This window comes from Mycobacteroides saopaulense (assembly GCF_001456355.1).
Lineage (GTDB): Bacteria > Actinomycetota > Actinomycetes > Mycobacteriales > Mycobacteriaceae > Mycobacterium > Mycobacterium saopaulense.
On the sequence record NZ_CP010271.1, the window covers coordinates 2668395 to 2724359 of the forward strand.

The 55965-nt window shown below is 64.4% G+C and carries 59 protein-coding genes and 4 tRNA genes (2 of these 63 running past the window's edge); 29 read left to right on the forward strand and 34 right to left on the reverse strand.

Annotated features, from left to right (window positions below; genetic code table 11):
- On the reverse strand, positions 1-93 hold the beginning of the coding sequence (locus MYCSP_RS13255; RefSeq protein ID WP_083016993.1) for a GlxA family transcriptional regulator. Its footprint begins 885 nt before the window's first position; the window shows 93 of its 978 coding nt (coding positions 1-93); its start codon is at positions 91-93; its stop codon lies beyond the left edge, outside the window.
- Positions 94-186: 93 nt separating this feature from the next.
- On the opposite strand from MYCSP_RS13255, the gene MYCSP_RS13260 reads away from it, so the two are divergent.
- On the forward strand, positions 187-921 hold the full coding sequence (locus tag MYCSP_RS13260) for a DJ-1/PfpI family protein (RefSeq protein ID WP_088415609.1): 735 nt from the start codon (positions 187-189) through the stop codon (positions 919-921).
- Here MYCSP_RS13260 and MYCSP_RS13265 read toward each other — a convergent pair.
- Positions 904-1317 (reverse strand): TIGR02611 family protein, encoded by a 414-nt coding sequence (locus MYCSP_RS13265; protein ID WP_088413927.1) that lies wholly within the window; start codon positions 1315-1317, stop codon positions 904-906. The genes MYCSP_RS13260 and MYCSP_RS13265 overlap by 18 nt on opposite strands.
- Positions 1314-1943: a PaaI family thioesterase gene (locus tag MYCSP_RS13270; protein ID WP_088413928.1), complete on the reverse strand. Its 630-nt coding sequence runs from the start codon at positions 1941-1943 to the stop codon at positions 1314-1316. The genes MYCSP_RS13265 and MYCSP_RS13270 overlap by 4 nt, the downstream gene beginning before the upstream one ends.
- A gap of 19 nt (positions 1944-1962) precedes the next feature.
- Between MYCSP_RS13270 and MYCSP_RS13275 the strand changes: the two genes are divergently transcribed.
- The 3 genes from MYCSP_RS13275 (at position 1963) to MYCSP_RS13285 (ending at position 3244) form a co-directional block, all read left to right on the forward strand.
- Positions 1963-2460, forward strand: coding sequence for a DUF1990 family protein (locus tag MYCSP_RS13275; protein ID WP_162266235.1), 498 nt, complete (start codon positions 1963-1965; stop codon positions 2458-2460).
- A gap of 81 nt (positions 2461-2541) precedes the next feature.
- Positions 2542-2730, forward strand: coding sequence for a hypothetical protein (locus MYCSP_RS13280; protein WP_235629477.1), 189 nt, complete (start codon positions 2542-2544; stop codon positions 2728-2730).
- Between the two features lie 91 nt (positions 2731-2821).
- Complete coding sequence (locus MYCSP_RS13285; protein WP_088413929.1) at positions 2822-3244, forward strand: PPOX class F420-dependent oxidoreductase; 423 nt, start codon at positions 2822-2824, stop codon at positions 3242-3244.
- 91 nt (positions 3245-3335) lie between these two features.
- Here the strand turns inward: MYCSP_RS13285 and MYCSP_RS13290 are convergent, their stop codons facing one another.
- The 6 genes from MYCSP_RS13290 to MYCSP_RS13315 all read right to left on the reverse strand — a co-directional run bounded on the left by MYCSP_RS13290 (position 3336) and on the right by MYCSP_RS13315 (position 9180).
- Entirely contained in the window at positions 3336-4700 is a 1365-nt protein-coding gene (locus MYCSP_RS13290; RefSeq protein WP_088413930.1) for an aldehyde dehydrogenase family protein, read from the reverse strand.
- A gap of 2 nt (positions 4701-4702) precedes the next feature.
- Positions 4703-5794: an acyl-CoA synthetase family protein gene (locus MYCSP_RS13295; RefSeq protein ID WP_088413931.1), complete on the reverse strand. Its 1092-nt coding sequence runs from the start codon at positions 5792-5794 to the stop codon at positions 4703-4705.
- A gap of 61 nt (positions 5795-5855) precedes the next feature.
- Positions 5856-6872, reverse strand: a complete 1017-nt coding sequence (locus MYCSP_RS13300) for a 2-dehydropantoate 2-reductase (protein WP_088413932.1) — start codon at positions 6870-6872, stop codon at positions 5856-5858.
- A gap of 2 nt (positions 6873-6874) precedes the next feature.
- Entirely contained in the window at positions 6875-7264 is a 390-nt protein-coding gene (locus MYCSP_RS13305) for a RidA family protein (RefSeq protein WP_088415611.1), read from the reverse strand.
- Between the two features lie 58 nt (positions 7265-7322).
- Positions 7323-8342 carry a dipeptidase gene (locus MYCSP_RS13310; protein WP_088413933.1) on the reverse strand — a complete coding sequence of 340 codons (1020 nt, stop codon included), beginning with the start codon at positions 8340-8342 and terminating at the stop codon, positions 7323-7325.
- Between the two features lie 22 nt (positions 8343-8364).
- Complete coding sequence (locus tag MYCSP_RS13315) at positions 8365-9180, reverse strand: class II aldolase/adducin family protein (protein WP_088413934.1); 816 nt, start codon at positions 9178-9180, stop codon at positions 8365-8367.
- Between the two features lie 250 nt (positions 9181-9430).
- On the opposite strand from MYCSP_RS13315, the gene MYCSP_RS13320 reads away from it, so the two are divergent.
- The 3 genes from MYCSP_RS13320 (at position 9431) to MYCSP_RS13330 (ending at position 12723) form a co-directional block, all read left to right on the forward strand.
- A complete protein-coding gene (locus MYCSP_RS13320; RefSeq protein WP_088413935.1) occupies positions 9431-10060 on the forward strand; it encodes a TetR/AcrR family transcriptional regulator in 630 nt (209 codons plus the stop codon).
- A gap of 216 nt (positions 10061-10276) precedes the next feature.
- Positions 10277-11761, forward strand: coding sequence for an amino acid permease (locus tag MYCSP_RS13325; protein WP_088413936.1), 1485 nt, complete (start codon positions 10277-10279; stop codon positions 11759-11761).
- Positions 11762-12342: 581 nt separating this feature from the next.
- Entirely contained in the window at positions 12343-12723 is a 381-nt protein-coding gene (locus MYCSP_RS13330) for a hypothetical protein (protein WP_088413937.1), read from the forward strand.
- A gap of 43 nt (positions 12724-12766) precedes the next feature.
- On the opposite strand, the gene MYCSP_RS23130 is transcribed toward MYCSP_RS13330, so the two are convergent.
- From MYCSP_RS23130 to MYCSP_RS13345, 3 genes are all read right to left on the reverse strand, one after another.
- Positions 12767-14140: a DUF1524 domain-containing protein gene (locus MYCSP_RS23130; RefSeq protein ID WP_235629478.1), complete on the reverse strand. Its 1374-nt coding sequence runs from the start codon at positions 14138-14140 to the stop codon at positions 12767-12769.
- Positions 14141-14422: 282 nt separating this feature from the next.
- Complete coding sequence (locus MYCSP_RS13340; RefSeq protein ID WP_088413938.1) at positions 14423-15715, reverse strand: hypothetical protein; 1293 nt, start codon at positions 15713-15715, stop codon at positions 14423-14425.
- Entirely contained in the window at positions 15715-16464 is a 750-nt protein-coding gene (locus tag MYCSP_RS13345; RefSeq protein WP_088413939.1) for an MspA family porin, read from the reverse strand. The genes MYCSP_RS13340 and MYCSP_RS13345 overlap by 1 nt, the downstream gene beginning before the upstream one ends.
- 186 nt (positions 16465-16650) lie before the next feature.
- Between MYCSP_RS13345 and MYCSP_RS13350 the strand changes: the two genes are divergently transcribed.
- Genes MYCSP_RS13350 through MYCSP_RS13360 form a run of 3 tightly spaced genes read left to right on the forward strand, consistent with a single transcriptional unit; the run spans position 16651 to position 18762 of the window.
- Complete coding sequence (locus tag MYCSP_RS13350) at positions 16651-17118, forward strand: hypothetical protein (RefSeq protein WP_005076284.1); 468 nt, start codon at positions 16651-16653, stop codon at positions 17116-17118.
- A gap of 34 nt (positions 17119-17152) precedes the next feature.
- Entirely contained in the window at positions 17153-17605 is a 453-nt protein-coding gene (locus MYCSP_RS13355) for a regulator (RefSeq protein ID WP_062912424.1), read from the forward strand.
- Positions 17602-18762 carry an MAB_1171c family putative transporter gene (locus MYCSP_RS13360; RefSeq protein WP_088413940.1) on the forward strand — a complete coding sequence of 387 codons (1161 nt, stop codon included), beginning with the start codon at positions 17602-17604 and terminating at the stop codon, positions 18760-18762. Before MYCSP_RS13355 ends, MYCSP_RS13360 begins: the two co-directional genes overlap by 4 nt.
- Positions 18763-18960: 198 nt before the next feature.
- Here the strand turns inward: MYCSP_RS13360 and MYCSP_RS13365 are convergent, their stop codons facing one another.
- Together MYCSP_RS13365 and MYCSP_RS23135 are read right to left on the reverse strand one after the other, a co-directional pair.
- Positions 18961-20496, reverse strand: coding sequence for a hypothetical protein (locus MYCSP_RS13365; protein ID WP_088413941.1), 1536 nt, complete (start codon positions 20494-20496; stop codon positions 18961-18963).
- A gap of 235 nt (positions 20497-20731) precedes the next feature.
- Positions 20732-20878 (reverse strand): hypothetical protein, encoded by a 147-nt coding sequence (locus tag MYCSP_RS23135; RefSeq protein WP_157886185.1) that lies wholly within the window; start codon positions 20876-20878, stop codon positions 20732-20734.
- Positions 20879-21112: 234 nt separating this feature from the next.
- Here MYCSP_RS23135 and MYCSP_RS13370 point away from each other — a divergent pair, with 234 nt between their 5' ends.
- Entirely contained in the window at positions 21113-21805 is a 693-nt protein-coding gene (locus MYCSP_RS13370) for a type II CAAX endopeptidase family protein (RefSeq protein WP_235629480.1), read from the forward strand.
- A 279-nt stretch (positions 21806-22084) separates the two neighbouring features.
- Here MYCSP_RS13370 and MYCSP_RS23635 read toward each other — a convergent pair whose 3' ends face one another.
- From MYCSP_RS23635 to MYCSP_RS13385, 3 genes are all read right to left on the reverse strand, one after another.
- Positions 22085-22321, reverse strand: coding sequence for a hypothetical protein (locus MYCSP_RS23635; protein WP_088415613.1), 237 nt, complete (start codon positions 22319-22321; stop codon positions 22085-22087).
- An 88-nt stretch (positions 22322-22409) separates the two neighbouring features.
- Positions 22410-22685 carry a hypothetical protein gene (locus MYCSP_RS13380; RefSeq protein WP_088413942.1) on the reverse strand — a complete coding sequence of 92 codons (276 nt, stop codon included), beginning with the start codon at positions 22683-22685 and terminating at the stop codon, positions 22410-22412.
- Positions 22686-22711: 26 nt separating this feature from the next.
- Positions 22712-23320 (reverse strand): hypothetical protein, encoded by a 609-nt coding sequence (locus MYCSP_RS13385; RefSeq protein WP_088413943.1) that lies wholly within the window; start codon positions 23318-23320, stop codon positions 22712-22714.
- Between the two features lie 128 nt (positions 23321-23448).
- Between MYCSP_RS13385 and MYCSP_RS13390 the strand changes: the two genes are divergently transcribed.
- From MYCSP_RS13390 to MYCSP_RS13395, 3 genes are all read left to right on the forward strand, one after another.
- On the forward strand, positions 23449-24009 hold the full coding sequence (locus tag MYCSP_RS13390) for a hypothetical protein (protein WP_088413944.1): 561 nt from the start codon (positions 23449-23451) through the stop codon (positions 24007-24009).
- Positions 24006-24161, forward strand: coding sequence for a hypothetical protein (locus tag MYCSP_RS23140; RefSeq protein WP_157886186.1), 156 nt, complete (start codon positions 24006-24008; stop codon positions 24159-24161). Before MYCSP_RS13390 ends, MYCSP_RS23140 begins: the two co-directional genes overlap by 4 nt.
- A 240-nt stretch (positions 24162-24401) precedes the next feature.
- Positions 24402-24923: a hypothetical protein gene (locus MYCSP_RS13395; RefSeq protein WP_088415614.1), complete on the forward strand. Its 522-nt coding sequence runs from the start codon at positions 24402-24404 to the stop codon at positions 24921-24923.
- 1248 nt (positions 24924-26171) lie between these two features.
- On the opposite strand, the gene MYCSP_RS23145 is transcribed toward MYCSP_RS13395, so the two are convergent.
- Together MYCSP_RS23145 and MYCSP_RS13405 are read right to left on the reverse strand one after the other, a co-directional pair.
- Positions 26172-26441 (reverse strand): hypothetical protein, encoded by a 270-nt coding sequence (locus tag MYCSP_RS23145; RefSeq protein ID WP_157886187.1) that lies wholly within the window; start codon positions 26439-26441, stop codon positions 26172-26174.
- Positions 26442-26472: 31 nt separating this feature from the next.
- Positions 26473-26544: transfer RNA gene (locus MYCSP_RS13405), tRNA-Val, on the reverse strand.
- A gap of 168 nt (positions 26545-26712) precedes the next feature.
- On the opposite strand from MYCSP_RS13405, the gene MYCSP_RS13410 reads away from it, so the two are divergent.
- The 3 genes from MYCSP_RS13410 to MYCSP_RS13420 all read left to right on the forward strand — a co-directional run bounded on the left by MYCSP_RS13410 (position 26713) and on the right by MYCSP_RS13420 (position 26969).
- Positions 26713-26785 (forward strand) — tRNA-Gly (locus MYCSP_RS13410).
- Positions 26786-26811: 26 nt separating this feature from the next.
- Positions 26812-26885, forward strand: a tRNA-Cys gene (locus MYCSP_RS13415).
- A gap of 9 nt (positions 26886-26894) precedes the next feature.
- Positions 26895-26969, forward strand: a tRNA-Val gene (locus tag MYCSP_RS13420).
- A 58-nt stretch (positions 26970-27027) separates the two neighbouring features.
- Here MYCSP_RS13420 and MYCSP_RS13425 read toward each other — a convergent pair.
- From MYCSP_RS13425 to MYCSP_RS13450, 6 genes are all read right to left on the reverse strand, one after another.
- Complete coding sequence (locus MYCSP_RS13425) at positions 27028-27843, reverse strand: carbon-nitrogen hydrolase family protein (RefSeq protein ID WP_088415615.1); 816 nt, start codon at positions 27841-27843, stop codon at positions 27028-27030.
- Between the two features lie 128 nt (positions 27844-27971).
- Positions 27972-29393 (reverse strand): FAD-binding oxidoreductase, encoded by a 1422-nt coding sequence (locus tag MYCSP_RS13430; RefSeq protein ID WP_088413946.1) that lies wholly within the window; start codon positions 29391-29393, stop codon positions 27972-27974.
- Between the two features lie 136 nt (positions 29394-29529).
- On the reverse strand, positions 29530-30603 hold the full coding sequence (locus MYCSP_RS13435; protein WP_088413947.1) for an XdhC family protein: 1074 nt from the start codon (positions 30601-30603) through the stop codon (positions 29530-29532).
- On the reverse strand, positions 30600-33308 hold the full coding sequence (locus MYCSP_RS13440) for a molybdopterin-dependent oxidoreductase (protein ID WP_088413948.1): 2709 nt from the start codon (positions 33306-33308) through the stop codon (positions 30600-30602). Before MYCSP_RS13440 ends, MYCSP_RS13435 begins: the two co-directional genes overlap by 4 nt.
- Complete coding sequence (locus MYCSP_RS13445; protein WP_088413949.1) at positions 33305-34117, reverse strand: FAD binding domain-containing protein; 813 nt, start codon at positions 34115-34117, stop codon at positions 33305-33307. Before MYCSP_RS13445 ends, MYCSP_RS13440 begins: the two co-directional genes overlap by 4 nt.
- On the reverse strand, positions 34117-35487 hold the full coding sequence (locus MYCSP_RS13450; protein ID WP_088415616.1) for an 8-oxoguanine deaminase: 1371 nt from the start codon (positions 35485-35487) through the stop codon (positions 34117-34119). Before MYCSP_RS13450 ends, MYCSP_RS13445 begins: the two co-directional genes overlap by 1 nt.
- A 62-nt stretch (positions 35488-35549) precedes the next feature.
- Here MYCSP_RS13450 and MYCSP_RS13455 point away from each other — a divergent pair, with 62 nt between their 5' ends.
- The gene (locus MYCSP_RS13455) at positions 35550-36959 is read left to right on the forward strand and encodes an amidohydrolase family protein (RefSeq protein WP_088413950.1); all 1410 of its coding nucleotides are present in this window, start codon (positions 35550-35552) and stop codon (positions 36957-36959) included.
- On the opposite strand, the gene pucL is transcribed toward MYCSP_RS13455, so the two are convergent.
- The 5 genes from pucL to MYCSP_RS13480 all read right to left on the reverse strand — a co-directional run bounded on the left by pucL (position 36956) and on the right by MYCSP_RS13480 (position 41554).
- The gene (gene pucL, locus MYCSP_RS13460; RefSeq protein WP_088413951.1) at positions 36956-37864 is read right to left on the reverse strand and encodes a factor-independent urate hydroxylase; all 909 of its coding nucleotides are present in this window, start codon (positions 37862-37864) and stop codon (positions 36956-36958) included. The two genes, MYCSP_RS13455 and pucL, sit on opposite strands and share 4 nt — an antisense overlap.
- Before the next feature lie 14 nt (positions 37865-37878).
- A complete protein-coding gene (gene uraH / locus MYCSP_RS13465) occupies positions 37879-38202 on the reverse strand; it encodes a hydroxyisourate hydrolase (RefSeq protein WP_088413952.1) in 324 nt (107 codons plus the stop codon).
- Positions 38199-38741: a 2-oxo-4-hydroxy-4-carboxy-5-ureidoimidazoline decarboxylase gene (gene uraD, locus MYCSP_RS13470; RefSeq protein ID WP_088413953.1), complete on the reverse strand. Its 543-nt coding sequence runs from the start codon at positions 38739-38741 to the stop codon at positions 38199-38201. The genes uraH and uraD overlap by 4 nt, the downstream gene beginning before the upstream one ends.
- Complete coding sequence (locus MYCSP_RS13475; RefSeq protein WP_088413954.1) at positions 38728-40722, reverse strand: solute carrier family 23 protein; 1995 nt, start codon at positions 40720-40722, stop codon at positions 38728-38730. Before MYCSP_RS13475 ends, uraD begins: the two co-directional genes overlap by 14 nt.
- A 121-nt stretch (positions 40723-40843) precedes the next feature.
- On the reverse strand, positions 40844-41554 hold the full coding sequence (locus MYCSP_RS13480) for a GntR family transcriptional regulator (RefSeq protein WP_088413956.1): 711 nt from the start codon (positions 41552-41554) through the stop codon (positions 40844-40846).
- A 157-nt stretch (positions 41555-41711) separates the two neighbouring features.
- On the opposite strand from MYCSP_RS13480, the gene MYCSP_RS13485 reads away from it, so the two are divergent.
- The gene (locus tag MYCSP_RS13485) at positions 41712-42452 is read left to right on the forward strand and encodes an aspartate/glutamate racemase family protein (protein ID WP_088413958.1); all 741 of its coding nucleotides are present in this window, start codon (positions 41712-41714) and stop codon (positions 42450-42452) included.
- Here MYCSP_RS13485 and puuE read toward each other — a convergent pair.
- Positions 42407-43372: an allantoinase PuuE gene (puuE, locus tag MYCSP_RS13490; protein WP_088413960.1), complete on the reverse strand. Its 966-nt coding sequence runs from the start codon at positions 43370-43372 to the stop codon at positions 42407-42409. The genes MYCSP_RS13485 and puuE overlap by 46 nt on opposite strands.
- Position 43373: 1 nt before the next feature.
- Between puuE and MYCSP_RS13495 the strand changes: the two genes are divergently transcribed.
- Positions 43374-45059: an NCS1 family nucleobase:cation symporter-1 gene (locus MYCSP_RS13495; protein WP_209435413.1), complete on the forward strand. Its 1686-nt coding sequence runs from the start codon at positions 43374-43376 to the stop codon at positions 45057-45059.
- On the opposite strand, the gene MYCSP_RS13500 is transcribed toward MYCSP_RS13495, so the two are convergent.
- Positions 45047-45613, reverse strand: a complete 567-nt coding sequence (locus tag MYCSP_RS13500; RefSeq protein ID WP_083018970.1) for a nucleotidyltransferase family protein — start codon at positions 45611-45613, stop codon at positions 45047-45049. The genes MYCSP_RS13495 and MYCSP_RS13500 overlap by 13 nt on opposite strands.
- Positions 45614-45705: 92 nt before the next feature.
- Here MYCSP_RS13500 and dctA point away from each other — a divergent pair, with 92 nt between their 5' ends.
- The 4 genes from dctA to MYCSP_RS13520 are packed head-to-tail and all read left to right on the forward strand — an operon-like array spanning position 45706 to position 50375.
- Positions 45706-47067 carry a C4-dicarboxylate transporter DctA gene (dctA, locus tag MYCSP_RS13505; RefSeq protein ID WP_088413964.1) on the forward strand — a complete coding sequence of 454 codons (1362 nt, stop codon included), beginning with the start codon at positions 45706-45708 and terminating at the stop codon, positions 47065-47067.
- 25 nt (positions 47068-47092) lie between these two features.
- Positions 47093-48373: a DUF6986 family protein gene (locus tag MYCSP_RS13510; protein WP_322788468.1), complete on the forward strand. Its 1281-nt coding sequence runs from the start codon at positions 47093-47095 to the stop codon at positions 48371-48373.
- Positions 48370-49386 (forward strand): allantoicase, encoded by a 1017-nt coding sequence (gene alc / locus MYCSP_RS13515; RefSeq protein ID WP_083018968.1) that lies wholly within the window; start codon positions 48370-48372, stop codon positions 49384-49386. Before MYCSP_RS13510 ends, alc begins: the two co-directional genes overlap by 4 nt.
- A 50-nt stretch (positions 49387-49436) precedes the next feature.
- A complete protein-coding gene (locus tag MYCSP_RS13520; RefSeq protein ID WP_088413966.1) occupies positions 49437-50375 on the forward strand; it encodes an alpha/beta fold hydrolase in 939 nt (312 codons plus the stop codon).
- On the opposite strand, the gene MYCSP_RS13525 is transcribed toward MYCSP_RS13520, so the two are convergent.
- Entirely contained in the window at positions 50353-51264 is a 912-nt protein-coding gene (locus tag MYCSP_RS13525) for an SDR family NAD(P)-dependent oxidoreductase (RefSeq protein WP_083019047.1), read from the reverse strand. The two genes, MYCSP_RS13520 and MYCSP_RS13525, sit on opposite strands and share 23 nt — an antisense overlap.
- A gap of 262 nt (positions 51265-51526) precedes the next feature.
- Here MYCSP_RS13525 and MYCSP_RS13530 point away from each other — a divergent pair, with 262 nt between their 5' ends.
- The 4 genes from MYCSP_RS13530 (at position 51527) to MYCSP_RS13550 (ending at position 54119) form a co-directional block, all read left to right on the forward strand.
- The gene (locus MYCSP_RS13530) at positions 51527-52036 is read left to right on the forward strand and encodes an SMI1/KNR4 family protein (protein WP_162266237.1); all 510 of its coding nucleotides are present in this window, start codon (positions 51527-51529) and stop codon (positions 52034-52036) included.
- Positions 52037-52205: 169 nt separating this feature from the next.
- On the forward strand, positions 52206-53288 hold the full coding sequence (locus tag MYCSP_RS13540; RefSeq protein WP_162266238.1) for a M48 family metallopeptidase: 1083 nt from the start codon (positions 52206-52208) through the stop codon (positions 53286-53288).
- 14 nt (positions 53289-53302) lie between these two features.
- Positions 53303-53695 (forward strand): hypothetical protein, encoded by a 393-nt coding sequence (locus MYCSP_RS13545; RefSeq protein ID WP_088413972.1) that lies wholly within the window; start codon positions 53303-53305, stop codon positions 53693-53695.
- A 55-nt stretch (positions 53696-53750) separates the two neighbouring features.
- Positions 53751-54119 (forward strand): GatB/YqeY domain-containing protein, encoded by a 369-nt coding sequence (locus tag MYCSP_RS13550; protein ID WP_083019045.1) that lies wholly within the window; start codon positions 53751-53753, stop codon positions 54117-54119.
- On the opposite strand, the gene MYCSP_RS13555 is transcribed toward MYCSP_RS13550, so the two are convergent.
- Positions 54114-54782: a TetR/AcrR family transcriptional regulator gene (locus MYCSP_RS13555; protein ID WP_088413974.1), complete on the reverse strand. Its 669-nt coding sequence runs from the start codon at positions 54780-54782 to the stop codon at positions 54114-54116. The genes MYCSP_RS13550 and MYCSP_RS13555 overlap by 6 nt on opposite strands.
- A gap of 105 nt (positions 54783-54887) precedes the next feature.
- On the opposite strand from MYCSP_RS13555, the gene MYCSP_RS13560 reads away from it, so the two are divergent.
- Positions 54888-55965: the 5' portion of an MFS transporter gene (locus MYCSP_RS13560; protein WP_088413976.1), read on the forward strand. Its footprint extends 428 nt past the window's final position; only the first 1078 of its 1506 coding nucleotides appear in the window; it begins with the start codon at positions 54888-54890; its stop codon lies beyond the right edge, outside the window.

Sequence of the window (55965 nt, forward strand, 5' to 3'; positions counted from 1 at the left end):
CGCGGTGGCCAGGTCGAACCCGACGGTTTCGGGGAGCGCAAGCACCACCACGGAGTGAGGCTCGCCCGAACGACCCGATGACACGGAGTGCATCCGGCCAGCCTAGCTCCGCGTTGGCAATATCTCGTCGGAGTATGGCTATCTGGCCACTTCTGTCCAGATTCCCGCTGCGTGAGCATGACTTTCATGCAGATAGCGATCCTGGCCTACCCGGGCATGACGGCACTCGACGCGATTGGACCGTACGAAATGCTCCGGGGAATCCCCGACGCACAACTTCGGTTCGTCTGGCGCGAGCCGGGCCCGATAGTGACCGACAGCGGCGTGCTGACGCTCGGTGCGACCCACTCATTCGACGAGACCCCGGCACCTAACGTCGTCCTTGTCGGCGGCTCGATACCCGCCACCATGAGCACGGCCACCGACGAGAGCGTCCTGCGCTGGCTGCGGAACGCACATCGGACCTCGACGTGGACCGCGTCCGTCTGTAGCGGGTCGCTCATTCTCGGCGCCGCCGGAATCCTGCGCGGCAAGGACGCCACCTGCCACTGGGCCGGACAGCGAGTGCTCGCGACCTTCGGAGCGAATCCACAGCGGGACAAGAGGATCGTCCGCGACGGCAAGGTGATCACCGCGGCCGGCGTATCGGCCGGGCTCGACCTCGGGCTCTGGCTCGTCGGCCAGATCGCCGGTCGGCCGCGCGCCGAGGCCACGCAACTGTGCATCGAATACGACCCGCAGCCACCATTCGATACCGGCCACATGAGCAAGGCTTCCACCCGCAACAAGGCGGATGCCGTGCGGATGATGAAGAGCATGATCTCTGCGCGCGAGGCCGGTGCGGAATTCGCCGCCGGTTCAAAAGTGTTGTGGACGAGCGTTATCGACCGCGTACGGCGAACGTCAGCCGCCAATTCCTAGCGGACTCTTGAGCCAGGGCGTCTGGATCCCGAGCAATGCGGCGATCCAGCCGAGGGCTCCCAGTACCCAGAGCGTTGCCACCACCAGCGCAGCGGTGAAGAGCACCCCGATCCCCCGCAACCACTGGGGTTGCGGGGAGAACCAGGCCATGAATCGGTCGTAGCGGTCCCTGACCGCACGGAGAAGCTTTCTTGCCCAGGAGAACTCGGAGGCAAGGATCGCCAGGCCAAGAAACACGATCGCCCAGCCGGGCCCCGGGTACGGAATGGCGATGATGCCCGCACCCAGCACCACCAGGCCGATGACCGCGACCATCATGCGGTAGAGCAGGTCCAGCGCAGGCTTGTCCCGCACCCCGTCGCGCCATCGAGCCCACCGACGCGTGGCCCGGTTCACGGCTGGCCGGGGTTGAGTTTCACGAACAGCGCGTCGGCCTCGGCGAGCACGTCGTCGCCGTCGAGCAATCTGCTGGTCAGGAACACCTTGCGGCCCTCCACCCGCTGCAGGGTGCAGTCGTACTGCAGCTCCTTCTCGATGGGGGTGATCTTGCGGTAGTTGATGTTCAGGTACGCAGTGCGCAGCTTGCGCAGATCGGTCAGCAGCATGGATCCGGTGCCGAAAATGGTGTCGAAGAGCAGCCCGAGGCATCCGCCGTGCACCGCCCCGTTGCGCCCCAGGTGGTAGCGGCCGAATGTGGCCGTACCCGCCAGAACCCCATTGTCGAAGCTGTCGATGGTCATCGGGACCAGCAAGATGTTTCCGCGCAACGGCAGATCGGTGCGCCGGCCCGAGGGCGAGTCCCATTCGGAGACCTCATAGGGAGCCAACAGCTCATTCATGGCATCGAGCTGGTTGGCCAGCTCGGTGACCACCTCGTCGGGAGGCAATGCGGCGCGAGCGCGGTCCTGCAGGGTGCGCAGCGCGTCGATGAAGCGGCCATAGTCGGGGCCGCCCTTGAGGGTGGGATCGGGAGGGTTGAACCCGCCGCCCTCGTGCGCAGTAACTGCTTCCTCTGTGGTCATGCTCCCCTACGTTATTGGGGTGGATATTGAACGACTGAGCCAGCTCCCGTTCACCTACCCCGAGATCGGCGCGACGGCCGGTGAACTGCCCGCCGAATACCACCACGTGCGGGAATCTCGGCAGATCGGAACGGGTAGGGCACGGTTCGAGGAGGCCGCCGCCAGTCTCATGCGGTTCGGCATCCAGCGCGGGATCGGGCTGCGGGTGCTGACGTCGGCGCCCGCTGCTGCCGAAGGCGTGAACGTGGCGACACGGCTCTGGCCGTTCTGGGCCTTGTGCCGCGTGGTGTATCTGGTCGACGAGCCGAATCGGCGCGGTTTCGCGTACGGCACCTTGCAGGGGCATCCCGAGACCGGTGAAGAAGCGTTCATCGTGCGCTTCGATCCAGCTAATGATGTTGTTTCCGTGGAGATTACGGCCTTCTCGAAACCCTCGTTCTGGTGGGTCCGCGTGGGCAACTTGGTCGTGAAGCAACTGCAGCGGGCAGTAACTCAGCGGTACCTGCGCGCACTCTGAACGCCGCGTCTCGGCGTCATCCACACATAACCCTCCCCCGGTAACCTACGGGTTAGCTGGGAATTCGATACTGCTACCCATATGGATAGCTGCCGGACCGCCTGCACGGGCGGCGCGCCACGTGTCGGCGGGGCCTGCACCCAGCCCGGCACCAACCTGTACGACCGCGGCTTCCACGAACCCACCCATGAGGGTGCCAACCCCCGTACCCCGCTGGGCACCAATCCGCAGGTGCCCTTCGGCACGAACACCACCACCGTTCTGCAGTAAGCCCATCACGACACGATGCCCGGTCGACGACGTTGTCGGCCGACCGCACACCCCGGGAATGAAACAGGGCGCCGCAGAGTAGAAATCTCACATGGAACTCAATGACGCCGCCCGCGCACTCATCGGCGCGGGTGCCGATGCCACGCTGGTGACCATCAACCCTGACGGCAGCCCGCAGGTATCCGTGGTGTGGGTTGCCCTGCAATCCACACCAGAAGGCGACGAGCTGGTGGCCGCGCATCTGTCGGGCAACTACAAGAAGCTGCGCAACATCCGACGCGATTCCCACGTCGCCGTGACCATCCTTGCTCCCAGCCAGCCCGGGCAGCAGCGTGAATATCTGGCCGTCACCGGTTCGGCACGCGTGGTCGAGGGCGGCGCACCGGAGCTGCTCAGCCAGCTCGCCGTCGCGCTGCTGGGCTCGGACGAACACTTCCCGCCACCCAACTCCCCGGACGGCTACCTGACTCGAATCCGCATCGAATCGGTGGGTGGCCACGGCCCCTGGGTCTGACTCGGTCTCGGTCCCTCCGAGATGACATCTACGCGGGTCAAGTACGTAGACACACTCGCGTGAATGTCATCTCGGCGCCGAGGATCTGACCTCAGTCGCGGATAACGCCCTTGGTGCGCATCAGGAAATCGGCGAGAAATCCGTCGTGCGGGATGTGGGGCGCGGCGTAGGAGGTCGGGTGTCTGCCGCTGTAGACGTTGGACACCGTCGGTTCGGCCACCAGGGCGTCGATGAGTTCCCCGTCGCTGGTGATCGCAGTGATCACCAGCGAATGCCGCAGCGGGACAACGCCGTCGGCGCGGCTCCACGGCGCGATCCACACACACGGGAACGCCAGCTCGGTGTTGAGCTTGTCGACGTCGGCTCGCTGTAGCAGATGCACGGCCGGCCGCAACGCGGCCGAACCATCGCCGAGGTCGGCAACCACCTGCTGGGCACCGAGGAGCGCGGTCGCGCCCTGCGCCCTAGCGGCCAGATACTCGCCGACGCGGCGCGCGGCATCGAGTGGCTGGACCGGCAAGACCGCCCGTTCATCGGTGACGGGCAGCGGCGTGATCTGTGCAAGCCTGGCCGCGATCGCCTCCGCCAGGGGTCGCGGATCGCCCTCGAAGAGAACGGCCGTGGTGTTGGTACACGCCATGCCACCGTGTCCGCCGATCGACTCGACGACGATGTCGAGGTAGTCACGCCAGTCGTGTTCGGCGGTGATCAGGATCTTGCTGCGCCCAGGACCATTCACCATCACCGTGGGGTCGCCGGCGTATTTGCCCACGATGTCCTGCCCGCCGTAGACAACGGAAAGGTCTGCCGCGGAGATGATCTCGGCCGCGCCCGCATGGTCGGTGGGGAGATACAGAGCATCTTCGGGCCGAAATCCCGCGGTGCGTAACGCATTGACGAGCCGGTGCCCGGTGAAGGGCTCGCGCCGCGAGGGCCGGATGGCCACGCGATAGCCCAATGCCAGTGCCTGCGCCCACGCACCGTGCACACCGGGACTGTTCCCCGATGCGTGCACGGCCAGCACATCACCCCGGCGCACCCAGACTGAGCTCCCCTGACGAGTGCGTCCGTCGTGCCAGTGCAGGGCCGCTCCCGTGGGCCGGGCGGGTGCCACCGCGTCCATCGCACGGCGCACGGCCTCCGCGACGCCGTGCGCGCTGGAGCGTGCGACGGCGACGGGCAATCCCGCGACCCGGCTGACGGCGTCGACGTACTGATCGAAGCCCTGGCCCCCGATCTCCGTGTCGGTGAAGATCTCGGCGGCTTCGGCCAGCGCGGCGTCGCGCCGATTCGGCGCCAGGGGCCCGGCGGCGCGCTGCGCACCGATGCTGCGGCTCACATACAGCGAGGGCACCATGCTCAACTCGGCGACCGGTTCCCCGGCCATGTCGGTGATCACCGCACGCGTGCGGGTGCGGTATTCGCCGGAGGGGCCTAGCGCGTCCACTGCGATCACGATCAGTAGACGCCTTCGACGACTGCCTCGCCCTCGAAGGTCGCGACGGGAACCACCTGACTGACGGAATCACCGATCTGGTCGTCGGGGCCGGGTATCCGGATCGCACTGTCGCGTTCGAGGTTGTTGGGGATGAACATGCCCTTGCTGATGTGGTTCATCACCACCTGGCCGCGCTGGCCGTGGGGCACCGGCTCGCCTGTCTGCGGATCGACGACCCAGAAGACGACATACGGCGAGCGGGGATCGAACACGAAAGCATCACCCACCACCCGAGTCTTGGCCTGCGACAGGATCATTGTGCTGCCGAACGCCATCGCGATCTGGGCCGACGGGAAGATCTCACGGAGCAGGTCCAGGGTGTCCAGATCCACGTGCGCCCCGCTGATCAGGATGTAGCGGATCTTCTGATTGACCAGCTCCACCATGGCGTCGTCGCGGGCGATCGCGCCCAGCAGCGGCGGGCTGGTGTGCAGGTTGGCCACATTCTGGGTCTGCAGCACGAACCGCGCCTGCTCCAGCACGTGGGCCACGTACGCCGATACCTCGGCGGTGGCGCCCCGTGCGGCCAGCTTCTTGACCCAGCGTGGATCCAGGTCGACGGGATAGAAGACCGATTCCAGCCGCTCGCTGACGGCGCGGGAGAAGTGGCCTACGCCGTGCGGGCCGCTGGGCATGAGAAACAGCAGGCCCGCGCCGGCCACGAACCCCCCGGCGGTGAAGTCCTCGAGCTGCCACCGGGTGACCTGTTCGACCCAGTCGGGCAGCTGCGATGTGCGTTTGGGTGCGCCGGTGGTGCCACCCGACTCGAAGACCTTGGGCAGCGGAGCGGGCGCTCCATAGCCGCGCGGAATGAGGTCCTCGACGGTTGCCTCCCGCAGCTCGTTGACCACGTTCGGAAACAGCCTCAGGTCATCGAAACCGTTCACGTCGGTCAGCGGGCGAAAATCCAGGGCCGCTGCGGTGCGCAACCAGAATGGAGAGCCGGTGTCTTCGCCGAAGTGCCAGGCGATGGCGGCCCGCAGATACGCCTCGGGGTCGGTCACCGGAACTGCCCTCGGAATGTCCAGTAGCGAGAAGTCGATCTCAGCCATCTAGCAATCCTGGCGCAGGAAAGGCGATCCTAGAAGGAGTTTCACCGCCGTTCGCGGCGCGTTAACCGACTGGAGCTGCCGCCCGCTCCTCGATCTCTCGGCGCAGCTCCGTTCCCGACCACGTCTTCTGGCCGCGAGAGGTCAACTCGTGAACGAGGCTCACGAGTGCGGCGTTGACCGGTGCGCTCGTGCCGAGTTTCTTGGCGAGTTCGACGACTTCACCGTTGATGTAGTCGATTTCGGTCGTCCTGCCGAGGGTGATGTCGTCGAGCATGGACGAACGGGCCTGAGGGTCGATCTCGACCATATGTCGCGCCAACCGGGCGAACAGCGCGTTCGGCATCCGCAGCACCCAGGGCATGAATGCCAAGGGTGCGGCCAGAGGGCTGACCACCGGTTGTTTGTTGCGGCGCAGAAGTGCCAGGGCCTCCCGCTGGGCGTCGGCCAGCACCAGGCGGTATTCCCGTTCTCCCAGCTCGGCTTTCAGGGGCAGACCCGAGAGGGCGTTGACCGCGTTGTTCAGGTTCACCACCAGCTTGCCCCACTGCACCGCGGACATGTCGTCGCGCACATCGGTGGGCAACCCGCACTGCGTAAGCGCCTGTGCCAGGGATTCCGCCCCGGCAGAGACGGAGAGTTTTCCCTGTGTGCCCTGATGAAAGCGCGCCGGCCCAACCTGTGCGACATTGAAGCCGACCATTCCGGTGATCACCTTGTGCTGCTTGACGTATCGCGAGATCTCGACCGGGTTACGTATCCCGTTCTGCAGGCTGACCACCACAGCTCCGGGGCGCAGTCGTTCGGCCAGCGATTGGGCCATCCCCGCGGTCGCTGCGGACTTCACCGTCACAAGCACGACATCGACATCCCGCACCACGTCAACATCCTCGGAAAACACGCAATCCTGCCCGGGAATGGTGGCCGACCACCCCTGGTAGTCCGACAGAGCCAGACCGTGCTCCACGATCGACTGACCGAGGCTTGCCCGGCCGATGTACACGAGGTGATGCCCGGCGGTCTGCAGGCGGCCACCCACATAGCAGCCGATGCTTCCGGCTCCGGCGACGGCGATTCTCATGGCTACACCTCTGTCTCGGAAAGTTTTGCGAGCGCGTCGATCTCCACCAACAGCCCCGGCGGGAGACCGCCGAAAAGAGTGGTCCGGGCCGGATACGGCTTACAGAGGGTGTCTTCGAACGCCCTGTTGAGTTCGGCGAATCCTTCGGGGGCATGAAGATAGACCCGCAGCATCAGCACATCACCCAGGTCGGTACCCGCCGCGTGCAAGATCGCCTGGATGTTGCGCAATGCCTGGACGCTCTGCTCGTAGACCGTCTCACCCGCAAGGGAACCGGTTTGGGCGTTGATCCCCACTTGGCCGGACACCTGCAGGGTGTCGCCGATGCGCACCGCCTGCGAGTAGGGGCCAACCGGATGTGGCGCCAAATCGGTTTCGATCCAGGTCTTCACCATCTGAACTCCTTTGTTACCACACGAATTGACCTTGTCCGGCCTTACGAAGCTGCCCTCATGAGCCGGACAGGGTTGCCTTCAGGACACGCAGCGCATTGTCGCCCAGAATCCCCGAGACCTCCGCGGCGTCGAAGCCCGCACGCAGCAATGCCTCGATCAACGACGGGAATCCGGTGGGTCCGTCGAAACCCTGGGCGTATCCGGGAATGCCGTTCATGTCGGTGCCGATGCACAGGTGGCGTGGACCGACCAGTTCCGCCAGGTAGGAGGCGTGGCGGGCGAAGTCATCGACATCGCGCATGCCCAAACGGCGAAAACCCATTGGCCACAACCCGATCAGTCCGCCGGTGGCGGCTATCGCGCGCGCCTCCTCGTCGCCGATATAGCGCGGAAACTCCTGTACCGCCGATGCCCCGGTGTGCGAGCTGATCACCGGCACCGATGTCTGCTCGCATGCCGTCAGGGTGGTCGCCGCGTCGGCATGCGCCAGGTCGATCAGCATGCCGAGCCGGTTGGCCTCTGCGACAACCTCTTTGCCGAGGGCGGTCAGGCCCGAGGAGTAGCGCCCGGCCCGAACCGCCCTACTGCCCCGGTTTCCCGACAACGAGGTACTGATGGTCCCGAGCCCGTTGTCCGCGTAGTGCACCAGGCCCAGCACCCGCACGCCCAGTCGGTGAAGCTCCACCAATCGGTCCGGTTGCGCACCCACGACATCGGCGCCCTCGACGCCGAGCATGACCGCTGAGTCGCCCCCTGCCATCTGCTCGGCGGTGTCCACCACTGCCACACCCGCCGCACGGGCCTCGGCGCGTGCGAGGTCCAGCTGGGCCTTCACGCCACTCCAGGGAGAGCGGAATCGCCACGCGGTGCCCAGTGCCGCGTCGCCGACGGCGGTGATGATCGCAAGGTTCACCTTGCCCCGCGCCAGTTTCGACAACGGCTCTGCCGGCATGTCTATTGCCTTGCCGCCCACCGCGCGTAGCCATCTCGGCATGATGCTGAGTCCGTGGGTGTGCATGTCCACGGTCAGTGCCGTGTCGTTGAGCCTCTGGGATTGCTCGGCCGTGGAGCTCATCTCCGGGAATCCTCGATCCGGGTCAACGCAGGGCCTCGGGAGCGGTTCTGATCACGTCGTCCCATAGCGGCTGGAACTGGAACCAGCCCGCGACCGGGGTGCCGATCTGGTTGTAGACCGAGACAGCCGTCTCGTGGTCGATCGTTCGGGGTTCTCCGGCGGCCATGGCAAGCAATTGCGCCTGGCAAGAGCGCTCCATCGTGATGAACCACCAGGCGGCTTCGGCCACCGAATGGCCCACGGTGAGCAACCCGTGGTTCTGCAGGATCACCGCCTTGGCCGGCCCGAGCGCAGATCCGATGGCTCTGCCCTCTTCCAGATCGCTGACCACGCCGCGGTAGTCGGTGTACACCGCGTGGTCTTGGTAGAAGGCACAGGCATCCTGCGTGATGGGCAACAACGGCTGCCCCAGCGACGAGAACGCCTTGCCGTGTATCGAGTGCGCATGCGCCGCGGCGATCACGTCGGGCCGCGCCTTGTGGACCTCGGAGTGGATGCAGAACGCCGCCCTGTTCACCGGACGGGTCCCGGTGATCACATTGCCGTCGTGATCGACCTGGATGAGATCAGAGACCGTGATGTGTCGGAAGTTCATGCCGAAAGGATTGACCCAAAACGTGTCGGGGAACTCCGGATCGCGCACGGTGATGTGCCCGGCCACTCCTTCGGAGAAGCCGAACGCCCCGAAGATGCGGAACGCGGCCGCCAGTTCACGGAGCCGACGCTCGCGCTCCTCCCCGACTGTCGCCGGCGGCGCCGGACTCAAGAGATCGGCATCGGCGGAACCGACTATGTACGCCGACAACTCGTCACCCACCACAACATCCCCAGAGGTCATGCGCCCACCTTTCAGTACGACTCTGTATCCAACGTCCACAAGCTACTCCCGTCCGGGAAAACCCGTCAAGAAAAACCGCCGCGATACGCCACGGTGAATATTCCTACATTTTCGGCCAATCAGGTGGCCGATAACCATGCGCCCTTATGGAGGCACCTGAGCGATTCAATGGGCCTCGGCCGCACGCAGGCATTACGATACATATCTGTATCGAAGTCGAGTATCACTGAGCATCACCGGAAGGGCGCCCATGTCGACTGGTTCCACTCGCCGGCGCGAACACACCCGTGCACGCCTGATGGAGGCCGCGCTGGATGTTTTCGCCGACCGCGGATTCCATGGTGCGAGCATCGAAAACATCTGCGAGAAGGCAGGATTCACGCGAGGCGCGTTCTACTCGAACTTCGCGGGCAAGGATGAGCTCTTTTTCACCTTGTTCGACGCGAGCAGCGAGCAGCTGATCGCCCGGCTGCGGGCTGCGCTGGACGAATGCCGCACGAGCCCCGATCCCCTCAGCACCTTCATCCGCGCCATCGACGACAAAAGCCCCGCACAGCGCCGCTGGTATCTGATCAGCATGGAATTCACGCTGTATGCGATCCGGGAACCGAGCGCCGCCGTGGTGCTGGCCGAGCACGATGCACGGCTACGGCGCGAGGCCGCCGGGGTGATCAACGAACTGATGTCGATCGCTCACCGGGAACTGATCATCGACACCGAGCTGATCGCCCGACTCGCGACCGCGTTGCGCGAAGGGGTGGCCGCGCAGTTCTACGTCGAACCCGACCTGGCCGAGACCCAGATGTTGGAACGGCTCGCCTTCCCTGCCATGCTGCGCGCGTTCTCCCAGCCTGCAGGGGCGGCCGGGAGCCACGACTAGCTGCTATCGGATGTATTCGCGCCGCCTCGACAGGTCTTGATCCCCGCATGGGAGTAGAACGCTTCCCGACAACCTCTCCCCGGAGAGTGGTTGAGTTTTCACCGCTCTGATGACTCGTGGCCCCAATGGCTCATGCCGGTCATCAGGCGGAATCGCGCAGCATGTTCGTAACATCGTTGTTCCAGTAAGCAACTTTCCGATCGATACGGTCGCACGATGATGTCCCCGGCAACATATGACACATCAGCTCCTGCCCCTGAGGAACACGGATACCACAAGGGGTTGAAGAACCGCCAAGTCCAAATGATCGGTATCGGGGGTGCCATCGGCACGGGGCTGTTCATGGGAGCCGGCGGCCGGTTGCACAGTGCGGGACCGGGCTTGTTCTTGGTTTATGCGGTCTGCGGCGTGTTCGTGTTCTTCATCCTGCGTGCGTTGGGCGAGCTGATCTTGCACCGGCCGTCCTCGGGGTCCTTCGTGTCGTACGCCCGCGAATTCCTCGGCGAGAAGGCAGCGTACGTCGCGGGCTGGATGTACTTCTTCAACTGGGCCGCCACCGCCATCGTCGACGTCACCGCCATCGCGCTGTACATGCACTACTGGAGCGCCTTCAAGGCCATCCCCCAGTGGTCCATCGCACTCATCGCCTTGGTCATCGTGCTGACCATGAACACCATCAGCGTCAAACTGTTCGGTGAGATGGAATTCTGGGCCGCCCTGATCAAAGTGGTTGCCATCATGGGATTCCTGGTCATCGGAACCGTCTTCTTGGCGGGCCGCTTCACCATCGAGGGCGCCAGCACAGGGCCATCGGTGATCGCGAACAACGGCGGCCTGCTGCCCACCGGCCTGATGGCCCTGGTCATTGTCACCTCGGGAGTCGTCTTCGCGTACTCCGCTGTCGAACTGGTCGGCATCGCCGCCGGCGAGACCGAGAACCCGGAAAAGGTGATGCCCCGGGCCATCAACTCAGTGGTGTTCCGAGTCGCGGTCTTCTACGTGGGTTCGCTCATCTTGCTGGCACTGCTGCTGCCCTATGGGACCTACAAAGCCGGCGAAAGCCCCTTCGTCACCTTCTTCTCCCGGATAGGCGTGCCGTACGCCGGCGATGCCATGAACTTTGTGGTGCTCACAGCCGCACTGTCCAGCCTGAACGCGGGCCTGTACAGCACGGGGCGGATTCTGCGATCGCTGGCGATGAATGGCAGTGCACCAAAAGTGTTGTCACGTATGACCTCTGGCGGAGTGCCCTTCATGGGCATCGCGGTCACCGGCGCCCTCACACTTGTCGGGATATTCATGAACCTGGTCATTCCCGCCGAAGCCTTCGAAACCGCTCTGGATCTGGCGGCGCTCGGAATCATCTCGTCGTGGGCCACCATCGTGATCTGCCAGATCCAGCTCTACCGCTGGTCGCAGCGAGGCATCCTGCAACGGGGCAGTTTCCGGATGCCCGGAGCCCCGTACACCGGGTACCTGACGCTGGCATTCCTAGCGGCCGTAGTGGTGCTCATGTGTTACGAGAACGCGTGGAACCTGATCGCGATCGTGGTACTCATCCCCGTGCTGACCGCGGGCTGGTACCTATGCCGCGGCCGAGTACTGCAGCTCGCGCAGGAGCGTATCGGATACACCGGCGCCTACCCGGTGATAGCGCACACCCCCATGCTCGACGACCCGCCAGGCGGCCGGGACGGGTAGGGATCGCCGTTCTAGCTTCTCCTGGGTATTTGGTTGAAGGGGCGCGGTTCCCGCGAGCCCAGGGCGTAGTTCTCAGCCTCGTCGCGCCATGTGATCCATCAACAGCTCCACCCGAACAGACACGGTGTAGGCCAATGGCCGCCCACGTTCATAACCGACTCTAATCAGCGCGTGCGGGAAGCGTGGAAAGCATTCCCGCCTGCACGTCCTTGGTGGTCCCGGCTGGGTTCGAACCGGCGACCCCTCGCGTGTGAGGCGGCTTGCATGCACTCTACGCATTTCGATTCTGTATAGGGAAGTCCATCCAGCAGCATTCTTAGTCCAGGTCAAGCAGGTTCGTCTGTCCGCTGTGGGTCATCGGTGGGTCAACGAGGGATTTTACGGGTCCCGCCCCCTGTCGACCGTCTTCGGAACCGACGTCAACGCCGCGATAACGGCGTTCCCACCTGGGGGCAACGCCAAGCTCCCACTAACACGTCCGCAGCACCCTTCATGGCAACCGTTGGAGCTTATCCAGAAGACCACAACAGCCGGAACCAACATCACTACCGGCGGCGTCGCAGCAGATAAGAACAAGCTCAGTGCCGGTCTCCTGTCGAGCGAAGCTCTACGTCGAGAAGGGCGAGACCGTCGTCGCCTGCCCGCGGTATCGAACGACTTACGGCGTCGATGAACTCCGCGACGACATGCGGACCCGCGCGTGGGATCAGCCCATGGCCGGAGCTGACGTACTGCGCACGATGAAGCTCGCCGGCAAGGCGCCACCGCCCTCGACGTTCTACAAGGTGCTCCGTCGCGTCGTGCCGCGCCTATATCTGCACGCGGACGGCCAGCGCAACCAGCACCGGACGCCCGGCTGCAAGGAGCTGTACGCCTACGACGACGTTCTTGCCAAGCTAGTGGAGACACCAACCTGTCGATGGCGGGTGCACCGCAGACATTCGGATACGACTCGTGCGTGAACGAATCTGTGGGCGTTTTGGTGACCACGAACAAAGACTGTGGCTATTCGCAGAAGAGGTACCCAAGGGTTTCTCCTGTCGCGTCTCCAGCACGCTCGACTAGCTCCTTCTCGGCTTCCTTCACGGCAATCCGAGCGGCCTTTAATGTCATGCCCAGTGCCTTCCCAGAAGGGACGTAGTCCACGAATGTGCATACGCCCACTCCCGCCGACTTCCAGAAATTATTCCAAACTTCACAATCTATGCCGTCTCTCGTGACCCCAAAGACGCATTTCGGCACCTCGACAGGCGGGTTAGGTAACGCAGTCGGAGATGGTAATTGTTCACAGCCATCGACTTGTCTGCACTCAGCCGGAGTCAATTGCCGCGGTATACCAGAATTCGCGTTATCCTTGACGAATTGTTCGATCTGTCGTCTGACTGAATCAGTTGCTCTCAGTTCCTGCTGGCACTCAAAGTCAGTTACGGTGAGTAGGTCCTTTTTATATTCGCTAAATAGTTGGTCGCCCTTGGAGAAATTTTCACGACCAGACAACAGAGTGAGATTGTCTGGAAGATTCGCAACCAGCACTTGCTGATCACGTGTCAGCTTCCAAAAATCGTCTATGTCTAAAAGTCTTCTGATCGGTATTATGTGCTCAACCGACCATCTATCCTCCCTGGGAAGCGCTTGGTTGTACGCATGATTGTTCCAGTCCTGGGCCATCTCGTTCACCCGTTTCCAGCTGTCTAGCTGCTTGCCCTTCTGCCTGATATTGTCAGAAACGCCAGGGAACTTGCGATTAGATTTTACTGGAATGTACTGGTTGCTAGGGCATTTTTTATCGCAATCAGGGTTGCCCTGGGTGCAGCCGGCCTCGCGAATCTGAGTTTGACCGTCAGTACTTGTGTCATCTCCACTGGAAGGGGTAACTGAGCACTTCTTAGGGTCCAGCCGATTGGCGGCCAATGCCACTTTGACAGCATCGGCTATCTTGGCATCAAGATCGCTATCTCCAGTACTCATACCAAGGTATGTGGGAGCAATATTCAGCTGGCTGGCGACGCCCAGTAGTGTGTTCATACAACGCTGGTCATCGTCGTTCGAATCGTCTATATCCGTGTTGTCGGATGAGTCTTTATCGGCACGCTGATTTTGCTGCCCGGGCTGCTGTTGCTGTTCCTGCCCGCGCTGGTTGAGCTGATCACTGAGCCGTTGCCAGTCGTTGTTGACTTGTTGGTTGTTAGGGGCGTTGTTGTAGTTGATGGGTTGTTGTTCGCCGTTGGCGGCGCGGTTGTAGCTGCCATCCCGGTTTTGGGCGGACACTTGGCCGGGTTGCGCTGCTTGGCTTGGTTGGGGTGCGGCGCTGTTGTAGATGGAGATGCCGTTGTTCTGGTCCAGGGGAGGCTGTCCACGGCCAGGTTCGTAGGGAGGCATGGCCGGCATGGAGGGTGGGACGAATTCGGTTCCGCCTCCCGGGGGACCGGATGGGGTTCCGCCTCCGGGGTTTCCGCCGCAGTCTGGTGGGCAGTCCGCCCGTGCGATTGCCAACACAGGGCTGGTGCCTGAGGCGGGCTGGGGGCTCATGACCGGGACACCGATGGCGGCCGCTAGAACCGCGAGAGCGGCGGCGGTACTAGACGCTCGGCGAAGCATCTTGCGTGTGGACTCCTTTGGAAACCAGTGGGGTTGGTCTGATTTGGTCTTCATCGTGTGCCCCTAGTTCGTGCCGCAGTACGCGTTGTTGTTGGACGGCAGCCTGCGGGTGTTGGTGGCTGGTGTGATGGGTTGGCAGAGGGGTCCGGTGAGCATGTTGGCTTTGACCCAGGTGATTTCGTCGTTGGCGATCCGTAGGCAGGTGTCGTATTGGTCGCCTTGTTGTCCGAAGGTGGCGACGCAGTTGGTGGACATGTTGGCGAACAGGGTGTTGTTGCAGACGTCGACCGAGGTACCTCGCGGCGCGGCGTCCATGCACATTTGTTGACGCATGCAGGAGGGTGCGAAGTCCGCGGTGCGGCCGTCCGGTGATCGGTATTGGCTGGGGCCGCCCGGGCACATGCCTGAGTGTCGTTCGGCATAGAGCACCGGGTCGACGCCTGCGGGCCGGTACTTGCCGTCGATGTCGGTGACGTAGTCGGCAGGGACTGTGATGACTTGGGGTGCGCTGATGCCGTTGGGCATGCCGTCCCAGTCCGCGGTCAGAGCACCGCTAGTCGGAGTGTTCGAGGCGCGGTACGAGAGGGTGATCTCGATAGGGAAGGCGAAGATGTTGGCCTGGCCCAGGTTGATCAGGATGTTGGTTTGCCTGGGGAAACCTGGCCCGATACCCGGTGCCACGTTGATCGCGGCACCTTGTGTGTCGCGGGCCACCGGGATGGAGAATGTGCCGATGACTGTTGCGGGGCGACCTGGGTGAGGGTCTGTTTCCACTAGTACGACGTTGGTGCCCTGACGCAGGTGCGTGCCTTCCGGGATTCTGACGCCGACGGCCATATCCGAGGGCGAGAAGATGGTCTTGCGGCGGATGATGATGTCGCCGCCACCGCCGGAGAACGGGACCACCTGGTAATCCACATCATTCGAGGCATACGTTGCTCCCCCGTCGCCTGACCAAGCCGCGGCCTGCAGCGTCATCTCCCCTGGCAGATGGATCGCGATGTTCTTGCCGGCCCAGGTGGTCGGGAAAAAGATGCCGTCCTTGGCGAACATCGGCACCGTAAAGTTCGACAGCTCGCGCGCGGCCGCGAGCGGCTGACCCATACCGTTGCCCTCACCCTGGGGCGCTGACGACGAGACCTTTGCGCCGCCGATGTTATTGATGCGGGGTGCATCTTGGGGCATCTCCCGCGGCGCAGGCAGCGGCGGCGGAGTCGGAACCGCCGGGTCGGCCACTGCCATACCGAGGGTCGTCTTCGAACCAACAGTGGGCGGGACCACAAAAACGGCCGCCAGGAGCGTCAGGCCCACCAACATCAAACGTCGCAGCAGTGACGTCGCGGAGGTTTTTGTCATTAGAGGTCTTTCGGTTCGCCGTAGACGGTTTGGGTGTCGTTGCCGTTCTCGGTGCGGATCCGGAAGGTCGCGAAGGACTGGATTTTGACCTGGCCGCCGCAACCGTCGGCTTCGACGTTCTGGTTACGCACCTGCGACACGGCATGCATATTCCGGAAGTTGATGCGGTCCATCGGCAACTGCGCCAAACCACCCGGCTTGAGCAGCACCCGCATGTAACCACCGATGTGCTCTTGGGCCCCCACCGAGGCACCACCGGACACTCCACCGAAACCGCCGCCTTGGCCGCCGCCTCCGCCGGAGCCGCCTTGGCCGCCGCCGTAGGCTCCGCCGTAGGCCTGTCCGGAGAGCTGCTGGCTAAGCGTAAGACCAAGATCTCCGCCAAGTTCGACACCGGAGGACGAGTCGGTGCGACAGCCCACGAAGTACCCCGTCTCCAGCTGCGCGTCCTGGATGACCGCAGAACCCGCCCCGGCGATCGTGGCCTCGGCACGGTACGACACCCGGGCTTGCCAGGAGTTGCTCGCCCCGGCGATGTTGTCGATGTGATCGATCACCTCGTTAGTCATCGTCAACCCGACAGTCCAACCATCATCGGTTACGAACTGCTGCTGCTGATCGGGCATCACCTGCGGGTCGGCGAAGGCATACGGAGCACCGGACAGGAGTGCCACTGCAACTGTGAGTGATGTTGCGACCGGCACGCGACGTCTTGGGCGCCTGCGTCGTAATGCAGTAGTCAACGGCATATCTCCCCGTCGGAGCACGAACCTGTGCATGGGTGCCGTCCCCTTGGCTGGCACACGCAGATTTATAGCAGTCAATGCTCGCTATAGCAACATTTACTAGCAAAACAATGCCTGTAGTGCGCTTACCGGTAAAGAATTGCGGTAGGGTGACCGGCGGGCGGGAAAGCCGAAGAACGGATGGGGACAATGCCAAACAAGGGTCACGATCAACAGGTTGCTGAGGACATGCGCGCAGAGAGCCTGGCCGCTAAGCTCACCAAGTTGTACGAGGTGATGAGTCCTGCAGGCGAAGCTGTCTCCGACGCGACGGTCGCCGATGGAATCTTCGAGAAGACGGGGGTGCAGATGAGTGGGCCGTACTTGTGCCTGCTGCGCACCGGCAAGCGCACCAACCCGACCGTGCAGAACGTGCAGGCCATCGCCGAATACTTCGGAGTCCCGGCCTCCTACCTCATCGACGCCGGCGCCGACGCCGCGATCGAATCCGAGCTGCGCCTCGTCAAAGCCATGCGCGACAACGGCATCCGTGACATCGCCACAAGATTGTCGGGGCTTACCCCCGAGTCGATCGGGAATCTGGCCGGCATCGTCGATCGCCTGCGTGAACTGGAGAACCTGCCACCGATCGGACCCACTGATGAACCTTCGACGTAAACGCCCACAACACACAGGCTTACCCGAAACCGACATGCGTCAGCTCATCGGACAGCTTCCCGTACCCAGCCCCTTCGACCGGACCGCGTTCATCCACACCGTCGAACAGCTGCGCGGCCGCCGGATCACCCTCCTGCCCGTCGACGCCACGCTATTGGCGGGAAGTGCGTGCGGTCTGTGGCTAGTGCGCGAACACGACGACATCGTGCTGTATCAAGACGGAACCTCCCAGCTGCACGCCGACCAGATCATCCTGCACGAACTCGGCCACATGCTGCTCGGCCACGACAAGAACGCGAAAACAGACACCGCGCAAATGGTCTCAGCGCTCACCCCAAACCTGGACCCCGGCACGGTCAAAGCAGCCCTCGGTCGCAGCGCCTACAACACCACCGCCGAACACGACGCCGAACTCTTCGCCAGCCTCATCCTTAGCCACTCCCCCAAAGACCGAACCCTCACCGACGTCCTCCTCGGGCGCCAGTGACCAGCGCGGTACCCGGCTTCATCTCTTGGCCAGTCTTCGCCTGTTTCGTGTTGGTGCTGGCTTTTCGACGGCGTTGGCTGGGCGCCGGGCTCGCCGCCCGCCACCGCAATCGTGCACTGACTTACCTTGCCGCCACTCACCTGGCCAGCGAACCGCAGGTACAGCACCTGCTCGCCACCACTATCCCAACCACAGCCGGCACCACCTCCCAAATCCCTCTGGCACTGCTACTACTAACGTGCCCTGAAGTCATCGGCATTATCGCGATGACCGATGGCCTCGACCCCGACACTCTGGTCCGCGGCTACCGCCACTACCGCACCGCGACCGTCGCCACCATTACCGTGCTCTACTTCGTCGCGATCACCCCCCGCAGGCAGGATCAACCCATCGCCCTGGCCAGCGACAACTCTGAAGTACTGGCCGCCGCCATCTGGTCAATCCTGTCGGTCACCGCAGCCACCATGATCCTGTGGCAGCTCACCAAGAACCTGCGCCAGACACGCACAACCACCGCACAACGCCTCATCGCCGTCGAACTGGGCGCAATCGCCGCTTTGATCTGCTTACCCGGCTTGAGCATCTTCACCCTGGCCCTACTGGAACGCCTGGACCTGGCCTACACCTTGACTGTGCGCCAAGCCATCTACTCCTACGCCAGCTTCGGAGCCCTCCTGGCCGCCCTGCCCCTGGCGCTGGGACCCTGCTTCGTCGCCGCACAAGCCCTCCTGCACCGCGACACCAACGGTCGCACCTGGCGCAAACTCCAACCCCTCTGGACCGACCTCACCACCGCCTACCCAGACACCGTCCTCAACCCGCCCCCACAACGATTCCAACCCGTCACCGACTTTCAACTGCACCGCATCATCATCGAAATACGTGACGCCCTACTACAACTGGCCCCCCACATCACCGCACTCACCGACACCGACCGACAACAACTCATTCACGTCTGCAGACCAACCGCCGGTGACCAACTGAGCGCACAACACGCGCTACAGATAGCCAAAGCAATCGGCCGCACGACTACCGCCAACCCCTCACCCACCAGCATGACACCCCTGCCCACTGCCACCAGCCGCGAAGACGAACTCACCCAACTCATCGACCTCACCACCTGGTGGCCTGCGGCCAAAATGCTTGCGCGACAATAATATTTCAAGATGACGGCGACACCACAGCGATCGCAGGACCGGTCGATATCCAATTTGTGAGGGCTCCGATGTTTGTTATCGAAGACGACGAGCATGCCAAAGAACTCGGCAGGTACCGGCACAGGGCGGACGCAATCACGGAGCTGCGGCGCCTAGCCCAGTTGCCGTGGGATGTATCGCTACACTTTCAATGCGTGTTTACACAACGCCGTGGCGCGTCACTTGTAAAATCGCATCGCTTGATTCATTAATCATATTCCTGGCCATGGCATCTGCCGAAGGATGCGGCAACGTGTAGCCGCCGTCATTTGATAGCCGAATCAGGATGCCGTGAACGGCGTTTCGTGTTGCCGCAAAGCGAGACATCGGGTCAGGCAATGCACCGGCAGCCTGTAGTTGAGCCATATCGACTGTCGGCAGGTAGCTCGCCAAGGTGTGAGTCTTGTCGGACTCAATGCGGGCGAGATCACCTGCCAGAGCCGATATCTCGGCCGCACCGGCCATCTCACCTAGCGCTCGGGTCTCTCGCTGGTATCGAGTAAGCAGAAACGGAAAGGTTCGATCCCCTGGCGGCGGGCTGACATCGAGTGCCGACAGCACCGCCAATAGCCAGTGAGCCAACCGGATCCCTGCAGCACCCAAATTGGGTTCGCACTCAGTGACAAGCTGGTGGCCAAGGTAATAGGCGCGGTCCAGAGCTGTTCTCGAATCCGTCCGCGGATTCAGATCCAGATTCGGACCGTACGTGGACATGTAGCGACCTTCAAGTCGATCCGCCGCCAAGCCGAGTAGGCCCAAATGGGTGTAGACGTGGAATGCTGCGAAAACCCTGTGCGTGTCCCATTGATTCTGTGTGCCACTTGCCCCCGCGATGTTCCACGGAGCGGTCACACGCAGTAACGCTCGGCCAGACAGATCAGCCTCACCGGGCAGTTCCGCCAGAACCGAATGCGCATGTCGGAAATCATAAAATTTGTGATGTAGCGCTTCGTGTAAAAGATATTCTGCTGTGCGCCAAGGATTCCCGAAGGCAGACTCCCCGATATAGAACGTACCAGGGATGAGGACGGTGGAGCCTGAGGACATGCTCTTGCCCGAATCAGCTGGGCCGACTACTGCGATCTGGGTTGCGTGTTGCAGCGCCGAATACGCCAGATTCGGAGTGAGTGCCTCCAATAGCTCAAAGCCCTGTTGAAGCTGGCGGACTTGTTCGCATGTCGGTTCGCGCAAGTCGCTGTTTCGAAAGTAGAACCGAGAGGCCGCCCTAAACACTCGCGTACACGGATCTTGTCTACGCTCCTCGCGCCAGATCCGCGTCGGCACCTTTCCCGATAGCCCAAGTGTGCGACCTTCGGCGATAGCACTGGGCGGCCCGTGCTCTCCGCTTCGTAACTGTTCAGCGCATTGCTCGAACACCGCCTCCCTATCGCGGCCGCAGGTCGGCCCAACCTCGTCAACACCGCTGGTTCTAGCGTAAAACTCATCGAGGACCGCGATACGCACACTTGTGTCCTGCAGGTACGCGCGCGCTGTTGCCTGATCGACCGTCTGAAGCTGCTCGTAGAAACCCCTTGCCGGCGCGGACGTCTCTGCGAGTCTCCCTAAACGCCGATCGATGACGGCGTACATGCTCGTCAGGATGTACTCGCTGGCCCCGAACGGAAAATGATCGGCAACAAGATGATCAATCTCTTCATCCGAAACTACGGACCGTACGACATCTACAACGCTCATGTACGCGCGTCCCCGTCTGCTAGCTGACTTTAGTGCTGGTGAACATGGTTGCCGGAGGCTGGATCATCGAGATCCACATGCCCTTGAGTCACCCGCGAAATCGGTGCATCTTCGTCGTGAAACTCCTCAACTTCGCCGGTCGGCAGATCAGACAAGGGGTCGTCCCGTAGGCGATGCGGCTCCTGTCTAATCGGTGGCGGCCATTTGTCCTGCCAATCTGGACCGTTCACCATCGCTAGTGCGAGTGGACGTGGTTGCCGGTGCCCGGATCGTCGACATCGATGACACCGGGACCGCCACGGCCACGAGCCTGAACTTCCGATTCCTTCAGTGCCGCAGCATCTTCGGGGCTCAGATCCTCTGTGGATTTCTTGTCTGTCATGGCAGTACCTCTCGTGTTGGGTGACGCGCTGCGGTTTCTTTGGCCCGTCGGCAAAGCCGACACCGAAGATATATCAGTCAATGATTATCGACGCAAGATTTACCAGAAAAATTCTTGGGGTCTGAGTTGACCTAATATGAGACGGCCCTACTGGAATCAAGCCGACCATCCGGACCTCGCAAACACTGAAAATCCCGTTGACTGTGCCGTTGGGGCACGGTCAACACTGATTGCGTGAACCCCGCAGACAATCGTTACCAGGATCACCGCCTGCCCGGCTGGCCCGAAGTGAGTGTGGCCGTCCTGGCCGCCGCAGTGCTCTATATGGTCGGTGCGGTGACTGCTCTCCGGCTCCCACCTGGCTGTCCAATCTCGCCCGGTCAGGCCAACTTCCTCGTTTCAGGTCTTGCCCCCTTGGGGGCTTTCGCTCTGGCTGCACTTGTCCGGTTCCGAGATGTGCGCCCCTTCGGGGTGCGGCGCGTGCACGCCGGTTGGTTGGTCGTGGCCATGGGAGTCGGCTTGGCATGCTTCGTGTTGAGCTGGCCGGTCTCGGCGCTGTTCGATCCGTTTTTTCCCGGCTCGGAAAGTGTCCAGCAAGGTTATCGGGACGCGGCCAGCGCTGGCTTGTCCTCACTCGTGGTGACCTTTGCGCTCGGCGGGCTGCTCACGCCCCTGGGTGAAGAGGCGCTGTTTCGCGGCGTCTTGGCACAGTTCCTCTCACGTTGGGGCACTTGGATCGGTCTGTTGGTCAGCGCAGCCGTCTTCGCGCTCGCTCATGGCATTAACGCTGTCATGCCACTGGCATTCGTCATCGGGCTCAGCACCGGACTGCTGCTACAGCTTTCCGGCTCTATCTGGCCAGGAGTGCTGGTCCATGCCGTCTACAACAGTTTGGGTATCTTTTACCACGCCGTCGCCGGCGGCTGACTCGAATCAGCATCTCAGGCAACTTGCTAACCAAACGCCATATCCCAGAGGCCTTTTAGCCAAGATTGGCTCGGAGCCAACGTCCCGCCAACTTTCGCATGAGTCGATGGCTCAGGCCCCCTAGAAACAGATCAACCCCGGCGCGCCGTAGCCATCTATCGGGTCAGACGGATCGTGGGGCCTAAGCCGCAGAACCCGTACCTTGCTCACCGAAAAGTAGGCGCTAGAAGGCGAATTAGCATCTGACGGCGCACCCTCGCCCGTCACCGCTCGACGGCACTAGAGCTTGTACCGCAGGTACATCATGGCCAGGAAGAGGAGCACGAACGCGCCAAGCCCCAATCCGGCAAGCACGCTCTTGAGAGCCAACGAGATGCATACGACCGCGACCGTAGGAGCGACCACCCAGTAAACCCACTTCTGGACAGTACTTTCACGGGGCTCAGCCAAAAGGCCGATGCCTCCACACACCGCAGCCATCAAGGCGATGTAAAAGTCTGGTTCCGGGGCTCTCATCGCCTGACTCCATGTGTGAACCACACCGAGGCACCACCACAAGACATTTCAGCAATGCGATTGCTGGGCAACATGATTCTGCCGACGCTCAACGGTGCGGGGTCTGCAGGCCGTACTCCACGGCCGCATCGATTGCCACCAACCATGTGAGGGAACACAGGCCGACCAAGACAGCGTGCCAGTAGCAGAGCCGTTCGTTGAACCGGACCCTGCGAGCCACCGCCACGATCGCAAATATCACGCTGATACCGAAGGTGATCCAGAATCCCAAGTACAAGCCTGCGGACCAGAAGAACTGGAACAGCACCACCGATAGCGTGAAACACAGCAGCATGCTCAACCCGAGGCCCGCCGCGAACGACAAGACTGTGAGGACGGCAGTTCTGGTGCTCAAAATGTCCAACTGCCAGAAGGTTTGAGAACGAATCCATGCTCGTCACTGGCAGTGTCGAGGCAAGCCACGATCGTATTGGTATCAACCACACACGTGACGTGGCCGTACGAGACCTTCTGCCCCACTGCGAGTAGGGATCCCCTGTTGATCGGTCCCGGCGACTTACCATCGCAGCCTCCGTAGAAGTAATGCGACAGTTGATACGGCGCCCCGGCACTGTCGTCGCCGGGCCCCACCGAGCCGACCACACAATCGCCAGATTTCGGAGTCGCCACCTCGCGTTTCATGAGATCCGTGGTGGGGATGTTGTCGACCCCCACAGGAGCACCTCCACACCTGACGCCTTGCCCAGAATCCGCAAGCTCCTTTGGGGCACCAAATCTGCAGCCGATGTCGTAGGGAGTGACAAAGGCCAGAAAACTCATGTCCGTGGCGCCCTTAGACCACCGCGTGATGTAAGGCTCTGGCGATACGGCGGTGAACTTACTGAGATCGGGGAACCCGCCCGGCTGCGCCTGAGCCGGAACCGCGAAGACACTCATCGCCGCGCCACACAGCACGACAGCGGCGAACACAAGCTTCGCCCCACCGTCAACAATTCGCATCTGAAATCCCCTCCACGTAAATCACCCAACCTTCGGTTCATCCTCCCACACCGTATGGTTTGCTGTTTGCTTACACTGTGCTGGTGTGAATCAGACTCGCGCTTGCCCAATGGTGGATACAATGGCCCGTGTATACAGCCCTAATCTTCACCACAGCGGGCATCCCGGTGGCAGTCATCAACCGCAACGAACAGGGCCAATGGCTCGGCTGGTGGACCGGCATCGCGGTCGTGGCGCTCGTCGTCGGGCTGGTATGGGCATTGGCCGCGCGGTCCAGGGCGCCGCAGCTGCGCCAGCTGCTCGACGGCCTGACACCGGCCCAGTATCGGCAGGCCGCCAAGGCGGTTCTGTCGGGGCCGATACCTGCCGAGCCGGCGGTCCGACGCGCCGCCGCACGCTTAGCCCAGAACACGATTGAGCGTCAGCTGCGCATGATGACACCCGCAGTGCGCAAGCTCTTGATCGGAATCATGGCCGTCAATGTCCTTATCCAGGTGGGCATCTCAGCCACCGGGGCGATAACCAGCTTTACAACCATCTGCAACGCCGCCGTGTTTGCAGGGTTGGCAGTGTTTTGGTGGCTCTATCCCCCGCTGCTCGAGGCCCGAGCAGAACTATTGGCAGGGCCCGTGCACGCACCGTTGCCTGAATCCGGCGAGTATCGCGCCGCCATGGAGAATCGCCCGTGAGCCCGCGGATCGCCGGGGCGGCACCCACCGCCGGCCTGGAGATGTACGTGCCCGTCGCACACCGCAGGCGACTACGCCCCGTCGTGGTGCCATGGGCACGCATCGCCGATCAACTCCGTCCCGGAATGCTGGAGCGACTGCGCGCCGACTGAACAGTTACAAGAACCGACTCCCGTAACCCGACCGGCCAGTCAGCTACTCTCATACATGTTCTGAACAGGTGGGATGAAAACGGGGGTTACACGGTGCAAAACAATGATCCGGGTTCTCCCGGGCAGCCAGAACCACCGTCACATCCCGGCGGGTATCCCTGGGGCGCTCCACCACCACCTGCGCATTGGCCCGCACCCCCTCCCGCCACACCACACCGGCCGACACCGCGCTACTGGTACATCGTCGGCGCGGCACTGATAGCGGTTGGCCTGATCGGGGGCATCAGCCTATTCGTCGCAGGACTGGTCTACGCCCTCAAAGGACCCACCAGCCAGTTCGACGCAAATGGCTCTGCCACATCACAATTCGCTTCAGGCGAACAGATGATCATCTACGTCGCCGATGTCGAATCCGTACCGAAACTGACCCAGAACACCCGCTGCGTGGCCCGCGATGAGAACAACAACGATGCCACCGTCAGCCGCTACAACGGCTCCCTGAGCATCAACCAATGGAACGCGCTCTACGTGGTGACCGCCCACCAAGGCGGCACCTACACCGTCAGCTGCGCCGGCTACTTAGACATCACCTACGGACTCGGGCCCCGCGCCGGGACCGGCGCCATCACAGCGGCTTTCGCAGGTCCCATCGGTGGCATCACACTCACAGGAGCAGGAATCACCATCCTCATCGTCACCGCATCACGACGACGCAAAACAACACCACCGCAGCACCCGTACGGCAATCCGTGGCCGCAGTGATGGTTGGGAAACGTACCGAAGACAGCAGCAGACCGTCGCGGCCGCGGACAAAGAATCCGTACGCGCACTGGCGCTTGGTGATCGCGGTACCCGTGTGCACACTGTTTCTGGTAGCCGCGGTGCCCATCGTGATCCGTCCAGCGATCTGCGATCACAAACCCATGAGCCAGTGGGATCGCTGTCACCACACCGGAAGAACGCAAGAGCAACTGGTCACAGGTAGCCCGGATCATGTCCCCGACGGCGGGTACGACATACACAAACAGAGCCTCTACAACCGGATCATCGCCGGTGCGGCAACCGGTTTAGGGACAGCCGGGTGGGTAATCGTCATCGCCTGGGCCCGGCACGAGTACCTCCGCCGAAAAAGCCCCTCCTCGCTGTAGACCGTTACGCCGGGCGACGTATTCTCGGGTTCACCCGATCGCGGGTGTTCGAGTCTCCAGACCGGACAGCGATCTTCCTGAGACTCGGCGATGTGTACCTCGAACTATTCGGCGGGGCACCAGTTGATACCCGAGGCGCTTCGAGTGGATCGGCAGACAGCCCTGAGTACCCTGGGTCCTTGCGGCACATCGCATTCCAGGTGGATTTCGATCAATACGCTCCCGGTTGGCGGAGTATGTGGCTATCCGATCCGGACGGTGCCATCGTTGAGGTAGGTCAGGGATACCGAGACGCTGAGATCGGGCACGTAGACAAACAGCCTGACTGCGACGCACGGGGCACGGGGCACGGGGCACGGGGCACGGGGCACGATCCAAGGGACTCCAAAGATGCTGCTTTGTATAGCATTTCATTAGTCGATATCCGGAATCGGATGTGCCGCCGCAGCATCCGATGGAAATCCGAGTTGTAGCAGCGAGACTGGTTTGATATCCGCTCTTACACTGCGCTGGCGTGGATAAGACTTGCACTTGCTCCCCGGTGGGTAACAGTGGCTTGTGTATTCAGCCCTGATCTCACCGCAGCGGGCCTCCCGGCGGCGATCGCCAAGCGCAATGAGCCTGGCCAATGGTTGGGTCAGCCAGACGAGGTCTCCCACGATGTCACTGCCGATCCCATAGGGAAGATTCTCGGCCAGCTGGACCTATCGACCTCACAGCCTTGCGCGGCTCGCACGCAGAACTGGGCCGAGTGATATCTCAACCCCTTGATGGACACGGTACGCGGGATTTTTCGACAAGAACCTAGGTAACACCCCGGTCGTCGACATCCCGGCGCAGCCGTCCCCAGGTAGGCAATCCTTCAAGACCTGCTCTGCTTCTGTTGGTTGCCCATGGCTTCCAGCGTGGAAGGTGGTGGGGCCGCTGGGCCGACAAACCAGGTGAACCATGCAACTGCCTTGAGTAATCGATGCCACCACGGTGTCGTGCCCGACTGCATCGGCACATAAGGAACCGTCTGCGGCGCTGACGCCGCATGTATTTGTGCGGCGGAGAACCGTTTGGGCGGCGCATTCCTTGGGCTCTTGGTATCGCTCAGGCTCTGTTCGTGATCGCCGGGTGGATCGTCCATGGGCGTGCCGTCCTTCTACCTGCAAATTCTGTGGTCCCGGCTGGGTTCGAACCAGCGACCCCTCGCGTGTGAGGCGAGTGCTCTTCCGCTGAGCTACGAGACCGCATGTTGATCGTTGATGGCTGATCAACCGAGGTGAAAGGCTAGCACGAGACGCCGGAAAGACCGAAGTCCGGCAGCCTACGGGCCCCGCACGCAAGGGATTTGTGATTAAACCTCTCGTTCGACTACTGTTTCACTTCGCACCGGGTGACGATCTCATCCGTTGCGCGCGGATGTAGCGCAGTTGGTAGCGCATCACCTTGCCAAGGTGAGGGTCGCGGGTTCGAATCCCGTCATCCGCTCGAAGGGGTAGACAGGCATCCCTAGCGGTGGAGTGGCCGAGTGGTGAGGCAACGGCCTGCAAAGCCGTGCACACGGGTTCGATTCCCGTCTCCACCTCCATAAAGACCCGCGCGATTAGCTCAGCGGGAGAGCGCTTCCCTGACACGGAAGAGGTCACTGGTTCAATCCCAGTATCGCGCACCACAGTTCTTGCAGCTAGTTGGCGGTTTTCCACCCCGGAATCGGGGCTGTGTCACGCTGATCACACGACGCGCGAGTCCCTGGTCACGAGGGCCGCATTCAGTTCGGGACGAGTATCGGTGAGATAAGGGTTGGCGCGCTGCGCTGAGCGGACCGCTTCCGTGTCGATCTCGGCGATGATCGTGCCGCTCCCCGATTCGATACGGTCCAGCACACCCCCATCGGGACCGACGATGCTGCTCCGGCCGACGTAGGTCGTCGTGTTCTCGACACCGTCGTGATTGATGTAGGCCAGATAGATCTGGTTCTCCCAGGCACGCGCCCGGATCACGACATCGGCGACGATCTCGAAAGGCGTCATCTGTGCCGTCGGCACCGCGAGCAGGTGCGCACCGGCGAGGGCACTCATCCGGGCGTTCTCCGGGAACTCGATGTCGTAACAAATCATCATGCCGATGTTGACGTCTCGATACGGCACCACGGTCACCGCCTGGCTCCCCGGCGTGAAGTACGCACGGTCGATCTCACCGAACAAATGCGTCTTGTGATGGCGACCACGCACGGCGCCACGCTCGTCGATGAAGACGGCGCTGTTGTACAGCGCCCCCGCAGCGCCACTTTCGGCCAGCCCCACGATGATCGCGATCTCGTTCCGTTCCGCGATGGCGCGGACCGTGTCGAGATGATCTGCGCTCACCAATTCCGGTAGACGATCCCCGATGTCGTATCCGGTCACGAAAAGCTCTGGCGTGATGAGTAGATCTGCTTGTCCGGCTACCCATTTGGCAGCCTGGTCGAGTTCGGCAAGGTTAGCCTCCGGGTCCGCTGGGCTCCCGGCCGACTGCAGGCCCGCGACTCTCAGTTTCGTGGAAATCAACAAACCTCCGGTGTCACAACGTTCTTATTACTCTGAGGCACACGGAGCTCTCACGCATCCGAGACACCGAGATCCCGGTGCGGGAACGTGCACACGCCAGCCCCTCCGGCGATTGTGATGATGGCGTTCTAGTCGACCAGGACGCCTCGGTTGGACAGCTCGGCGAGTGTGACTGCCGGTAGTTGGAGCCGCCGTGCCTCCGCAGCGGATACCGAGACTGGGATCGCCTGTGCAAAGTTAAAGGCGCTGCTCGGGTCGTAGCGATGTTTGATCTCAACTAATCTGGCGTAACTGTCGCGGTACAACCGGTGCGGCCGCGATTCGACGTCGGTATTGGTCCAGTTGAGGTAAGCGCCACAGGCGTAAGGCTGCACCAGACTGTAAAGACCACTGACCCACGAGACGCAGGCGTCGTCCTGGCGTACGTCGCTCCAGTCGGACCGGATGAGCATCAGCTGCTGCATTTGACCGTGAGCGAAGGAGTGGATTCCCCTGCCAGCGGCGGCGGCTAGTTCTGCACCACCGGGCAGGCACCATACAAATGAGTTGCCGGGTGCTTTGGTATGCCAATCGCGAAGTATGCGCATGAGGTTCCTGTCCAGCGGTTGGTCGAAGAATGGTGACGCGGTCGCCGCGCGGGTACCGACGTCAAAGGACTCGCCGCCGACCTTCTGCAGTAGCGCCGCCATGGCGGCAACGAATGTGGTTGGTGTTATTTGCTTTTCACTCGGAGGTGGTACATCCCTGAGTAGATGTGTCAACAAATCATCGAGCTCTTCGGGCGTGCCCGGAAAGATGCCGGCCACATCAATCCGGTTGGCTGACGTTGTCGGCCACATCACCAGCAGTGGCGTCAGCCGACTATCGGTGTCCGGTGCCCACCGCTGCCACGCCTCGTAGACGTCCTCGAACTGACTCCACGGCCATGACAGTCGATACCACACGGCGGCAGACAGCGGCGTTAGCCGTAGCGTGAAGGCGGTGATGATGCCGAAATTGCCTCCGCCAGCGCCAAGACAGGCCCAATACAAGTCCGGATGGCTGTCCGGTGTCACACAGTGGATCTGTCCTTGGGCATCAACCAGGTCGAATGAGATTACGTTGTGAGCCAGCGCACCCAGCCAGCGAGTCAATCCGCCCAGCCCTCCGCCGGTGATCAAACCACCCATACCCACCGAGCGGCCAACCCCGCCCGGTATTACCCGGTCGATCTGGCCTAGTGCTTCATAGACATCGTGCAGATGAGCGCCAGCCCCCACCTTGGCTCGCGTGCAATCAGAGGCGACACCAACGGCATTGAGATCTCTCAGGTCAATGACGATGCCATCCGCAACGCCCGAGAAGCCGTCTACCGAGTGTCCACCCGAGCGGATCCGAAACGGTATTTGCCGCCGCTGCGCATCCAGCAGAGCCACGGCCACCTCGTCTGTGCTGGCCGGAAACACAACCTCCAGGGGGTCCGCGTGAAATCGCCGGTTCCATCCACGACACAAGGTTTCGAACTCATGATCGGACCGAGTGATGCGTCTAAGAGCAGGAGCAGCTCGCATCTGACTTCCTCACCCAATTTGAAACTGTATAGAACACAACGAGTATGACAGGCCATCGAGTTTCACATGACAAAATCGGCACCGCGCTGTTGCGCCGGACTCCGTTCAGACATGCCTTCAGGTACACCGCAGCCCCCTACCGGTGGATGGGCCCGTCGGTGTCACTCAAAGCCCGCCCGGAGCCTCCCGAGGTTTCGGCGATGATCTGTGCCGCAATGGATATCGCGGTCTCCTCGGGGGTGCGGGCATTGAGATCCAGGCCCAGTGGGCTGCGCAGCCTACGCAGCTGATCGTCGGTGACGCCCTCCTCGCGCAGGCGCGCCACCCGATCGGTGTGCGTGCGCCGCGAGCCCAGCGCACCGACAAAGGCCACCGGTGCCACGGTCAGCGCCGCCGCCAGCATCGGCACGTCGAACTTGGGATCGTGCGTCAGGACGCACACCACGGTGCGCCCGTCGACCCGCCCGGCATCCACCTCCGCCCGCAGGTACCGGTGCGGCCAGTCGACCACCACCTCATGGGCATGCGGGAACTGCGCCGGCGTCGCGAACACCTCGCGGGCATCGACCACCGTCACCCGGTAGCCCAGCTGGCTGCCGGTGCGGCTCAAGGCCCGGACAAACGCGTTGGCCCCCGCCAAGATCATGCGCGGGGGCGCCGCGAATGCTTGCACGAACACCCGGTGCAGACCGGACTGGTCGGGTTCACAGCGATCGGCACCGGCCACCGCACTGCTGCCCGCACGTATCAGCGCTGCGACGTCGCCATCGATCTGCGGCCACGGCACCGACTCCCCTGGCCGCACCAGGGCCCAGTCAGGAATCCCCGACAGAGTGCTCACCAAGCCCACCGACTCCCCCGCGCCGAGTGCAGACTGCAGCTCTCGAAGCAGCGGCAGCCGCTCGGCGCCAACACATTCAGTGACGACTTCAATCTCACCACCACAGGTGAGACCAGGTGCGATCCCGTCGTCGACACCGAATCGCTCACTGACACACAGCCCCGTGGCCAGCACCTCGCGTGCCGTCTCGATGACCGCCGCTTCCACGCATCCACCGGACAGTGACCCGATGACCATCCCGTCGGCCGGCACGATCATCGTCGCGCCCGGCTCACGCGGAACTGCGCCACTGACCTCCACCACGCGTGCCAACGCGACGGCGCCACCATCTTCCAGCAGGGCGATCAGATCCCCGAGCACATCCTTCATGCGGGCTCCCCTGCCCCGGACTCGTCGATGGCCTGCCACACGCGCGCCGCGTTCATCGGCAGGCGGTACATCCTGACGCCGACCGCGTCGCGGATGGCGTTGGCCAGGGCGGGCGCCACCGGGTTGTACGGGGACTCACTCATCGACTTGGCACCGAGCGGCCCGAGGGTGTCGTAGGTGTCGGCGAAGTAGACCTCGGTATCGGGTAGATCCACCAGCCGCGGAATGTGGTAGTTGCGCAACGCGATGGTGCTGACGTAGCCGTCCTGTACCAGGATCTCCTCGTAGAGCGCCGACCCGATGGCCTGTGCGACACCGCCCTCCACCTGGCCACGGCACTGCTGCGGGTTGATGACCACACCGGCATCGGCGGTCTGTATCGACTGCAGAATGCGCACGGTGCCGGTCGCCGGATGCACCCCCACACGGAATGCCTGGACGTTGAAGGCAACCGAGCGTGGTGTGCCCTCGTGGCGTCCCAGCGCCGTCAGTGGTTGCGGCGCTGCGGCCGCGATATCGGCCAGGCACAACAGCTCCACACCGATCCGCACCCCGTCCCGGCCCAGCACGCACTGGGATTCCGGCACGGCCAGTTTTGCCGCGGCGAACCGGATGATCTTGTCTCGTAACAGCTCTGCCGCCCTGTGCACGGCCAGCCCCGCGACGGTGGTGCCGGCCGAACCGAACGCCCCGGTGTCATGGCCCACTTCGTCGGTATCGGCCTGGTGAATATCGATCTGGTCTGGGGCGCAGCCCAGCACGGCCGCGGCCAGTTGCGCGTGCACGGTGGTGGTGCCGTTGCCGAACTCGGCTGACCCCACGGAGATCCGATAGCGGCCCCGCGCGTCCAGTTCGGCGCGGGCGTCGGCCACGTGACCGCGTGGGGGCACAGTCGCGATCATGGCGATGGCCGTGCCCTCACCGACCTTCCAGCCAGCGGGCAGCGCCGTCCCGTTACGCGCCGGGTCCGTGGCGCCCTGCGCCAACGCCTCCTGTGCGAGGTCCAGGCATTGGTCCAGTCCGTAGCTGCCGAACTCCAGGTCGTCTTCTTCCACTTCCCAACTGACGAACCGGTCCCCCGGGACGATGGCGTTGCGGCGCCGGAACTCGAACGGGTCGATGCCCAGTTCGCGTGCCAGGTCGTCGAGGGCCGATTCGATACCGAACAGCACCTGCCCCAGCCCGTAGCCGCGGAACGCACCGGACGGGAGGTTGTTGGTGTAGACCGCCTGTGCATCGACTCTCTTATTCGCACAGCGGTATTGGGCCATCGATTCGTTGCAGCCGTGGAACATCACGCCCACGCTGTGGTTTGCGTAGGCCCCGGCGTCGGAGAGCACGTCGACGGCCAACGCGGTCAGCTCACCGTCCGGGCTCGCCGCGGCGGTCACGTTGACGCGCATGGGGTGGCGACACGGCGCGATGGTGAACTGGTCGCTGCGCGTGAACTCGTAGACAGCGGGCGCCCCGGTCACACGCACCGCCAGCAGCACCAGGTCTTCGGTGAGCATCTCCTGTTTGGCGCCGAATCCGCCGCCCACCCGCGGCGCGAACACCCGAACCTGCTCGCGCGCCAGGCCAAAGACGTGACAGAGCTCGTCACGGACCAGAAACGGCACCTGGCTGCTGGTGCGCAGGACATAGCGGCCGTGCTCGTCGCGCCATCCCACCGACCCGTGTGTCTCCAGGTGGACATGCTGTACCCGCGCGGTCTGCCAGCTGTCGCTGACCACCGCGCCTGCCTCCCGCGCCCGCGCCACCGCCGCCTCGACATCACCGACCTCGCCGTGCACCTCGGCCACCAGATTGCGTGCGGGATCGGCGATCCTGGCGCCCGGCCCCTTGTCACCGTGCACCAGGTGCACTCCGGGACGCTGCGCCAGCTCCGGATCGAACACCGCGGGCAGCACCTCGTACTCGACGTCGATGTGCTCCAGCGCCCGGTGTGCGATGGTGGGCGAGTCCGCCACCACCGCCGCGACACGTTGCCCCGCGAACCGCAGCACACGATCGAAAATCAATGTGTCGTCGGGATCGTCGGTGCGCTCGTGGTGACGGGCGGTGGAGAAGGGCACCCCCGGATCGTCGCGGTAGCAGAGCACCGCCCGTACCCCCGGCAGGCCGCGGGCCTTCTCGGTGTCGAGCCGCGTGATGCGGGCCGACGGGTACGGGCTACCCAGTACCGCAACATGTCCCACGCCGGCCGGCAACTGGTCCATGGTGTACAGCTCGGTGCCGGTGACCACGCGTGCGGCGGCGGGCGCGCTGACGGTGTCCTGCGGTGCTGTGGCGCCGCCGATAGCGGCGCGGATGGGCCGGTAGCCGGTGCACCGGCACAGATTGCCCTTCAGCGCATTGCCCAGATCCTCGGTCTGGTCGCCGGTGAGGGTGGCCGCCGTCAACACCATGCCGGCGGTGCAGAATCCGCACTGGAACCCGGCATGATCGATGAATCCGCGCTGCACGGGATGCAGGTCGTGCTCGTCCCCGAGGCTTCGGACGGTGAGGATCTCGGCATCCGTGGCACGGTGCGCGGGCACGATGCAGGAGTGCTGGGATGCCCCGTCGACCAGCACCGTGCAGGCACCGCAATCGCCTGCGTCGCAACCCTTCTTGACCTCGCTGTGGCCATGCTCGCGCAGGAAGGTGCGTAGGCACTGCCCGGGGCGCGGGCTGGTGTCGATGATCTGGCCGTTGACCTTCATGGGCGCCCGCTCGTGAGTTCCTCGGCGACCTCGCGGGCCAGTTGCGCGGTGACCGCACGGCGCCACGCGGCGGTCCCATGGGCGTCGGTGTGGAACTGCGCGGCGGGAATCGCCGCTGCGGCCTCGTGCACCCGCTCCGGTTCGGCGGGCACCCGCAACACGACCGGTCTGCGCGTGCCCGCGGTGACCCCCAGCACGATGTCGGCGCCGTCGAGTCGCCCGGTGACCAGTGCACCGGATCGGCCCAGCGCCGAATAGGCGATCTTGCGCAGCGCCGTCGGCTGCGACAACGCACGGGAGGGAAAGGTGATGGCGCGCAACACATCACCGGGGCGCAATATCGTCACGTTGATGTCGGTCACGAATTCGGTGATGGCGCAATGCTCGTCGGTGCCATCGCGGCGCCAGATGAGCAGTTCGGCATCGAGGGCCGCACACAACGAGATCATCGCCCCGGCGGGCAGGCCCAGGCAGATGTTGCCGCCGACCGTCGCGGTGCGCCAGATCTTGAACGAGGCCAGCAGTGCCCGGGCGCACTGCCCGAAGAGGTTCACGGCCTGCCACTCGGGCGGATACGAGGCGTTGACGAACCGTTCGATGCTGCAGGTGGCACCCACCTGCAGACCATCGCCGTCGACCGCCAAATCCGGCCAGCGCATACCGGCCAGATCCACCAACCGCCGCAGCCCCGGCTGCGGCTGGCTCATCAGCCAGGTACCGCCCGCCAGCACTCCGTCGTGCTCACCGAGACCGCTGAGGTCAGCCCGGTCCCGTGGAATCATCACCGACTCGATGGTGTGCAGATCCATCAGCGCAACCTGCTCATCAATCCATGATGCGCCGCGCGCACCGCGGCGGCGACCCGGTCGGTGTCGACCGTGAGCATTTCCCCATTCCGGACGATCGATTTGCCGCCGACCCACGAACACCTGATGGGCGGCACCTCGCCCAAGATCAGCGCGGCCACCGGGTCGTCGATTCCACTATGGGCCAGCGTGCTCAGGTCCCACAGCACCAGGTCGGCGCACTTGCCGACCTCGATCGAGCCGATCTCTTCGGCGCGGCCCAGCAGCCGGGCACCGCCCAGCGTCGCCAGCTCCAGTGCGGTGCGGGTGCTCAGCGCCGTGGGCCCGCCGACGGCGCGTGCCAATAACAGCGCCTGGTGCGCCTCCTCCAGAAGACGCCCCGACTCGTTGGAGGCCGCACCGTCCACACCCAGGCCCACCGGCACCCCCGCCGCCACCAGCTCCCGGGTACGGGCGATACCGGCGCCCAGGCGCCCGTTCGAGGTCGGGCAGTGCGCGATGCCGGTGCCCGCACCGGCCAGCCGGGCGATGGAGGCGTCGTCGAAGTGGATGCCATGCGCGAACCACACATCGGGCCCCAGCCAGCCCAGCCCTTCCATGTAGTCGAGGGGGCTGCAGCCGAACCGCTGCGCGCAGTAGGCGGTTTCGTCCTCGGTTTCCGCCAGGTGGGTGTGCAGCCGCACGCCGTGCTCGCGGGCCAGCAGCGCCGACTGCCGCAGCAGCTCACCGCTCACCGAGAAGGGCGAGCACGGCGCCACACCGATGCGCACCATCGAGCCGGGCGCCGGGTCATGCCAGCGCGCGATGGCCGCGGCGCTGGCCTCCAGCGCGGTGTCGATCGACTCCACCAGATTGTCCGGCGGCAACCCGCCGTCCGATTCGCCCAGGTCCATCGAACCTCGGGTGGGGTCGAACCGCAGTCCGACCTCGCGGGCTGCCTCGATCTCGGCCTCCAGCAGATCGCCTGCACCCGAAGGAAATACATAGTGGTGGTCGGTGGTCGTGGTGCAGCCGGACAGCGCCAGCCAGCTCAACGCACCCTGCGCCGCCACGTGCAGGCCGTCCGCGTCAATACCCTCCCACACCGGGTACAGGGCGGTAAGCCATTGAAACAGCGTGTGATCGGCGGCCAACCCACGGGTGATCCACTGGTATAGGTGGTGGTGTGTGTTGACCAAGCCCGGTGTGAGCAGACAGCCACGGCCATCCACTCGCACTACATCCGGCAATGCCCGCCAGGGGTTGGGTTCCCCGGCCATCAGTACCGCGGCAATCCGGCCGTCCTCGACAACCACCGTCGCATCGTCGATTTCCCGGCGTTGCTGATCTACGGTGGCGGCGAATACATTCTCGATCAACGTTATTGGACTCATCGAGGCACCCCGCTGTGGTGCTTTGTGCTGCGCCACCGAGGTGCACTGTGCACTATGGTGGCATGGACCCGATCGCCGCTGCCGTCTATCGCGGGCACATCTTCCACATCACCGGCTCCCCCACGGTGGCCGATGCGCCCGCACATCTGCAGTCGATTCCCGACGGCGCCCTGGCGGTCGGCGTCGACGGCGCGATCGCCTATTGCGGCCCGTATTCCCAACTGCCCCGGGAATTCACCGCATGGTCCGTGCGCGACCATCGCGGGAGCTTCCTGCTGCCCGGGTTCGTCGACACGCATATGCATTTTCCGCAGGTGTACTGCACCGACTCCTATGGCGGTGGCCAATTGTTGGAGTGGCTGGAGCACTGCATCTTTCCGGCCGAGGCGCGCCTGTCCGATCCCGCGCTGGCGCGGCGCGCGGCCGTCGCGTTCTGCCGCCGCCGGATCGCCGCCGGAACCACCGCCGCGATGGTGATGGGCTCGGCCTTTCCGCAGGCGCAGGAGGCCTTGTTCACCACGACGCGCGCCGCAGGCCTGCGCATGGTCAGCGGGCGCGGCGTGCAGACCACCGGGCCGGACAGCGCCGGGCCGCTGCTGACCACGACGGAACGCGCAATCGAGCTGTGTGCCCATGAAATCAGCAGCTGGCACGGGGGCGATCTCACCGATGTGGCGTTGGCCCCGCGGTTCTCGTTGTCGGTCACCGCGGACACCCTCGCGGCGCTGGGCGAGCTGTACGACACCGTGCGCGGCGACGGTGTCTACTTCCATTCCCACCTCAACGAGAACGCCCGGCCCAACACCGGTGAGGTGGATGCCACGCTGTCGGCGTACGGGGTGGCGAGTTACCTGGATACCTATGACGGTCATTTTCTGCCCGGCTCCCGTAAGGGCGGCGCAACTCTGCTGGGCCGCAGGAGCATCCTGGCGCACGCCGTGCACTGCCAGGACGCCGAACTGGCCCGGCTCGCCGAGACGGGCAGCTCCATCGCGCATTGCCCCACCTCCCAGCTGTTCCTGGGTTCGGGCACCATGCCCTGGCGCAGAACCGTCGCCAGCGGAGTCAACGTCGCGCTGGGCAGCGACGTGGGCGCCGGCGACGAATGGCTGTTGAGCCGCGTGCTGAACGACTGCTTCAAGGTCCACATGTCCGAACCGGCTTCGGCCGCGGTATCCCTGCATCCTGCCGAGCTGCTGTTCACCGCCACGCTGGCTGGAGCACGGGCACTGGACCGCGAAGACACCTTTGGCAATCTGGATTCGGGCAAGGACGCCGACTTTCTGATCGTCGATCCGGACCGGTGGCACCCCCTGGCCGACACTCTCTCCCACGGCGTCCGATCCGACGACGGGCAGGTGGCCGCCGAGCAGACACTGTTTGGCCTGCTGATGGGGCTGCGCGAGCCTGCCATCAGCGCTGTGTTGGTGCGGGGGCGCGATATCACCGGCTACCTCGACGGCGACCGCTAGACCAACCAAGACAGATGCGGGTACCACGCCGGCCCGGCATCCGGGGCGTCGTCGCGGGCGACGATGGCCTGAATCAACCCGTACGGACGATCGTCGGCATGGAAGACCTCGTTGGGATTATCCAACCCGAAAGGCGATAAGTCGTAGACGAAGTGGTGCTTGTTCGGCGCCGAGAGCCGGACCTCCGCGATCGACGGGTATGCCGCCAGAACGGCCTTGCCGATCTCGTACAGCGTCTGCTGCAGGGCCAGCGAGTGCACGGTGGCGAACCTCTCCAGGATGATCGCCTTGACCCCGGCATACGTTGCGTCCCAGTCGATATCGGTACCCACGAAGCGCCACTTGGCCACCAGCGAGGTGGCCATCACCCGATCAGTCGTCGGCTGCAGGACCGTGTACTTGTCTTCCAGGAAGTCGTGGAACTCCGAACCCGTCGACTTCAGTACGACGAGATCCTTGAGGCCGCCGACCACCCAGGTCTGCTGCTGCGTGCCGACACCGTCGACGGTGATCTCGGCGGTGCGCACCTCCTGACCCTTGCGGACCCAGGTGTGGTCATGCTCGCGCCCATCGACAACGACACGCTCCCAGGCATATTCGTCGATCTCGATACGTGCCCCGGTCACCGGCTCGTATTCGTCCACGAAGTGGTACGCCAGGTCCAGACCGTACCGCTCGATGGTCTCGATGCCCTTCTCCTTGGCGTAGGCGTAGATGGTCTGCTTTTGGCTATCGGTGGGCAGCACCTTGCGCTGATCACCGTCGGTGTAGGCGGCCGCGAAATCTCCGCGCAGCGCGCTGCCGACATTCAGGTCCTTGATCTCGTGGCGCGGAGCGTCGCGGTAGATCCGGACCACCCGATTCTCGGCCTTGCCGTACTGGTTGCCTCCCAGGACGATTCCCATTGATGCTTCCTTTCTCAGCTGCCGCGGTAGGTCGAGTAGGCGTAGGGGCTCAGCAACAGAGGGACATGCAGGTGTGCGCCGCCGTCCGCGTGAAAGCTGACGATCACCTCCGGGTAGAAACCCTCGATCCCGTTGTCGGCGAACCAGGTTCCGGTGTCGAACACCAACCGGTACGGCCCGGATGCCAACACCGTACCGGTGAGGTCCGCGATCCTTCCGTCGGAATCGGTGGCGCCGCCCGCTACCTGAGATCCCGTGGCGTCCAGCAGCATCACCCGGACACCCTGTGCCGGTCGCCCGGTCACCGCGTCCAGGACATGGGTACTCAGACCCGTCACAATTCATCCTCCGTCTCGATCTCGTCGGCATGCCTGCCCGCGGGCCCCAGCATCCGCACCAGTCGGCTGCGATTGATCTTGCCCAACTCCATTCTCATGACCCGGCGTTCGTTCTGTGGATCGTTCTTGAGCCGCTCTTCCAGGATCGTCAGTAGCTCCTCGGCAGGTCTACCGTTCGCGAACACCAGGTATACGTAGCCGAATCGCTTCTCGTACTCGGCATTGGCTTCCCTGAGCCGGGCCAGGACCGCGGCGTCGGCACCGGCCACACCCGACTGCTCACGCTGGGAGGCCGCGCTCTCGGAGCGCTCCCCGATCCTCGGGTGCCCGTCGAGCGCCTCGTCCAGGTCCGTCTCCGTGAGCTCGGCCAGGATCAGGTCCGCACGGTTGTACAGCGCCTGCTCGTCGCGGAACGGCCTCCCGGCCGCCACCCGCACCGCCCATATCCGCGAGGCGCAACACTCGTAGAGCCAGTGGATCGCCTGGTTGTCGGACAGCTCGTTGAAGCTCTCGATTCCCCGCCAGTCAACGCGCCGCATGGAAATCCTCGAAGCGACCGAAACGAGCGGCCGTGATGGGGTTGGCGTCGGCCACCAGATCATCGAACCGGTAATTGGCGATCTTCGCGATCTCGATGAGCGCGAAGGCACGCTCGCTGGTGGTGGAATTCTCCATCCGGCTCCACCCGTTACGCAGCAGACGCTCGTAACGCTCGGTCTCGCGTGCGCAGATCACCAGCGGAAAGCCGAAATGCTCGCGATAGGCGTTGGCCAGGCTCACCACGTTGTTCAGTTCGCTCTCGTCCAGCGTCTGCAAGATGGTGTGGTCGACGGCTGCCATCTCACCAGCTTCGTCCTCGGCGCCCAGATCGGGGAACGATCTGATGAGTTCGAGCTGCTCCTCGTCGCCGCCGGTGAGCATCGCCTCCTGGAAGGCGCTGCGCAGGTCATGGGTGTCGGCGAACGGCCGCTGCCGGTAGGCGCGGTCCACCACCCAGTGCACGTCCTGCACCAGGCCGCCGAAGGTGCGGCGAAACTCCTCCAGGGTCATCTCGTTGACCTGCGCGAGCCGAATGGCACCGCCCCCGGCCACCGCCACGCCCCGGCTGCCGGTGTGGAAGAACAGCAGGTTCAAGACGATCGCGGTGATGGCGCCCATGGTGATGCCGGTGCTGAACGGGATCTGCAGCAGCCCCGGGACCGCCTGGTCGATTCCCGGAAGCGCCGGAACGGCGATATCGCGCCCGTGGTCCAGGACCGTCGACGGGCCCGAGGACTGAGAGAACTGCACGTACATCCCCATCGCCAGCGACGTACTGGCGATGATCAGGTTGCGGTGGTCGTTGAAATCGACCTTGCCGAGTGTCTGAATACCGACCACCGCCACCGTCGCGAACAGCGTCATGGCGGCCCCGCCCAACACCGGGGCCGGAATCGACTCCACGATCTTGGCGGTCTTGGGCAACACACCCAACCCCATCATGATCACCCCGGCGGCCGCTACCACCCAACGGCTCTTGACACCGGTCAGGCGCACCAGCCCGACGTTCTCCGAGAACGCCGTATACGGGAACGAGTTGAAGGTGCCGCCGATCATCGTGGCGATGCCGTCGGCCCGCACCGTGGCAGCGATATCGGCTCCGCGCACCCGCTTTCCGACGATCTCGCCGGTGGCGAAGACCGCACCGGTGGATTCGACGGCGGTCACCAGCAGCACCACGATCAGCGACACCACTGCGATCACATCGAAACGCGGTGCTCCGAACGCGAACGGCGAGGTGAACCCGATCCAGTCCGCCTCGCCGACGCGGGTGAAGTCGGTGTCCCCGGCCAACCACGCGATGGCGGTACCGGCGACCAACCCCAGCAGCACGGCGATGGTGCTCCAGAAGCCCCGGAAGAACCTCTGCATCAACACGATCGCCGCGATGGTGCCCACCGCATACACGAGCCATCGCCCGTTTCCGGGATCGTGGGCGGCCACCGGGCTGTGCGGGTTGCGGACAGCGTCTCCGATGCCCACCGGCAACAGCGATACCCCGATGATCGTGATGACCGAGCCGGTGACGATCGGTGGGAAGAAGCGGATCAGCCGGGCGAAGAACGGGGCGATGAGGAAGGTGAACGCGCCCGCGGCGATCACGGCGCCGTAAACCGTGAGCAGCCCTACCCTGCCGCCGCCGTGGTCATTGGCGATTTTGATCACCGGGGCGAGGGTGGCGAAGGTGACCCCTTGTAGCAGCGGCAGCCGCACGCCGATCTTCCAGAACCCGACGGCCTGCAGAATCGAGGCGATACCGCAGGTGAACAGGTCAGCCGTGATCAACATGGTCAGCGCCTCGGCGTCCAGGTCGATAGCCCGCGCGATCAGCAGCGGCACCAGTACGGCGCCCGCGTAGAACGCGATCACGTGCTGGACGCCCAGGGTGACGAGTTTGCCTGCGGAGGGCACCTCGTCCACCGGGTGGATCCTCTTGCGTGCGGCCCCGGGCGCGGCCGGTCGCGTCGTGTCGGCGCTCATCGCGGAACCTCCCTGCCTCGGTGTGCCGACGCATACCCGCCGGACGCGCAAGCGACGCTAGATCGAACGTGTTGCGGCCAGGTTGCCGGGTGTCTATATTTTCCCGGCGGGCCGCACCCGGCTACGCCTCGGCGGCCACATCCAATTGTCCTGCGGCAGCGACTATCACCGACTCCAAACGGTCGTGATGGGTGGCCGCAACGGTCAGCAGGGCCTCGGTGTCACGCCTTGCCACCGCTGTGATCATCGCCTCATGATCGGCGTGCAGTTGCAGTTGATCCGACGCCGAGACCGTCCGCATCACCTGGAACGGCTCGGTCAGATTCCACGTGGCCTCGAACATGTGCAGCAGGCGGTGCATGCCGCAGGGCAGCACCAAGGCACGGTGAAAACGACGGGAATGCTGGTGGAAAGCGCGGGCATCGCCCTCGACGGTCGCCTGCTGCAACAGCTGATGTTCGGCCACTGCGCGATCTAGGTCTTCCGGGGTTGCCAGCGCCACGGCCTGCGCCAGTGCGGCACGCTCCAGAACGCCTCGGGTGAAATAGATCTCACGAAGCTCCGGCAAGGTGAGCTGCGCGACGCGGTATCCCCCGTTGGCCCGGTGGTCCACAAGTCCTTCCGCGACAAGGGTCTTGAGCGCCTCCCGGACCGGAATGGGGCTGATTTGGTACGTGTCGGCCACCTCACCGATGGGGATCATCGAACCCGGCGGTGCGGCACCGTCCAGGATGGCCCGCCGCAACCCGTCGAGCACACTGGTCTGATCGTGACCAGACCTGGTGGCGCGCAACTCGTTGATCAGCCTCCGATAGCGGAACGTACGTGACACTCGCCCTCCATCGCCGTCGGCCAAAACACGATTTTGCCAGTGCAGGCGCCCCGCTGCCCTTGCTGGCGACGCAGAGTTAACGCGAACGTTTCATGACCGGCTGCCCGCCGACCTCAGCACCGCCCGCGCCGTGCGCGGCCGACGTACCCTGTCGGCCATGCGCATACGCGTGATCAACCCCAACACCACCGAGACCATGACGAAGTCCATCGGCGCGGTGGCCGAATCGGCGGCCTGGCCGGGAACCAGCATCACCACCGTCAACCCGGACATGGGACCGGTGTCGATCGAAAGTCACTACGACGAGGCACTGAGCGTGCCCGGTGTGCTGGCCGAAATACGCCGCGCCGAGTCCGAAGGAGCCGACGGGTATGTGCTCGCCTGCTTCGGTGATCCCGGCCTCGACGCGGCCCGCGAGTTGGCCACTGGCCCGGTACTCGGTATCGCCGAGGCGGCCATGCACATGGCCAGCCATCTGGGCCGCGGATTCAGTGTGGTCACCACCTTGGAACGCACCGCCGGGCGCGCCTGGGATCTGGCCGAACGCTATGGGATGTCGCGCTTCTGCCGAGGAGTGCACGGCTGCGATATCGCGGTTCTGGAATTGGACCAGAACCCCAGAACCAAGAACATTCTCATCGAGCATTGCCGCCGCGCCGCCCTCGACGACGGCAGCGACGTGATCGTGCTGGGCTGTGCCGGAATGGCCGAACTGTGCTGGGACATCTCGTCCGAGATCAGGCTACCGGTGATCGACGGTGTGGCCGCCGCCGTGAATCTGGTGCAGTCGCTGGTGTCGATGGGCCTGCGCAAATCGGGGCGGGGCGAGTTCGCCCCACCACCGGCCAAACCCTATGTGGGACTACTAGATTCGTTCGGTTCGAGCGCCACGGGGTGAACCCGGCGCCAATGCTCGGCGATGTCGATGCGTTTGGCGATCCACACACCCTCGTGAGCTTGCACATGGTCGAGGAACCGTTCGAGCGCGACGGTGCGCGCCGGGCGGCCCACCAGCCGACAGTGCAGTCCCACAGACAACATCTTCGGGCTGCCCGCCTGTCCCTCGGCGTACAGACAGTCGAACGCGTCCCGCAGATGCGTGAAAAACTGCTCCCCGCTAGGGAATCCGGCCGGCGATGCGAATCGCATATCGTTGGTGTCCAGGGTGTAGGGCACAACCAGGTGCTCAGCCACACCACCGTGGGCAGGTACCCGCACCCAGTACGGCAGATCGTCGGCGTACGAATCGGAGTCGTAGGAAAACCCCCCGTGCTCGACCACCAGCTGTCGCGTCTGCGGTGAATCGCGACCGGTGTACCAGCCCAGCGGGGCCGCACCGGTCAGGTCACGCACGATCTGGATCGCCTGCGCCATGTGCTCACGCTCCACATCCGGCGACACCAGCTGATAGGACTGCCAGCGCAGCCCATGACAGGCAATTTCGTGCCCGAGTTCCCCAAACGCGGCTACCGCCTCTGGGTTGTGTTGCAACGCCCGCGCCACCGCGAAGATCGTCAGGGGCAGGCCACGGCGCTCGAACACCCTCAAGACCCGCCAGAGCCCGGCACGTGATCCGTATTCATACAGCGATTCCATGCTCATGTGCCGGTTGGGGAATGCCTCGGCCGGGACCATCTCCGACAGAAATGTCTCCGAAGCCGCCGAGCCATCCAGAACGTTGTTCTCGGCGCCCTCTTCGTAATTGAGCACGAACTGCACCGCGATCCGGGCCTGGCCGGGCCACCGCGGATGCGGCGGCGTGCGCCCGTAACCCACCATGTCGCGGGATGTCGCGTATCCAGCCTCGTCATGAGCCATCGTGGGCACGATAGTAGGCCGCCCGATTCGCCGCATCGAATCACGTTCCCGGGGAGGAATTCCGACCCGGGAAAATATTGTTTCCGCGCAACACGACGGCAACACCGACCGCTTAGCTTCGAGTGTCACCAGCTTTTCCGCCGCTGGTCGACGATCCGAAGGAGGTCAGGTGACCGGCGTACTCACGGCCGATGCCATCGCCCCGGCAACCGGGCACAGCGCCGCCGGAGACAGCGTGATCAAGCCCGGGTACGACCCGGCGTTGACCAACGGCGATCTGGCACCGCTGCGGACACAGACCTGGACCAGCTACAATTTCTTCGCGTTCTGGATGTCCGACGTCCACAGCGTCGGCGGCTATGTCTTCGCGGGAAGTCTTTTCGCGCTGGGAATCTCGGCCTGGCAGGTACTACTGGCACTGGTGATCGGGATCGTGGCGGTCTATGGGCTGTGTAACCTGGTGGCCCGGCCTTCCCAACAGGCCGGCGTGCCATACCCGGTGACCACCCGGATCGCATTCGGTGTGCGCGGGGCCAATCTGCCCGCCGTGATTCGCGGTCTTATCGCCGTCGCCTGGTACGGAATTCAAACTTATTTGGCCTCAGTGGCATTCGTGCTCTTGGCGGTGAAGTTCGAGCCCTCGCTGAGCCGTTACGGCAACGCCGACGAGTACGGATTCCTGGGCTTGTCGCTGCTCGGCTGGGGCGGATTCCTGCTGATGTGGGTGCTACAGGCCGCCGTCTTCTGGAACGGCATGAACGCGATCCGCCGGTTCATCGACTTCTGCGGGCCCGCCGTATACGTCGTGATGCTGGCACTGGCCGCCTACCTTGTCGCCGAGGCCGGCTGGCAGAACGTGCATTTCAGCCTCGCAGAAGGTGCGCCCAAGAGCGGCATGGCCGCCGCGACGGCCATGCTCAGTGCGATAGCGCTGGTGATTTCCTACTTCTCGGGACCGATGCTCAACTTCGGCGACTTCTCGCGATACGGCAGCAGCTTCGAGGAGGTCAAGCGTGGCAACTTCCTCGGATTACCGCTGAACTTCGTCTTCTTCGCAGTGCTGGTGGTGTGCACGGTGTCGGCGGGGGCAGCGGTGATCGGCCGCTCCCCGGACGGCGCGGTCATCACCGACCCGGTGCTGATCGTGGACAAGATCGACAACACCACCGCAGCGGTGCTGGGTGTACTCACCTTCGCGATCGCCACCATCGGGATCAACATCGTGGCCAACTTCGTCTCGCCGGCTTTCGATTTCTCCAATCTCGCCCCGACCCGGATCAGCTGGCGCGCCGGTGGAATGATCGCGGCGACCGGGTCGATCCTGATCACCCCTTGGAACCTCTACAACAATCCGAGCACCATCCACTACACACTGGACACCCTGGGCGCGGTGATCGGCCCGCTCTTCGGCATCCTCATCGCCGACTTCTACCTGGTGCGCAATCGCAGCATCACGGTGGACGACCTGTTCACCCTCTCCCCTTCGGGCGCGTACCACTACCGCGGCGGCATCAACCCGGTCGCGGTCGCCGCCACCGTCGCGGGCGCGCTGGTGGCCATCGCGACAGTGGTCTGGGGCAGTGCCTACGTGGCGAGCTTCACGTGGTTCGTCGGCGCGGGAATCGGCTTCGGCGTCTATCTGCTGGGCATGCGGCACACCCCGACACATCTGATCTACGGCCGGTAATCACCATCGACACCGTCGCCCAGATGCCCACACGGCACCTCGATCACATCGGCGCGCACGGCCAGGTAGGGGCCGGCTCCCCGGTCGCCCGCCAGCACGCTGAGCACCGGATCGACGTGTTCGGAACCGAGATACACCGGATGCCCGGGCCGCCCCGCATACGTCGCGCGGACAAGTGCCGAACGGCAGCGCCCGCTGGCACGCAGCACCGCCGCCACCACATCCGGCCCGATGGACGGCAGATCCACCAAATGGATGAGCACCCCGGCCACATCCGTGCGCAAGCGCACAAGTTCCAGTACCGACCGCACCGACTCCGACACGCCGTCCCGCCATCGCACGACCTCGACACCCCGTGCGGGCGAAGGTATCTGGGCCGATGCCGCCCCGTGTGTCACATAGACCTCGTCGCATCCGCCCCGGTCCAGCGCGGTGACGGCCAGCTCGAGCCACCGTCCGTTCTCGGCGAGGATCTTCGGCATGCCGTAACGATTGCCGGCGCCCGCCGCCAGCACCGCACCGACAACGACACCTGCCGCGGGGTCAGGTTCCATACTCCTATCGAACCGCACGCCCATGTCGTGCGTAATACGGGCTGAATCCGGTGTTCACATCCAATAAACAGGCCGTGGTTACGGTCGCGCCCATGCCGACCGCGATCGAGGTACCCGCCAGCGAGATGGTGCGTCTGGCGAACAAGCCACCCTGGTATCGCTCGCTATTCGTCCAGCTTCTGGTGGCGATCGTCGCGGGTGTGGTCATCGGCTGGCTGTGGCCGGGCCTGGGCGCCGACCTGCGCCCCTTGGCCGACGGTTTCATCAAGCTGATCAAGATGCTGATCGCGCCGATCATCTTCTGCACGGTGGTGCTCGGCATCGCCCATGTCGGCGACCTCAAGTCCGTCGGCCGCATCGGCATCAAGGCGCTCATCTACTTCGAGGCGGTGACCACCTTCGCGCTGCTGTTCGGCCTGCTGGTGGGAAATCTCGCCAAGCCGGGAGCGGGCTTTCACATCGACGCCGGGACGCTGGCGACCGGGGCCGACGCCATCGCGAAGAAGACCAACAACGGCGAGCTGCCACACACCGTCGAGTTCCTGCTCGGCATCATCCCCTCATCCATCGTCTCGGCCTTCGCCGAAAACGCATTGCTTCAGGTGCTGTTCTTCGCGGTGCTGTTCGGCCTGGCGCTGGCCAAGTTCGGCGAATCGGGTCCGCCGGTGGTGCTCGAATTCATCGACCACCTCAGCCACATCTTCTTCACCATCATCGGGTGGATCATGCGGCTGGCGCCGTTGGGAGCGCTTGGCGCGATGGCCTACATCGTGGGCCAGTACGGCATCGGCTCGTTGGGCAGCTACGGCAAGCTCATCGCCGCCTGTTATGCCGCCGCGCTGCTGTTCATCGGCGTTCTGGCGGTCATCGCCCGGCTCTTCGCAGGGGTAAACCTTTGGAAATTCGTCGTCTACATCAAGGACGAACTCTTCCTGGCTCTCGGCACGGCCTCCACCGAAGTGGTGTTGCCGCGCATCATGACCAAGCTGAACCACGCGGGATGCTCCAAGACGACCACCGGACTGGTCATCCCCACCGGGTACTCCTTCAATCTCGACGGAGCCACCTTGTACCTGTCGATCTGCGTGCTGTTCCTCGCGCAGGCCCTGGGCGTCGATCTGACCCTCGGCGAACAGATCACCGCCGTACTGGTGCTGATGTTGACCTCCAAAGGCATGGCGGGCGTACCGGGTTCGTCGTTCCTCGCACTCTCGGCCACCGTGGCCGCCATAGGACATGGCGCCATCCCGGTGGCCGCCGTCGCCCTGCTGCTGGGCGCCGACCGGATCATGGACTCGATGCGCGTCTCGGTGAACCTGCTGGGCAATTGCGTGGCGACGATGGTGGTGGCCAATTGGGAAGGCCAGCTCGATAAGGCCCGCATGCGCAAGGTTCTCGCCGGTGAACAGGTCGCGGACGAGCCCGAGGAGGAATCGGCAGCTGCACACCCCTGAGCACCGCCACAACGAGTCTGCGAGCATGGGACCCGTGGCAGCGGCATCCTCACCGAACCCATCAGATGCCGGTAGCCCCGGCTGGCTGGCTCCCATCGCGGAGCTGCTGGCTGCCGCCGACGCCGATCTCGCCACCGCCTACCCCGAAGGCCGCGACGAACCGCAACCCATCCACACCGTGTACGTCAGCGCGGCCCTGGCCGACGTCGAGATGCCCGGGAAATGGGGAGCATCCGCACTGGCGCTGACCGCGCGTCACGAACCGTCGCTGGCGGCGCTCGACGCCCAGGGCGTCCTGCCCCGCGTCAAGGAACGCCTCGCCGCCGACCCCATCCAGGACCTGCGGCTGGACTTCGAGGACGGCTACGGCTGGCGCGAGGACAGCACCGAGGACACCGACGCGCGCAAGGCGGGACGCACGTTGCGCGCACTGTCGATAGCGGCGAATCCTCCTGCGGTACTGGGCATCCGAATCAAGGGCCTCACCTCACTACACCTGCGGCGCAGCGTACGCACCCTGGAGCTGGTGCTGGACGGCGCGTCGGGAGTGCCGCGGGGCTTCGTGACGACCATCCCGAAATTCCGCACGGTGACTCAGGTCGAGGCGGCACTGCGCCTGTTCGACGAACTCGAGCGCGTACACGGATTGCCCAGCGGTTCACTGCGTTTCGAGCTACAGATCGAGAGTCCGCAAGCGGTGCTGGGTGCCGACGGCACCGCCACCCTGGCCAAGGCAATCCACCTGGCGCAGGGGCGCCTGACCGCATTGCATTACGGCACGTACGACTACAGTGCGGCCTGCGGGATCGCCGCCGAACAACAATCCCTGGAGCATCCGGTGGCCGACCATGCCAAGGCGGTGATGCTGGCGGCCGCGGCACAGACGGGTGTGTGGGTATGCGACGGCTCCACGCAGGTGAACCCCGACGGCTCCCCCGACCAGCAGACCGCGGCGCTCACCCGCCACCACCGGCTGGTCACCCGCGCACTTGAGCGCGGCTACTGGCAGGGATGGGACATGCACCCGGGACACCTGGTGACCCGGTGGCTGGCCACCTACGGATTTCACCGGCGCGCGCTGGCGGTGGCCGGTCCGCGCATCGTCGCTTACCTGCAGCGCCAGGGTGGCGGTGTGGTCGACGAACCGGCGACGGCCCAAGCCCTGGCGACCGGGATCCTGCGTGGCCTGGACTGCGGCGCCTATACCGACAGCGCGCTACCGCCGGGATGCGACCGGGCGGTGCTGAATCAACTCGTGCAACGCACCACAGCGGGCGCTGCGACAGGAGGAACCGACCAGCGATGACCGGCAACACACCCGCGGGACTGCCCGACTTCACGATGTTGCCCGACCTGGCGCTGCGACCCCTGGGCGGAGCAGTGATCTGGGCCAACGACGATCTGTTCGCCGAGAAGGAGAACCTGATCAAACCCGGGCCGGCCGACTACCGGCCCGCAACCTTCGGGCACAAGGGGCAGGTTTACGACGGATGGGAGACCCGACGCAGGCGTGACCCGGCGGGCGAGCCCGGCCACGACGCCGCCATCGTCCGGCTGGGCGTCCCCGGCGTGATCGCGGGTGTCGTCGTCGACACCGCGTGGTTCAAGGGCAACTATCCGCCGGAGATATCGGTCGACGCGGCAGAGATCGAGGGGTATCCGCCCGCGGACGACATCGCCCGGGACACCGCCTGGCAGAGCATCATCGGCCGCACGAAGGTCTATGGAGACAGCCGCAACGTCTTCGACGTCGATTCGTCGCGGCGGTGGACGCACGTGCGGCTGACCATGTACCCCGACGGCGGCGTCGCCCGGCTGCGCGTGCACGGTCACGGACGGCCCGACCCACGGTTCCTCGACGCCGGGCAGTTCGATCTGGCCGCCATCGAGAACGGCGGCCTGGTCACCGATTGCTCCAACCGCTTCTACAGCTCACCGCAGAATCTGCTGTTCCCCGGTGTCGCGCGGGTCATGGGCGACGGCTGGGAGACCGCCCGCCGCCGCGACGACGCCAACGACTGGGTACAGGTGCGGCTCGCCGGCGAGGGAGTGCTGCGCCTTGCCGAGATCGACACGTCCTATTTCGTGGGCAACAGCCCCGGTGCGGCGGGCCTGCAGGGCCTGACCGCGCAGGGCCACTGGGTACCGCTGCTGCCGCGCACGCCGCTGCAGCCCGACACCCGGCACCGTTTTCTGGTGGAGAGCCAACAGCCCGTCACGGACGTGCGTCTGGACATATACCCCGACGGTGGGCTCGCCCGCCTGCGCCTCTTCGGCGACCTCACGAGCGCGGGACGGGCCTCCCTGCAGGGCCCGTGATCGGTCCGCGCCTGGCACAGCTCTAGCGGACGTCAATAGACTCCTTCGACGTGACCGAACCAGAGAAGACGGATTCCGCACCCACCAAGGACGCGGGGGCCGCCCTCGACGTGGAAGGCTCCGGTGTCCAACCCCCCGTGTCCGACCGGATACGCAGGGCTTTCTGGTGGCTGGAGCGCTTCGCACCGGCCATCGGGTCGCGCTGGGCGGTCGAGCTGTGGTGCACCCCGCCGGTCATCGAGTCGAGCCTTCGCATGCCACCCGGTGTGCCCCCCGGCGAGCCGCTGGAAGCCCACTGGGACGGGCATCGGATTGCCGGTGAGTCGTGGGGTGAGGGGCCGACGGTCTATCTGGTCCACGGCTGGGGCGGTCAACGCACGCACCTCGGGATCTTCATCAAGCCGCTGTTGCAGGCCGGTTACCGAGTCATCGCCTTCGACCTGCCCAGCCATAACGAGTCGGCGGCGGGCGCGCTCGCGCCGGGGCGCACCACGCTGATCGAGTGCGCGCACGCAGTGGCGGCCGTCATCAAGGAGCACGGGCCTGCCCACGCGGTGGTGGCCCACTCCCTGGGAGCCAACGCGACCACCTTCGCGGCCTCCTATGGCGCATCGGTGGGCCGCCTGGTGTACCTGGCGCCGATGGGCGACTTCCCCCTCTACCTCGACCTGTTCGCCGCGCGCCATGGCTTCGGCAAGCGGATACGCGCCGGACTGCAGCGCCAGCTCGAGCGCCGCATCGAGATGACGCTGCCCGAAACCGAATTGGTCCGCGTCGCTGCGGCCGCCGGGCATCCCCCGCTGCTGCTGATCCACGACCCCGACGACCCGGACACGCCGTACGCGTCGAGCGAGCGTCTGGCGCAGTCATGGCCCGGTGCACGTTTCCTCGCGACGAAGGGACTCGGGCGCCTGGCGCACTTCCGAATCCTGCGGCACCGCCCCGCGATCAACGCCGGTCTCGAATTCATCGGCCCCGCTTCGGATTAGCCGATAAATGGACCGGCGCCGACTCCGCCCTCCGACCACGTGACGAATACCAACGGTAGTAATCGTTCTGCACCCGGCTGACGATCCCTGGTGCAACCCGGTACGAGTCGCGGTACAGAACGCCCAAGGGATTGTTCACCTCACGACATTGGCGTCGGATCCCGTCGACAACCATGTCGACGCCCTCCTCCAGGGTGAGCGACGCGTACTGGCTCCAATCCGTCGGGGCGATCATGTCGGTCGAGACCAACGGAAGGTGGATGTTGGTGACACGCACCCCATCGGCACGGCTCTCGATGCCGGCGATGCGTAGCACCGCATCCATGGCCGCCTTCGATCCGACGTACGCCGAGAAATCCGGCAGGTTGCCCAACACCCCGATCGACGAACTGTGCACGATGTGCCCCGAACCCCGGGCACGCATCCCCGGCAGCAACCGCAGCACCAGGCCCACTCCGCCGAGATAGTTGATGGCGACCGTCCGCTCGTAATCGTGCAGCCGATGCTCCGAATCGGCCAACGACCGCATGATCGAGCGGCCCGCATTGAGCACCAGAATGTCCGGCGCCCCAAAACGTTCGAGCACCTCCTCGGCGACGGCGCCGGCACCCTCACCCGTCGACAGGTCTCCCCGCACGGCGTGCGCGGCACCGCCACACGCAGCGATCCCGCGAACCACCTCATCGAGCTCGTCGGCGCGGCGCGCGGTCACGACGACGATGGCCCCGGCCTCGGCGATGCGCTCGGCCAACCGTCGGCCGATACCACTCGACGCACCGGTGATCACTACGGTGCGGCCGCGCACGCGGTCGGCAAGTGTCGGCGTCCACGGATAGCGCACGCCGACGGGCTTGGTAAGGACGTTGATCAGGTGCCTGACGGCCCGCATCCGCTCTCCCATGATTCGCATCGCAGTAGCTGACAGCGGTCAACTCCGGGCCAATGATCATGTTGGCAGCACTGGTTGTCAAGATGGCCTGGGGCTTCCCCGTTTACCCCTCACGTCTCGCTGTTGTTTGCTATCGTTGCCGGTAGGTGCGAGTTCTGGGAGTCGTATGCGATTCGGCGCGATAGTTTTTCTCATCGCCACACTGACTTGCGCGTGCGTATCCCCTAGTAGCTCAGCGCGGCATGACGAATGGTCCTCGCTCGTGTCGATGCTGGCCGACCAACAGAAGGCGCTGCACGAAAAGGACCCTCTCTACGACCTTCCCGGCACTCCGAGACCGACGACACGCAACGACATCCGCGTCAAAGAGCGTCAGTGGGGGCACTATCTCGACGCCGATCATCGGGAGCTGCTCCAGGTCTCCGACGGTCTGCACGCCTTCTGCGGTTTCGAGGACTTGTTCTCGCTCGCCGAATCTGCGCCCGGCTCGAAGAACTGGGAAGGCATGAAGGCGTACATCGAAGGTGCATCCCTGGGCCCCGAATACTTCGGCGCTCATTCCTTCGACCAACTGCGTCCCGTCTTCGGCGACCCGGACTACTACGGCGTGACCGTCACCGTCTCGCACTCGTACTTCAGCGATGAGCCGGGTGTGGTCTACGAGCTTGCCGGTGACGGACCCAACGGGATCGGCACCTACCCCACGCTGATGGACGCGGTACGGGCCTGCGCGGAGCGGCATGCCAAGGAACTGCGGAACGTGGCGACGTAGCCGGGAACCAAAACGCAGGCGTGGTCGTCTGACCTAACAAGAAGCACTTCCGGGGGATACATGGCATGGGCACGGGGAGCCGCGGGAACAACACCCGCTAACACTGGCCACTGTCCACATTCTCGCCGGCCAGCCATATTTCACACCGTAACCAGATAGGTTGAATGCCATGCCCGATCTGCCTACTCGCACCTACACCGAGTTTCCCGGAATCAGCACGCGAGCCTGGGAGCACCCTGCCGATCGGGCCGCACTGCAAACACTGCGCAGCCTGAAGGGCTTCGACACCGTTCTCAAGGCGCTGGCCGCGCTGCTGCGCGAGCGTCAGCATCGGCTGATGTACCTGGCAACTGCCATTCGCGTGGACGATCGGCAGTTCACCACGCTGAACGACACCCTTCACGACTGCGCGCGCGTGCTCGATGCTCCCGAAATCCCGGAGCTGTACGTCATCCAGGGGCCGTATGCCAACGCCTTCACCATCGGCATGGACCGTCCGTTCATCGTGCTCACCTCAGGCCTGCTGGACCTCATGAACGAGCAAGAGCTGCGGTTCATCGTGGGCCACGAGCTCGGGCATGCCCTGTCCGGACATGCGGTCTACCGCACCATGCTGATGCACCTGATGCGGCTAGCCGGAAATCTCGGCTGGATGCCGATCGGTGGGTGGGCGTTGCACGCCGTCGTCGCCGCACTCATGGAGTGGCAGCGTAAGTCGGAGCTTTCCGGCGACCGCGCCGGAATGCTGTGCGGACAAGATGTGGATACCGCCATCCGGGTGGAGATGAAGCTGGCGGGCGGGTCTCGACTGGACGAGATGGATACCCAGCGGTTCCTGGCGCAGGCCGCCGAATACGAGCGCACCGGCGACATGCGTGACGGCGTGCTCAAATTGCTCAACCTCGAACTGCAGTCGCACCCCTTCTCGGTGCTTCGTGCCGCCGAACTCAGCAAGTGGATCGATCGCGGCGAGTACGGCGCGATCCTCGGCGGAAACTATCCGCGACGCGAGGACGACGAACGCGCCGACCTCGGAGCCGACTTCCGTTCCGCGGCCAAGTCATACAAGGAGAACTTCGATTCCTCGACAGACCCACTGATCTCGGCGCTGCGCAATTTCGGGTCCACCCTCGATGGCGTCGTGAACGTCGTCGGGCAGGGTGTCACGGATGTCGCCACCGACGTACGGCGCCGATTCTCTGAGTGGCGCACCAACTCCGAGCGCGACGAACCCCGCGACGCCGACGCCTAGCAGCGACCGCGGCCATGGACGATCAGAACTACATGAACTTCTTCGTGGAGCGACCGGCGTCCGACGCGGCGGTAGTCGGAGCCTGCGCCCGGGCCTGTGGCATCGCCCTGGAGTCCGACAAACATCCGGACGAGGACGCGCACGGCTACGTCCAGATCACCCAGTACACGGACGGATTCGCGATGGGACTGTGCATCATCTGGCCGCCCACCTCGCCGGTTACGCGTCCCCAGGAATCCGTGGCACGGTCCATGGCCCATGAGCTGCGCCAGCGGGTGCTCTATGACGTCGAGGACCCCAGCGCGGATACGGGCGAACGATGGATTCTCGCGACACCTGGCGGCGCGATCGCCACGGTCGATGTCACGGAATACGAGGACGGTGTCGGCCTGCGGGGAGCTCCGTGACATCCCCGGATATTCGGTGGTCGGCGCCGGCCCGCGCCGATACGCTCGCCACACCATGACCTCGACTCACGACCCGCACGCACTGCGCGCCACCATGCGTGTGGACCTCGCGGCGGCGCTGAAGGCTCGCAACAGCCAGGCCGTCAGCGCGCTACGGACGACAATCGCCGCGATCGATAACGCCGAGTCGGTGGACGACACCACGGAAACCACGCCGGGCAGCACTCATATCGCCGGAGCGGCAATGGGTCTCGGTGCGGCCGAAGCGCCCAGAAGAGTGCTCTCCCCCGCCGACGTGCGCGCCGTGGTGCGGGCGCAGATCGAAGACCGCACCGCGCAAGCGGATCGCTACGAGGCTCTCGGCCAGGCGCAGGCCGCGGCCCAGCTGCGCGGCGAGGCGCAGATTCTGGCCGACTACCTATAGCTGCCGGTAGCGCCGCGCGATGCCATCACAGAGGATCTCCACACCCTTGACGATCACCTCACGCGGATTGGTCACCTGCGGCAGATCGCCCACCCCCACCAGCGCGGCCAGCCGTGGCGATTTCGGCACGCCGGCATTGCCGGAGATCAGCTCGGACAAGCCCGAAAAGTCGGTGCGCGCACCCGGAGATACCAGCTGTCCGCCGACCGCCCCGAGACCGACACCCTGCGAGTAGCTCCAAACCTGGAAGGCCAACTCGGCCGCCTCCGGCACCGACACTCCGAGATGACCGAAGGCCTCCAGCATCCAGTCGAAGCACACCAGGGTGTCCGGCTGCATCCCGTTACGTGGCACCGCGTACGCCAACAGCACCCAGGGATGCGTGCTGTACAGATTGAAGTCGTACTCGACGGCGACACGCACTCGGGCGCGCCAATCCGGGTCGCCCACCATGTCAGCGGGGTAGGCGAATCGCCGGGTGACCTCCGCGGTCATCTCGACCAGCAGCGCGTCCTTGTCGGCCACGTGGCGATACAGCGACATGGCGCCCACCCCGAGTCCGTCGGCGATCTTGCGCATCGACACTCCGGACAGGCCGTCCGAATCCGCAATCTCGATGGCCTTGGCAACAATCGACTCCAGCGTCAGGCGCGGATCCGTCACGACGCTTCCTCCAAACTCGATTGACCAGCTCAGCCAATTTGCGTACAGTGTACCCAGTCTACTGCGTACGCCGTACGCGCCACAACATCACCGGAGCGATACCCCATGACCAGCTGTAAGTCCACTGCGCCAGAAAACGCGACCACCCCCGAGGGTGCCCGCGCTGGACGCCGCGCGTGGTTCGGGTTGGCCAGCCTGTTGCTGCCCGTCTTCCTGGTGTCGATGGACGTCTCGGTGCTTTTCCTGGCGATGCCACGACTGTCCGAGTCGCTCAACCCCTCGGCGGCCGAGCAGCTTTGGATTCTTGACGTCTACGGATTCCTGCTCGCGGGCCTGCTCATCACCATGGGCAATCTGGGCGACCGCTGGGGACGGCGCCGCCTGATGCTGTGGGGCGCCACCCTTTTCGGCGCCGCCTCGGTGCTCGCCGCCTTCGCGCCCACACCACTGGCGCTTATCGCGGCCCGTGCGCTCATGGGCATCGGCGGGGCAACTCTGCTGCCCGCCAGCCTGGCGCTGATCGGGGTCATGTTTCCCAACGCCCGCCAGAAGGCACTCGCGGTCGGCATCTGGGCAGCGGCCTTCTCCTTCGGTGCGGCCGTCGGGCCGGTCATCGGTGGTCTGCTGCTGCACCACTTCTGGTGGGGCTCGGTATTCCTCATCAACGTTCCGGTGCTGATCGTGCTGCTCCTCACCGCGAACGCGCTCATCCCCGAATACCGCAACCCGGTGCGGGAGCCCTTCGACCTCGCCGGCGTCGCGCTATCCATGATCGGCATCATGACGCTGGTCTATGCCATCAAAGCCGCTGCAACACACGGGTTCTCGCCTTCAGTCGCGATCACCGGAGTGATCGGCGTGGTCACGCTCGCGATGTTCGTCCGCCAGCAGATGCGTAACCCACATCCGCTGCTGGCGCTCGATCTGTTCCGCAACCGGACTTTCACCGTGGCAATCGTCGGCACCGTCGCCGCGATGGCCACCTTCGGTGCCACGACGTACCTCACCGGGCTCTACGTGCAGTCGGTGCTCGGGTTCGATGTGCTGTCCGCGGCGTTCCTGGGGCTGCCGATGGCGGTGACCGTCGCCTACTTCTCGATGGACGCGGCGCGTATCGAACGCCTGCTCGGCGAACGCTGGACGTTCGTCGTGTCGCTGCTGTCCATGGCCGTCGGCAACGCGG

Bases quoted from the DNA above. Each gene is read 5' to 3' on its own strand.
- MYCSP_RS13435 (WP_088413947.1), bottom strand. From the start codon at position 30,603: ATGAAGGATGTGCTCGGGGATCTGATCGCCCTGCTGGAAGATGGTGGC.
- dctA (WP_088413964.1), top strand. From the start codon at position 45,706: ATGCCGACCGCGATCGAGGTACCCGCCAGCGAGATGGTGCGTCTGGCG.
- MYCSP_RS13345 (WP_088413939.1), bottom strand. From the start codon at position 16,464: ATGCCGTTGACTACTGCATTACGACGCAGGCGCCCAAGACGTCGCGTG.
- MYCSP_RS13355 (WP_062912424.1), top strand. From the start codon at position 17,153: ATGCGTCAGCTCATCGGACAGCTTCCCGTACCCAGCCCCTTCGACCGG.
- MYCSP_RS13475 (WP_088413954.1), bottom strand. From the start codon at position 40,722: ATGAGCGCCGACACGACGCGACCGGCCGCGCCCGGGGCCGCACGCAAG.
- puuE (WP_088413960.1), bottom strand. From the start codon at position 43,372: ATGGCTCATGACGAGGCTGGATACGCGACATCCCGCGACATGGTGGGT.
- MYCSP_RS13550 (WP_083019045.1), top strand. From the start codon at position 53,751: ATGACCTCGACTCACGACCCGCACGCACTGCGCGCCACCATGCGTGTG.
- MYCSP_RS13450 (WP_088415616.1), bottom strand. From the start codon at position 35,487: ATGAGTCCAATAACGTTGATCGAGAATGTATTCGCCGCCACCGTAGAT.
- MYCSP_RS13440 (WP_088413948.1), bottom strand. From the start codon at position 33,308: ATGAAGGTCAACGGCCAGATCATCGACACCAGCCCGCGCCCCGGGCAG.
- MYCSP_RS13325 (WP_088413936.1), top strand. From the start codon at position 10,277: ATGATGTCCCCGGCAACATATGACACATCAGCTCCTGCCCCTGAGGAA.
- alc (WP_083018968.1), top strand. From the start codon at position 48,370: ATGACCGGCAACACACCCGCGGGACTGCCCGACTTCACGATGTTGCCC.
- MYCSP_RS13300 (WP_088413932.1), bottom strand. From the start codon at position 6,872: ATGAGAATCGCCGTCGCCGGAGCCGGAAGCATCGGCTGCTATGTGGGT.
- MYCSP_RS13500 (WP_083018970.1), bottom strand. From the start codon at position 45,613: ATGGAACCTGACCCCGCGGCAGGTGTCGTTGTCGGTGCGGTGCTGGCG.
- MYCSP_RS13540 (WP_162266238.1), top strand. From the start codon at position 52,206: ATGCCCGATCTGCCTACTCGCACCTACACCGAGTTTCCCGGAATCAGC.
- MYCSP_RS13545 (WP_088413972.1), top strand. From the start codon at position 53,303: ATGGACGATCAGAACTACATGAACTTCTTCGTGGAGCGACCGGCGTCC.
- MYCSP_RS13295 (WP_088413931.1), bottom strand. From the start codon at position 5,794: ATGGCTGAGATCGACTTCTCGCTACTGGACATTCCGAGGGCAGTTCCG.
- MYCSP_RS23130 (WP_235629478.1), bottom strand. From the start codon at position 14,140: ATGCCTCCCTACGAACCTGGCCGTGGACAGCCTCCCCTGGACCAGAAC.
- MYCSP_RS13340 (WP_088413938.1), bottom strand. From the start codon at position 15,715: ATGACAAAAACCTCCGCGACGTCACTGCTGCGACGTTTGATGTTGGTG.
- MYCSP_RS13310 (WP_088413933.1), bottom strand. From the start codon at position 8,342: ATGAGCTCCACGGCCGAGCAATCCCAGAGGCTCAACGACACGGCACTG.
- MYCSP_RS13525 (WP_083019047.1), bottom strand. From the start codon at position 51,264: ATGCGGGCCGTCAGGCACCTGATCAACGTCCTTACCAAGCCCGTCGGC.
- MYCSP_RS13315 (WP_088413934.1), bottom strand. From the start codon at position 9,180: ATGACCTCTGGGGATGTTGTGGTGGGTGACGAGTTGTCGGCGTACATA.
- MYCSP_RS13485 (WP_088413958.1), top strand. From the start codon at position 41,712: ATGCGCATACGCGTGATCAACCCCAACACCACCGAGACCATGACGAAG.
- MYCSP_RS23135 (WP_157886185.1), bottom strand. From the start codon at position 20,878: ATGACAGACAAGAAATCCACAGAGGATCTGAGCCCCGAAGATGCTGCG.
- MYCSP_RS13270 (WP_088413928.1), bottom strand. From the start codon at position 1,943: ATGACCACAGAGGAAGCAGTTACTGCGCACGAGGGCGGCGGGTTCAAC.
- MYCSP_RS13280 (WP_235629477.1), top strand. From the start codon at position 2,542: ATGGATAGCTGCCGGACCGCCTGCACGGGCGGCGCGCCACGTGTCGGC.
- pucL (WP_088413951.1), bottom strand. From the start codon at position 37,864: ATGGGAATCGTCCTGGGAGGCAACCAGTACGGCAAGGCCGAGAATCGG.
- uraD (WP_088413953.1), bottom strand. From the start codon at position 38,741: ATGCGGCGCGTTGACTGGCGGGGAATCGAGAGCTTCAACGAGCTGTCC.
- MYCSP_RS13455 (WP_088413950.1), top strand. From the start codon at position 35,550: ATGGACCCGATCGCCGCTGCCGTCTATCGCGGGCACATCTTCCACATC.
- MYCSP_RS13350 (WP_005076284.1), top strand. From the start codon at position 16,651: ATGCCAAACAAGGGTCACGATCAACAGGTTGCTGAGGACATGCGCGCA.
- MYCSP_RS13365 (WP_088413941.1), bottom strand. From the start codon at position 20,496: ATGAGCGTTGTAGATGTCGTACGGTCCGTAGTTTCGGATGAAGAGATT.
- MYCSP_RS23635 (WP_088415613.1), bottom strand. From the start codon at position 22,321: ATGAGAGCCCCGGAACCAGACTTTTACATCGCCTTGATGGCTGCGGTG.
- MYCSP_RS13320 (WP_088413935.1), top strand. From the start codon at position 9,431: ATGTCGACTGGTTCCACTCGCCGGCGCGAACACACCCGTGCACGCCTG.
- MYCSP_RS13510 (WP_322788468.1), top strand. From the start codon at position 47,093: ATGGGACCCGTGGCAGCGGCATCCTCACCGAACCCATCAGATGCCGGT.
- MYCSP_RS13285 (WP_088413929.1), top strand. From the start codon at position 2,822: ATGGAACTCAATGACGCCGCCCGCGCACTCATCGGCGCGGGTGCCGAT.
- MYCSP_RS13445 (WP_088413949.1), bottom strand. From the start codon at position 34,117: ATGGATCTGCACACCATCGAGTCGGTGATGATTCCACGGGACCGGGCT.
- MYCSP_RS23145 (WP_157886187.1), bottom strand. From the start codon at position 26,441: ATGGACGATCCACCCGGCGATCACGAACAGAGCCTGAGCGATACCAAG.
- MYCSP_RS13260 (WP_088415609.1), top strand. From the start codon at position 187: ATGCAGATAGCGATCCTGGCCTACCCGGGCATGACGGCACTCGACGCG.
- MYCSP_RS13385 (WP_088413943.1), bottom strand. From the start codon at position 23,320: ATGCGAATTGTTGACGGTGGGGCGAAGCTTGTGTTCGCCGCTGTCGTG.
- MYCSP_RS13430 (WP_088413946.1), bottom strand. From the start codon at position 29,393: ATGCGAGCTGCTCCTGCTCTTAGACGCATCACTCGGTCCGATCATGAG.